Source organism: Streptomyces luteolus, from assembly GCF_029968015.1.
In the GTDB taxonomy this organism is placed as follows: domain Bacteria; phylum Actinomycetota; class Actinomycetes; order Streptomycetales; family Streptomycetaceae; genus Streptomyces; species Streptomyces luteolus.
Genome location: NZ_JASCIS010000026.1, coordinates 57,672 through 110,779 on the forward strand (window position 1 = coordinate 57,672; position 53,108 = coordinate 110,779).

Here is a 53,108-nt window from a genome sequence, read left to right on the forward strand (position 1 = left end):
GCGGGCGCGAAGGTCAGGCTGCAGAAGGACGCCGACAACTCCTCGGCGTATGCGATCGACTTCGCCGACTTCGAGCAGGTCGAGGCCGCCCCCAACCCGGACCCGGCCGCGTTCGTGGAGCCGTCCGGCACCGGTCACCAGGCCGTGCAGGACGCGCTCGACAAGGCGCGTATGGACACCACCGGCACGATCAAGGGCGTCTATCTCCCGGCCGGTGACTACGAGACGTCGAGCAAGTTCCAGGTCTACGGCAAGCCGGTCAAGGTGATCGGGGCGGGCCCCTGGTTCACGCGCTTCCACGCTCCGAAGGGCCAGGAGAACACCGACATCGGCTTCCGTGCCGACCAGGGCGCCAACGGCTCTGTCTTCTCCGGCTTCGCGTACTTCGGCAACTACACGTCCCGTATCGACGGCCCCGGCAAGGTCTTCGACTTCCGACACGTGTCCGGCATGACCATCGAGAACATCTGGGCCGAGCACATGGTGTGCCTCTACTGGGGCGCCAACACCGACAGGATGACCCTGCGGGACAACCGCATCCGCAACACCTTCGCCGACGGCCTCAACATGACCAACGGCTCCAGCGACAACCTGGTGACCAACACCGAGACCCGCGCGACCGGCGACGACTCGTTCGCGCTGTTCTCCGCGACCGACGGGGGCGGCGGCGACCAGACGGGCAACGTCTACGAGAAGCTCACCAGCAGGCTGACCTGGCGTGCGGCGGGCCTGGCGGTCTACGGCGGCCAGCGCAACACGTTCCGCGACATCCACATCGCCGACACCCTCGTCTACTCCGGCGTCACCGTCTCGTCCCTCGACTTCGGCTACCCGATGAACGGCTTCGGCCCCGACCCGACGCAGTTCTCCGGCCTCACCATCGAGCGCGCAGGCGGCCACTTCTGGAACGGGCAGACCTTCCCCGGCATCTGGATGTTCTCCGCCTCGAAGCCGTTCCGCGCGATCCGCGTCGACGACGTGAGCATCACCGACCCGACGTACCACGGGGTGATGTTCCAGACCAACTACGTGGGCGGGCAGCCCCAGAACCCGGTCCAGGACACGGTGTTGTCGAACGTCACGATCTCGGGCGCGCAGAAGTCCGGCGACGAGTACGACCACAAGTCCGGCTTCGGCATCTGGGCCAACGAGATGCCCGAGGCGGGCCAGGGCCCGGCGGTCGGCGAGGCCACGTTCAGGGGGCTCACGCTGAAGGACAACGCCGAGGACATCCGCAACACCACGTCCACCTTCAAGATCAACGTCGAGTGAGGCGGAGGACTCTCGCCATGGAACGCAGACCACACGCTCCCCGCACACCCCGCAGAAGGCGCGGGATCGCCACAGCACTCGCCTTCGGCCTCGCCACGGTGGGCCTCCTGCCCCTCGCGGCCAACGCCACTCCCGCCGACGCCGCCGCTGAGCCGACGAGCACTGCCGCCGCCCGCGGAGCGAACGTCCCGTACGTCGAGTACGAGGCCGAGGACGGCAGCTATGAGGGCACCCTCCTGGAGGCCGAGCCCGACCGCCCCTTCGGCCACACCAACTTCGGAACCGAGTCCTCGGGCCGCAAGTCGGTACGGCTCAACTCCACCGGCCAGTATGTGGAGTTCACGTCGAAGAGCGCCACGAACTCCATCGTCGTACGCAACGCGATACCCGACGCGCCGGGCGGCGGGGGACAGGAGAAGACCCTCAGCCTGTACGCGGACGGGAAGTTCGTGCAGAAGCTGAAGCTGTCCTCCAAGCACAGCTGGCTGTACGGGAACACCGACGACCCGGAGGGTCTGACCAACCGGCCGGGCGGCGACGCACGCCGCCTCTTCGACGAGTCCCACGCCCTCCTCAAGGACTCGTACCCGGAGGGCACCGAGTTCCGGCTGCAGCGCGACGCGGACGACGACGCCGAGTACTACGTCGTCGACCTCATCGACCTGGAGCAGGTCGCCCCGCCCGCGGAGAAGCCGGCCGAGTGCACGTCGATCACCGAGTACGGCGCGAAGCCGGACGACGGCGAGGACGACACCCAGGCGATCCAGGCGGCCGTCACCGCCGACCAGAAGGGCGAGATCGACTGCGTGTGGGTACCGGCCGGGCAGTGGCGCCAGGAGCAGAAGATCCTGACCGTCGACCCGAAGTACCCCGGCAACCCCCACAACCAGGTCGGCATCCGGGACGTCACCATCCGCGGCGCGGGCATGTGGCACTCCCAGCTCTACACCCTCACCCCGCCCCACGAGGCGGGCGGCATCAACCATCCGCACGAGGGCAACTTCGGCTTCGACATCGACGACAACACCCAGATCTCCGACCTCGCCATCTTCGGCTCGGGCACGATCCGCGGCGGTGACGGCGGACAGGAGGGCGGAGTCGGCCTCAACGGCCGCTTCGGCAAGAACACCAAGATCAAGAACGTCTGGATCGAGCACGCCAACGTGGGTGCCTGGGTCGGCCGCGACTACAGCAACATCCCCGAACTGTGGGGCCCGGCCGACGGCCTGGAGTTCAGCGGCATGCGCATCCGCAACACCTACGCCGACGGCGTCAACTTCTCCAACGGCACCCGCAATTCGACGGTCACCGACTCCGCGCTCCGCAACACCGGTGACGACGCCCTCGCCGTCTGGGCCAACAAGTACGTCAAGGACCCGTCGACGGACATCGGCCACGACAACGCCTTCACCGGCAACACGATCCAACTCCCCTGGCGTGCCAACGGAGTCGCGATCTACGGCGGCTACGGCAACACCATCGAGAACAACATGATCGCCGACACGATGAACTACCCCGGCATCATGCTCGCCACGGACCACGACCCGCTGCCGTTCTCCGGAACGACCCGGATCACCAACAACCGCCTGGACCGCACGGGCGGCAAATTCTGGGGCGAGTCCCAGGAGTTCGGCGCCATCACGCTCTTCGCGGCGGGCCAGGACATTCCCGGTGTCACCATCAGCGACACCGAGATCCACGATTCGACGTACGACGGAATCCAGTTCAAGTCCGGCGGCGGCGCCACACCCGACGTGCAGCTCACCAACGTCAAGATCTCCAAGTCCAACAACGGAGCGGGCATCCGCGCCCACGGCGGGGCACGGGGGAGCGCGGCCCTGTGCAATGTCACGATCAGCGATTCGGCGGACGGCGACACGCTGATCGAACCGGGCTCGCAGTTCGTCATCGGGGAGGGCTGTAGGAACTAGCGCCCGCCGTGCACGCCGGACGGCCTACGAAGCAGCCGCCCGGCCCGGTCTCAAGGGGCCGGGCGGCTCGCTCATCGCGCGGCGTCGGGCACCTCGAGGACGAAGAACAGGAAGGTGGTTCTGGTCGACAAGGCCCGGAACTCGTCCGGGAACCGTTCACGTCCTGCCGGGTCCGGCTGCGGTTCGCTGAGGACGGAAAGGCGGAAACCGGCGGCGGTGAAGGCGTCGGTCATCGCGTGCAGGGGCTTGCGCCAGAACCTCATCGGGACGGTGCGGCCGCCGAAGGACCAGTCGAAGGTGTAGCTGTTGCTCGCGAAGTAGTCGGGCCTGGGCTCCTGGATCGTGTACCCGACGAACGGGTGGTCCACCGAGGCGATCAGTCGGCCGCCGGGCCTGAGCACCCGCCAGAACTCGGCCAGCGTCGGCCCCCAGTCCTCCAGGTAGTGCAGCACCAGCGAGGCGACCACATCATCGAATGACTCGTCGGCGACGGCACCGCGGTCACGCAGGTGGGCGAAGAGTGGGCCCGAGCTCCGTGATGGTGTGCCTGCACGCATCGCATCGGCCGCACGAACTGCGAACGTCCTGAGGGGAGTTCACTGCAGAGCAGAGCGCCAAGGAAAGTGCGGGTCAAAGGCAGGGAGAGCAAAGGGAAAGAGGGAGTCAAGGGTGCCGGTGTGGCTCGATCTGAGGCGTGAGCGGAGGGTGCGGCGCGTTAGCCTGGCTATTGGTTGTCTGGGGCAATCAATCCACCCGGGGCGGGTCCCGCTCGTACCGGGCGCGGCGTCATGCGCCCACGGGGTCATGAGCCCACGGTGTCATGAGCCCTCGCCCCGGACCGCCGCCGACCAACAGAGCGCCACCACCGGCGCGCGCAGGGACAAGCAGGCCGGTGATGTCAGGAGGACCGCCCATGCCCACCGAGGCATACGCAGCCACAAACACCCCCACACCTACCCCCGCAATCCCCTCCACCCCTTTGCCCGCCACCACCGACACCCACGAGCCCGCTCCCACCACCACCCGCGACCCCGCTCCCACCGCCACCCCCACGGACACTCCCACGGGCCAGGAACCCTTCCGCACCTTCGTGGAGGAGGCCCTCGACGAGCTCGCCTCGGGCCCCGACCGCGAACTCCTCGTCCACGGCGACCACCGCCTGACGGCACGTCAATTCCATTGCCTGGTCCACCGCATGGCCCACGCGCTCGCCGCCCGAGGAGCCACCCGCGGCGCGACCGTCACGCTCCTCAGCGGCAACCTCCCCGAGACCATCGCCGCCCGCTACGCCGCCAACCTCGCGGGCTGCAAGGTCAACCACCTCTACAACAAACTGTCGGCCGAGGTGCAGTCGGCCATCGTCGAGGACGTCGAAACGCAACTCCTCATCGTCGACCCGCGCTACGCGGACCGCGCCGCCGAGATCACCGGCCACACACGCATACCGCACGTCCTCGTCCTGGGCGAGAGCAAGCGCGAGCTCGGGCAGAACCTCCTGGCACTGGCCGCCGAGCAGCCCGCCGAACCGTTCACGGCCCGCGCACGCCCCGACGGCATCTGCACCATCCGGCACACCGGCGGTACGACGGGCCACCCCAAGGGCATCGTCACCACCTTCGAGCAGGTCAGCCGGATGAGCCGGATGGCGACCGCCGTGCGCCCCGAGGCGGAGGAGACGCCCCGCCAGCTCGCCTGCACCACCCTCGCCCACGCCGCAGGCATGCTGGCCGACGTCGTGATCCGCGCCGGCGGCACTGTCGTACTCCACGACGACTTCGACGCGGGCGAGGTCCTCGCCACCATCGAACGCGAACGCATCACCCGCCTCTTCCTGCTGCCGCCCCTGCTCTACCAGCTCCTCGACCACCCGGACTCCGAGCACCGCGACCTGAGCAGCCTGCGCGGCCTGACGTACGGCGGCTGCCAGGCCTCGCCCACCCGGATCGCGGACGCCGTACGCCGACTCGGGCCCGTACTAGTCCAGTTCTACGGGCAGAACGAGGCCGGCGGCATCAGCGTGCTCACCGCCGACGACCACGACCCGGACAGGCCCGAGCGGCTGCGTTCCGCGGGCAAGGTGCTGCCGAACGTGTCGGTCGCCGTCCGCGACACCGTAGGCAGGGACCTCCCCGTCGGCGAACTCGGCGAGATATGCGTCCGCTCCGCGGGCACCATGACGGGCTACTGGAAGCAGCCCCGCCTCACCGCCGACGTCCTGCGCGACGGCTGGCTGCACACCGGCGACATCGGCTTCCTCGACGTGGACGGCTACCTCACCGTCGTCGACCGCCTCAAGGACATGATCGTGGTCGTCGGCGGCCACGTGTACACCACCGAACTGGAGGACCTGCTCAACTCCCACCCGAAGGTGCGGCAGAGCGCCGTCTACGGAGTGCGCGACGCCGACCGCATGGAACAGGTCCACGCCGCGGTCGTGCCCGCACCCGGCGCCACGGTGACGGCCGAGGAGCTGCGCGCGGCGGTGCGCGAACAGCGCGGCGCGATGTACGAACCGGCCCACATCACGTTCCTGGACGCCCTGCCCCTCACCGACGCGGGCAAGCCGGACAAGAAGCTGCTGCGGAAGCGTACGGAACGGCACAACTAGCACCCAGCGCCCGACCGCGGTGCCCTCGGCCACGTCCTCGGGGGTACTGCGGGGCGAGCCCCCCGTAAACGCAGAACGGCAAGGAGAGGACTCTCCTTGCCACTCTCAAGGTATAGCTCACCCGGGGGCTTGCCACAAGGCCCGGGGCACGGCGCAGAATCATCCGGCCCGAGCCCACAACCTGCGGAAATGAGGCGCCACATGAGCGAGCGGTACGTGTTGGATCTCCAGGACTTGGACTTGGACTTGGACGGCGCCGGGGCCGGGGCCGGGGCCGGGGACCGACTTCCGGTCGTGGGCGGCAAAGCCGCACACCTCGGCGGGCTCTCCCGCATCGACGGCGTCCGCGTGCCGGACGGCTTCTGTGTGACGACGCACGCCTTCCGCCGGATCATGGCGCAGGACCCGTCGATCGAAGCGCTGCTCGACCGGCTGTCGCGCCTGGAGCCGGACGACCCGGACGACCCGGACGACCGGGACGCGATCCGCGCGCTCAGCGCGGAGGTCCGCCGCACCGTCGAAGGCATCACCATCCCGGAGGACCTCGCGGCGGACATCACCCGCGCCCTCGACCGGCTCGGCGAACAGACCGCCTGCGCCGTCCGGTCCAGCGCGACCGCGGAGGACCTGCCGACCGCCTCGTTCGCCGGCCAGCAGGACACGTACCTGAACGTCATGGGACCGGCGGCGGTCCTCCGGCACGTCAGCCGCTGCTGGGCCTCGCTGTTCACCGAGCGGGCCGTGACCTACCGCAGGCGCAACGGCATCGACCACCGCACGGTCCACATGGCCGTCGTCGTCCAGCGGATGGTCCTCCCGCAGGCGTCCGGCATCCTGTTCACCGCCGACCCCGTCACGGGCCACCGGAAGGTCGCCACCGTGGACGCGGGCTTCGGCCTCGGCGAGGCCCTGGTCTCCGGACTGGTCAACCCGGATGTGTTCAAGGTGCGCGACGGCGAGATCGTCTCCCGCGCAATCGCCGCCAAACAACGGGCAGTTGACGCCCTGCCGACCGGCGGAACGCGAGAAGTCGCGGTCGACGCGCGGCGGCAGCGGCAGCCCGCCCTCACCGATGAGCAAGTCGTACGACTGGTCCGGCTCGGGCGGCGGATCGAAGCCCACTTCGGCCACCCTCAGGACATCGAATGGTGCCTGGCCGACGACGACTTCCAGATCGTGCAGAGCCGGCCCATCACGACACTGTTCCCCGTCCCCGAGGCAGGCGACGAGGAGAACCACGTCTACCTCTCCGTCGGCCACCAGCAGATGATGACCGACCCCATGAAGCCCCTGGGCCTCTCCCTGTGGCAGCTGACGGCCATGGCGCCGATGCTCGAGGCCGGCGGAAGGCTGTTCGTCGACGCGACCCGGCGCCTGGCCGAACCCGCGAGCCGCGCCGCCTTCCTGGACCTGGTGGGCAGGGGCGACCCGCTGACCAGGGACGCCCTGGAGACCGTCCTCGGGCGCGAGGACTTCCTCGTGCCCTCGCTTCCGGCCGCGAGCCCCGACGGTCCGGCCGCCGACGGACCGCCCGCCGAGGCTCCGCCTGTGAGTGGTCCGCCCGCCCCGATCGACACCGATCCCGCCCTCGTCACCGAACTGATCGCGCGCAGCGAGGCATCCGTCGCCGCCCTGGAACGCGACATCCGGACGAAGTCGGGACCGGAGCTGTTCGACTTCCTCCTCGACGCGTTCACGGAGCACAAGAAGGTGCTCAGCGACCCGCTGAGCATGCGGGCCATCATGGCGGGCATGGAGGCCACCTGGTGGCTCAACGACAAGCTGGGGGAGTGGCTGGGCGAGAAGAACGCGGCCGACACGCTCACCTTGTCCGCGCCCGACAACATCACCTCGGAGATGGGCCTCGCGCTCCTCGACGTCGCCGACGTGGTCCGCCCCCACCCGGAGCTTGTGGCGTTCCTGCAAGGCGTCGAGGGCGTCGAGGGCGTCGAGGGCGACGACTTCCTCGACGAACTGCCGAAACTCCCCGGCGGCACCGAAGCGCGCGACGCCATCGAGGCCTACCTCGACCGGTACGGCATGCGCTGCGTCGGCGAGATCGACATCACCAGGCCGCGCTGGCGCGAACGCCCCGGCACGCTCGTACCCGTGATCCTCGACAACGTCAGGAACTTCGCACCGGGCGCGGCCGAACGACGCTTCGAGGAAGGGCGCCTGCGGGCCGAGGCGAAGGCACACGATGTGCTGTCCCGCCTGCGGACCCTGCCGGACGGCGACCGCAAGGCCGACGAGACCCAGCGGATGATCGACCGCGTCCGCACCTTCGTCGGCTACCGGGAGTACCCCAAGTACGGGATCATCAGCCGCTACTTCCTGTACAAGCAGGCCCTGTCGGCGGAGGCCGGGCGCCTCGTCAGGGCCGGTGTGCTCGCCGAGCCCGAGGACGCCTTCTACCTCACGTTCCAGGAACTCCACGACGCCGCGCGCTCGCACCGGGTCGACGCCCGCCTCATCCAGGAGCGCAAGGACGCGTTCCGCTCGTACCACGCCCTCACTCCGCCCCGCGTCCTCACCTCGGACGGCGAAGCCGTCACTGGGGCGTACCGGCGCGACGACGTCCCGGACGGCGCCCTCATCGGCCTTCCCGTCTCCGCCGGGACCGTCGAGGGGCGAGCCCGCGTCATCCTCGACATGGCGGACGCGGACCTCGAAGCGGGCGACATCCTGATCACCCCCTTCACCGACCCCAGCTGGTCGCCTCTGTTCGTCGGCATCGCCGGACTGGTGACGGAGGTCGGCGGACTGATGACCCACGGTGCCGTCATCGCCCGCGAGTACGGCCTGCCGGCGGTCGTGGGCGTCGAACAGGCCACCCGCCTCATCCGCGACGGCCAGCGCATCCGCGTCCACGGAACGGACGGGTACGTCGAGATCCTGCCCTGACCCACGCGATCCCGGGGGAGGGAACGGGAGGGAGGGCCGTCGCGGTCGGCCCTCCCTCTCACCCCTTCGGCAGCAGGTGCTCGCCCGGGTGCCTCACCGGCCTGGTGCTCCACCGCGACCGGCGGCAGCGTTCAGGAGACGGACGCGAACCCGCGGACGCGAGACCGCGGGCACAGCCGCGGAGCTGAAGGAGGCCGGGACCGTGCAAGAACCCGATGTGGTCCCAGGGCACAGCCCGCTCCCCGGGGCGCCGGATGCCGCACCACAGCAGCCGCCCGCAGCAGCGGACGGACCGCGCCCCGGCCCACGCCGTAAAGCCCCGGACAACGCCGGAACCGGTGCGAAGGCACCCGCCCGCGCACTGCCGTGGCTGGCCGGCGTCGCCGCCGCCTTCACCCTCTTCCAGTTCGCCCTCGTCTTCCAGCCCGCCCTCGCCGTACCCGGCACCGGCCTCGGCTGGGACGAGACCGTCTACGTCAGCCAGGTCAGCCCGCAGGCCCCCGCCGCGTTCTTCAGCGCCCCCCGCGCCCGCGGCATCACCTACCTCGTGGCACCCGTCACCGAACTGACCACCTCCGTCCCGGTCCTGCGCGTCTACCTGGCCCTGCTCTCCGGCCTCGGACTGTTCCTCGCACTCTGGGTGTGGCGGCGACTCCTGCCCACCCCCGTACTGGCCGTCGCCGGAGCCCTGTTCGCGAGCATCTGGATCACCGCGTTCTACGGCACGCAGGTGATGCCCAACCTCTGGGTCGCCTACGCGGCACTCATCGCCACCGGCTGCTTCCTGCGCGCGGTCCGCCGCCCCGACGCCCGCATGCTGCTGTGCATGGCCGCCGCGGTGGCGTTCGCCGCACTCCTGCGCCCCGGCGACGCGGTCTGGCTCGCCCTGCCCCTGGCCGTGGCAGCCCTCCTGATGCGCGCACGCCGCCGCCTCCTGCTGCTCCTCACCCTCGCCGCCGCCCTCGTCGTCGGCTGGGCGGAGTGGATCATCGAGGCGTACGTGTGGTACGGCGGCCTGACCACACGCCTTGAGCGGGCCAGCGAGATCCAGGGCCACCTGGGCGCGTACTTCGCCTTCGACGACCACGTGCGCGCCCTGGGCGGCCGCACCCTGTGCCGCCCCTGCGACGTGGCGTGGACGCACCCGGTCACCGGCCTCTGGCTGATCGTCCTCCCGCTCCTCGTCGCGGGCGGCGTATGGGCGGCGGCCCGCACCCCCCACCGGTCGGCGATCGTCCTGGCCACCGGCACCGGACTCGCCCTCGCCTTCCCGTACTGGTTCACCGTCGGCTACGCCGCACCACGCTTCCTGCTCCCCGCGTACGCCCTGCTCAGCCTGCCGGTCGCCCACGGCCTCGTCCACGTCGTACGAGCGGCCGCACGGGCCGGAACGCCGTGGCGCCGGGTCGCCCTCGTCGGCCTGGCCGCGGCGGTCGCAGGGCATCTGACGATCCAGTACAAGGTCCTCGACGGGCTCGTCAACCGCGTGCGCACCGACAACGCCCTGCACGCGCGCGTCGCCGCCGAACTGCGCGACCAGGGCGTGCGTCCGCCGTGCGTGATCACCGGGATGGAGTCCATCCGCGTCGCGTTCCGCGTCGGCTGCTCCTCCCGCCAGCCCTACGGCCACGACCAGAGCATCACGCCCGAAGGCCTGGCCGCCGCAGCCCGCCACCAGCCGGTCGCCGTCCTCCTCCACGCCGACCAGCGCCCCCAGCAGTACGCCCGCGACTGGCGCGTCCACCGGCTCCCCGACTTCCCCCACCTGCGCGAATACCGCGCCCTCCTGTCACCCACGGCGACCCCGGGCGCCGCGCAGCGGGGAGACTGAGCAAACCTCGGCCGCGGTTCAACTGGCAAGTAATTCCGGTTAGTTGGCGTCGGACAGCTGGGTACGTACGCAACGAGTCGTACGAACCGACCGGCCGACGACGGAAGAAGATGCCATGCGCACCCAGAAGCTCACCCTGGCAGCCCTCGCCCTCGCCGCAGGCCTCACGCTCACCGCCTGCCAGGAGAACCAGGACACCGCCGGCAGCAACGACCGAGCCGACTCCCCTTCCGCGGAAGCCACCGAAGACACCGAAGCCACCAAGGACGGCAGCGGCCCCTCCGACGAGAACCCGGGCGGCACACCGGACGACGGCGGCGGCAGCGGCGACGGACCCGTCACGACCGGCCAGTGCAAGACCGCGAACCTCGACTTCCGCACGTCACCCGGCATGGCCGAGGGAAACCTCATGGTGATCCTCAAGAACACCGGAGACACCTGCACGTTCAAGGGCTTCCCCGGCGTCGACCTCAAGACCGACGACGCCGACACCATCAGTGCCGAGCGCAGCGGCCTCGCCGTACCGGCCGTCGTCGTGAAGACCGGCGAGGAGAGCCGCTTCACCCTGCACCTCCCGCGCAACGACTCCGGCGGCTCGGGCGTGAACGTCACCAGCATCGTCGTCACCCCGCCCGACGAGACCCACTCCAAGACCCTGCCGGTCTCCCTCGACATCCCTGTCACCGACGGCACGGGCAGGCCCGTCACGGTCGACCCGGTCGGCACCGGCAAGCAGTAGTCGGAGGCGGAGCGGGTGACCGGCCGGGGTGCGCCCGCGGCCTGCGAGGTCGAGAGGCCGGGGCAGACCTCGTTGCTCCGGCTGTGCACGGGATGGGCCCACACGACTGATCTTCCGCCCGGCACGCGACACCGCATCCCGACCACGGGAACGGTGAGGTCATGAGCGAGACAGACAAGGCATTCCTCGAAGGCGGCCCGCAGGACCTGCCCGACCGGATCGTCCCGGTCGATACCTCCGGTCAGGATCTGAAGATCGAGTTCCGTAACGGCTACGAGCATTTCCGGCCGACCCGACGCCAGGCGGATACGCCCCACGGGAAACTCCCCGTCTACGAATGGTGGGAGCGGACGGAGATGGCCTCGTAGCGCCAGCGCCAGAGCCGGAGCCGGAGCCAGCGCCCGTGCCAGAGCCCGAGCGCCACGGCTGCAGCGCCGGTCAGTCGTGCCGGGCGTCGACCCGCGCCTGCGCCCGCCGTGCGACCTGCTCGGCGCTCAACCCGCCCGAGGCCACCCCGTACTGACGCGACTCGCCGCTGCCCAGCGCGATCGTGGCCCGTGGGCGCATGGGTTCGTCGGCCCGCCGTGCGAGCAGCACGACCTCGTCGACCGTGGTCGTCATGACATCGAGCCGGGCCGTGCACTCGGCGACGACGGGACGCGGGTCACGGGCCCGGCCCAGGGACAGGTGCGGGGTGAAGTTCCTGTGCCGCCCGCGGCACAGCGGGAAACACCCGGCCAGCGAGTCGTACAGCTCCTGCCACGGCGCCTGCCCCGCGGCAGCAGGATCGAGCCACACCGTCGAGTACGCCCGGTGGCGGAACACCCGTACCCCTGACAGCCGCGCCGTGAACACCCGCGTCCGCGCCGCCGCCGCGGTGAGCAGCGGGAGCGCGTGCTCGAACTCGGCCTCCGGTACGAACCCGAAGAGCACGTTGACATGCGGAGGCCAGCGGCGGATCTGCGGATCGTGCTCCTGCCGGATGCCCTGAATAGCGGGCCACAGCCCGAGCGGTGGGATCCATGCGACCGCGGTACGAGCCGTCGGAGCCACGTCGCACACCCCGACCGGCCCCAGTCCGTCGGCGTTCCAGCCCTTCTCCATAGGCCCATGGTCTCTCGCGCACTACGCCGGGCTGCGGGACGGGCGTACGGGCGTCGAGGTCGGTGACGACGGCGGCGTCTCCTTCCTCTCGTACGTCAACAGCGTCCACCCCGTGGACCACCGCGAACTCACCGCCGTACTGCCGGATTTGCTGGGCCGCATGCTCCCGCTCCTGGAGAACGTCCTCACCGATCTACGCCACCCGCGGCCCACTCAGCACTGAGCCTCCCAGCGCCGGTTCGGTCAGCGCACGCCGTCCTGGCCCCGCACGTACCAGAGGCCGGCGAGGGAGACGACGGCGACGCCCATGTAGTAGAGGCTGGGCGAGTCGAGGGAGCCGGTGCGGTCGATGAGCCAGGTGAGCACGAGCGGCGCGATGCCGCCGAGCAGGGTCACGCCGAGGTTGTACGCCGTCGAGACGGCTGTGGTCCGTACCTCGCCCGGATACAGGGAGGTGAGCAGCGCGGGGAGCGGGGCGAAGTAGAACGCCATGATCACGCCGAGTACCGCGATGACAAGCACCAGCGTGGGCACAGTCGGCGAGCTGGTCAGCGCCCTGAAGAGCGGCCACGCGAGCAGCAGCGCGGCGGCCGCCGCCCACGTCATCACGCGCGCCGGCCCCACCCGGTCCGCAAGCCTGCCGACGAACGGCACCCCGACGAGCGTGACGAGACCGGCGACGGCACCGCCGAGATAGGCGGCGTCGGCGGGCACCCCGAGGCTCTTCACCGCGAAGGTCGGCATGTAGAGGATGAGGTAGACGGAGATCGTCGCGACACCGACGCACGCGGCACCGGCGAGCACCCGCCCCAGGTGACGCGTCAGGGTGGACCGGACCGGCGCGTGCTCCCGCGGCCCCTGGCTGAACTCCTCCGTCTCGGACAGCCGCGCCCGGATGTACAGGCCGACGGGGCCGACGAGAACGCCCACGATGAACGGAATCCGCCAGCCCCAGGCGTACAGCTCCTCCTCGGACAGGTACGTGAACAGGGCGTAGCCGAAGGCCGAGGCGAGGAACATCGACACCCCCTGGCTGGCGACCTGCCAGGAGGAGTAGTAGGCCTTGCGGTGCGGTGCCGTCTCGATGAGGAACGTCGTGGCCGTACCGAACTCCGCACCGGCCGAGAATCCCTGGACGAGCCGCGACACCAGGATGATCAGGCCCGCCCACGCGCCGATCGCCTGATGGGTGGGGGCAGCGGCCATGAGCACGGTCCCGGCCATCATGAGCAGGAGCGTCAGAGTGAGTGCCTTCTTGCGGCCGTACCGGTCGCCGTAGCCACCGATGAGCAGGCCGCCCAGAGGCCGTACGAGGTAGGAGATCGCGAAGGTGGCGAAGGTGAGGATGAGACCGAGGCCGGCGTCACCCCCGGGGAAGAAGTTCTTCGCGATGACGACGGCGAACGACGCGTAGACGATGATGTCGAACCACTCGAGGGCCGCGCCGATCGAGCTGCTGATCACCGCCTTGCGGGCGGCCGCGATGCGTTCCGGCGAGACGGTCACCGCGGCGGGGACGGCGGGCGGGCCGGGCGGTGTGCCCGCGGGTGTGGCGGTCATGGTGGAGCGGCCTCTTCTCTTCCGTGGCGTGGGGACGGCACCGGCTGAACCAGCCTGCTCGGCAACGCAGTTGGTCGCCGAGACATTCCTGTCCGCGCGAGGAAAGGACACGATCCGGTGTCCGCCGCACCGCCCCTCACCGGCCGACCGCGTAACCCTGCATCCCGCGCGGGTTCGCCGCCGCACTCAGCACGCCCGTTCGCGGGTCGCGTGCGACCGCGCAGAGCCGGCCCTCGGACCAGGGCTCGCCGACCGTGACGTCGTGACCGCGCGAGCGCAGGCCCTCGACCACGTCGTCCGGCATGCGCGACTCCACCGTCACGCTGCCGGGCCGCATCCCGCGCGGGTGGAAGGAGCCGGGGAAGGAGTCGTTGTGCCAGTTCGGGGCGTCGATGGCGCCCTGGAGGTCCCAGGAGCCACGCACGGTGCCGCGCAGCGCGACCGCCAGGAAGAAGTGGACCTGCCACTGGTCCTGCTGGTCACCGCCGGGCGTGCCGAAGGCCATGACCGGGACGCCGTCCCTGAGCGCGAGCGACGGCGTCAGCGTCGTACGGGGCCGCTTGCCCGGGGTCAGGGAGTTCGGCAGATCCTCGTCGAGCCACGCCATCTGGAGGCGCGTACCGAGCGGGAAGCCAAGGTCGGGGACGACGGGGTTGGACTGCAGCCAGCCGCCGGAGGGCGTCGCGGCGACCATGTTGCCCCAGCGGTCCACGATGTCGAGGTGGCAGGTGTCGCCCCTGGTGGCCCCGTCCGCGGTGACGACCTCGCCGCCGACCTCGGCGACCGTCGGCTCGCCCGCGCCCGCCGCCGGAATGCCCAACGCGTCGAAGCCGGGCTCGCCGGCCGCGACCGCGAGCGCCTGACGGCTGAGCTTCGGCTCACGGCCCTCGGGACTGCCGGGGCGCAGCTCGTACGAGGCTTTCGCGCCGATCAGCGCGCGACGTGCGGCGTTGTAGTCGTCCGAGAGGAGCGCCGAGAGCGGAACGTCGACGCCCGCGTCCCCGTACCACGCCTCACGGTCCGCCATCGCGAGCTTGCAGCCCTCGATCAGCAGGTGGACGTACTCGGCCGAGCCGTACGCGGGAAGCTCCTCGACGGGCGGTAGCAGGGCCAACTGCTGGAGGAAGGCAGGACCCTGACTCCAGCCGCCGGCCTTGCAGAGCGTCCAGCCGTTCCAGTCGTACGTGGCGGGCGCCTCGTACGTGGCCTGCCAGCCGGCCAGGTCGGCGGCGGTCAGCGTGCCCGCGTGGCGTGAGCCGCTGGTGTCCATGGTGGGCCGCCGGGCCTGCTGGACGAGGGCTTCGGCGATGAAACCTTCGCGCCATACGCGGCGTGCGCTGTCGATCTGCTCCTCGCGCGAGCCGTCCCCGGCCTCCTCGACGAGGCGCTTCCAGGTACGGGCGAGCGCCGGGTTGCGGAACAGCTGGCCGGGCCGCGGGGAGCGGCTGCCGGGCAGGTACACGTCCGCCGACGACGTCCACTCGTTCTCGAACAGCTCGCGGACGGTTTCGACGGTCTGCCCGACGCGCTCGACGGGCGCGTGGCCGTCCTCGGCGTAGCCGATGGCGTACGCGAGGACCTCGGCGAGCGTCCTGGTGCCATGGTCGCGGAGCAGCAGCATCCAGGCGTCGAAGGCACCGGGAACGGCGGCGGCGAGCGGGCCTGTGCCGGGGACGAGTTCGAGGCCGAGCTCTCCCCGGTAGTGGGCGATCGTCGCGCCGGCCGGGGCGACGCCCTGACCGCAGAGCACCCGGGGTGTTCCGCCGACGGGCGCCAGGATGATCGGGACCTCGCCGGCCGGGCCGTTGAGGTGCGGCTCGACGACATGCAGGACGAAGCCTGCCGCGACGGCCGCGTCGTACGCGTTGCCGCCGTCCTCCAGGACGGCCATCGCGGACTGGGAGGCCAGGTAGTGGGTGGAGGACACCATGCCGAAGGTGCCCTGGAGGGTTGGGCGGGTGGTGAACATGTGCTGCGGCTCCCCTTCAGTTCTGTACCGTCGCGGCCGACGCGTCGGGCGCGGTTCCGTCCTCGGCGACCAGGTGGCAGGCGGCCTGCCGTTGCCCGTCCGGCAGGATGCGCAGGGCCGGGATCTCGGTGCCGCACCGGTCCACCGCGAGCGGGCAGCGGGTGTGGAAGCGGCAGCCGGACGGCGGATGGAGAGGGCTGGGGAGTTCTCCGCTCAGGACGATGCGCTCACGTGTGCGCTGTGCCGCCGGATCCGGTACCGGCGCCGCCGACAGGAGCGCCTGGGTGTACGGGTGCTTGGGGTCGGCGAACAGTCCGGCCGTGGGCGCCTGCTCGACGATCTGCCCGAGGTACATCACGGCGATCCGGTCGGCGAGGAACTCCACCGCCGCCAGGTCATGGGTGATGAACAGGCAACCGAAGCCGCGGTCCCGCTGGAGGTCCGCCATCAGGTTCAGTACCGATGCCTGGACGGAAACGTCGAGCGCGGACGTCGGCTCGTCGGCCACCACCAGGTCGGGCTCGCAGGACAGCGCGCGGGCGATGGACACGCGCTGCCGCTGGCCGCCGGACAGCTGGTGCGGGTGGCGGTCGGCCTGCTCGGGGCGCAGGCCGACCTGCCGCAGAAGCTTCTCTACGCGCCGACGGGCCTCGTCGCCCTTGGCGATGCGGTGCAGCTTGAGCGGCTCGGCGATGATCTCGGCGATCGTCATCCGCGGGTCGAGCGAGGAGGACGGGTCCTGGAACACCAGGTGGAACTTCCTGCGCAACGGCCGCAGTCGACGCCGGGACAGGGACGTCACGTCCGTACCGGCGATGTGCACGCTGCCGGACGTCGGCTCGTCGAGCCGTACGGCGATGCGCCCGACGGTCGACTTCCCGCTGCCGGACTCGCCGACCAGACCCACGACCTCGCCCCGGCCGACGCTGAGGGTGACCCCGTCGACGGCGCGGACCGGCCCGAAGTGGCGGGTGAGGTCACGCAGTTCGAGCGCCGGTTCGTGCTCGGCGCCGCGCGCCCGCTCGTGCTCGGCGCGGCGCGCCTGCGCGGGTACGACCGCGTTCCCGGTTGCCTTGTCGCTCATCGGGCCTCCACCTCGTGCGGGTGCCAGCAGGCAGCCCGGTCCAGCCGCGGCCGCGCGGTGCCGCACTTCTCTGTCGCACGTGGGCAGCGGGGCGCGAAGGTGCACGCGTCCGGCTGGGCCTCCAGGCTCGGCACCAGGCCGGGGATCTCGGGCAGCCGTCGCTTGCCCTCGGCGCCGGGCTTGAGGACGGCCCCCAACAGGCCGTTGGTGTACGGGTGCCGGGGCTTCGCGTACAGCTCGTGGACCTCGCCGTGTTCGACGACGCGGCCCGCGTACATCACCATCACCCGGTCCGCGATGTCGGCGACGACGCCGAGGTCGTGGGTGATCAGGACGATCGCGGTGCCGAGGCGTTCGCGCAGCGACCGCAGTACGTCGAGGATGCCCGCCTGCACGGTCACGTCGAGCGCGGTCGTCGGCTCGTCGGCGATGAGCACCGACGGGTCGCAGGCGACCGCGATGGCGATCATGACGCGCTGGCGCATGCCGCCGGACAGCTGGTGCGGGTACTCGCCGACGCGTCGGCGCGGAGCGGGGATGCCGACCAGGTCGAGGAGTTCGACGGCGCGCTCGGTGGCCTGTCTGCGGCTGAGGCCCTGGTGCCTGCGCAGCACCTCGCCGACCTGCCGGCCGACGGTGAGGACCGGGTTGAGCGAGGTCATCGGCTCCTGGAAGATCATCGCAAGGTCCTTGCCTCGGACCCGTGCGAGTTCCTTCTCGCTCGCGCCGACCAGTTCACGGCCGCCGAGCTGCACCGAGCCGGTGACCGTCGCGGTCGGCGGGAGGAGACCCATCGCCGCCATCGACGTGACGGACTTTCCGCAGCCCGACTCGCCCACGACCGCGAGGACTTCGCCGGGCCGGACTTCGTAACTGATCCCGTCGACGGCGTGCACGGTGCGCTCGCCGGAGCGGAAGGAGACCGAGAGGTCGGTCACCTTCAGTACGGACTCGGTCATCGGGTCGCTCCACGGGGGTCGAGGACGTCACGCAGACCGTCGCCGAGCAGGTTGAAGGCGAGCGTCGCGGCGACGATCGCGAGGCCGGGGAAGACCGCCATCCAGGGCGCGGCGGCCAGGAAGGACTGGGCGGAGGACAACATCACGCCGAGCGAGGGCTCGGGTGGCTGCACGCCGAGGCCGAGGAAGCTGAGCAGCGCTTCGCCGATGATCGCGGTGGGGATGCCGACGGTGGCCTGGACGGTCAGGGCCGAAGTGGCGTTGGGCAGGATGTGCCGGAACAGGACGGTGCCGTCGCCGCCCCCGCCCGCGATCGCGGCGGCCACGAAGTCCACGTTCTTCAAGCGGAGGGTCTCGGCACGGGTGATGCGGATGACGGCCGGGACCTGCGAGATGCCGATCGCGATCGTGGCGTTCAACAGGGACGGGCCGAGAATGGCGGCCAGGCCCACGGCGAGCACCAGGAACGGGAAGGCGAGCATCGTCTCGGTGATCCGGGAGACCGTCGAGTCGGCGAACCTGCCGTAGTAGCCCGCGAGCAGACCGAGCGGGACACCCACCAGGAAGGCCAGGACCACCGCGAGCAGGCCGACCTGCAGGGAGGCACGCAGGCCGTGGAAGACGCGGGAGAGCTGGTCGCGGCCGAGGTCGTCGGTGCCGAGCCAGTGGGACAAGCCGGGCTGGGCGAGCGCGTTCTCGAAATCGGCCTGGGCCGGGTCGTACGGGGAGATGAGTGGGGCGAACACCGCGGCGAGCACGAAGAGTGCCGCGACGGCGCCGCCGGTCAGGGCGAGCCGGTTGGCGAGCAGGGCGCGGGTGCGGGCGCCGCCCACCGTGCGCGCGAGGCGGGTGCGTGTCGGGCTCGTGGGGGTCACGGTGGTGCTCATCGCGCGGCTCCTCCGGGGCAGGCCTGCGGGTCCGTCGCGCGGACCACGCCACCGGCGCGGGTGCCGGTCGGGTGGGTCGTGAGTTCGGTGGTCGCGGTCGACGCGGTCGACGCGGTCCATGCGGTGGGCGCGGTCCATGCGGTCGGCGGGGTCTTCGGTGTCGCCGGGGTCTCCGGTGTCGGCGGGGTCGTCAGTGTCGGCGGGGTCGTCAGTGTCGACGGGGTCGTCAGTGTCGTCATCGGGGTGCACCTCCGAGCCGGATGCGCGGGTCGATGACCGAGTACGCCACGTCGACAAGGAGGTTGATCAGGATGTACGCCGCCGAGGTGCACAGCACGACGCCCTGGAGCATCGCGTAGTCGCGGGTGAAGACGGCGTCGATGGTGAGCTTGCCGAAACCCGGCAGGACGAAGATCTGCTCGGTGACCACGGCGCCGGAGATCAGCTGGCCGAGCTGGAGGCCGAGGATGGTGACGACGGTGACCAGGGAGTTGCGCAGCGCGTGGCCGCCGATGACCTGCCTGCCGCTGAGTCCCTTGGCGCGGGCCGTGCGGACGTAGTCCGCGGACAGCGAGTCGAGCATCGCGGCGCGGGTCTGGCGCATGACGACGGCGGCGAGCCCGGAGCCGAGGACGACCGCGGGCAGCACCATGCGGCGCAGGTTGTCGACCGGGTCGACGCCGAAGGGGACGTAGCCCGAGGCGGCGAAGACCGGTACGGCGATGGCGAGTGAGAGGACCAGGACGATGCCGAGCCAGAAGTTCGGCACGGAAAGGCCAAGCAGGGCCAGGCCGTTGGCCAGCCACTCGGCGGGTCGGCCGCGGCGTACGGCCGCGATCACGCCCGCGCCGATGCCGAAGACCACGGCGAACAGGAGGGACAGGAGCGAGAGTTCGACGGTGACGGGCAGCGCGTTGAGGATCGCGTCGTCGACCGGGAGGCCGGTGCGCGCGGACACGCCCAGGTCGCCGGTGACCGCGTGGGAGACGAAGCGCCAGTACTGCTCGAAGACCGAGTCATTGAGGCCGTACTGCTCGCGGATCGCGGCGAGGGCCTGCGGGCTGCGTTCCTCACCGGCAAGGGCGAGGGCCGGGTCGCCGGGGATCGCCCGGACTCCCGCGAAGACCACGACACTGACCAGGAAGAGGGTGATCAGCGACTGCCTCAGCCGCTTGAGGAGATAACGGCTCATCGCGCGTACCCCGCGGACTTCACACGGACCAGGCCGTCGCCGTGGACACGCAGCCCGGCGATGTCCTCGCCGGCCACGACGTAGTTCTTCTGCCGGTAGAGGTAGATGAGGGCGTGTTCGGCGTTGACCCTCTCGGTGAGCTCGCGGTAGATCTCCGCGCGCCTGCTCTGGTCGCCCTCGGTGCGGCCGCGTGCGATGAGCTCGTCGATCTTCTTGTCGCCGAGTCCGTAGGCGTTCATGGCGCCCTGGGTCGTCAGGAAGCTGGCGATGTTGCCGTCGGGGTCGAGCCGCCCGGACCAGCCGCTGCGGAAGGCGTCGTACCGGCCGGAATCGGTCTCCTCCAGCATCGAGGCGTACTCCATGGGCCGCAGGGTCACCTGGAATCCGGCGTCCTTGGCCATGGACTGCACGACCTGGCCGAGGCGGATGTCCTCGGGGGTGTTGTTGACCGTGTACTCGAAGCGGACGGGGGTCTTCACCCCGGCCTCCTCAAGCAGTCTCCTGGCTCCCGCGACATCGCGGTCGGGGCACTCGCTCGCCTGCACGCCGGGCGCGATGGCGGACTGGGGCGAGACGGGGCCGCAGGCGGGCTCGTACATCCCCTGGAACACGATCTTGTTGATCAGTTCGCGGTCGAGGGACTTCTCGAAGGCCTCGCGGACGCGGACATCGCTGCCGAGCGGGGTGTCGATCTTCCCGGGCTTCTCGCCGAGGCCCCGGGTGTTGCCGACGTTGATGCCGATCCCCTGGTAGCCCAGGGAGGGCGAGTTGAAGAGCCGCAGCTTGGGGTCGGTCAGCACGCTGGTGACCTCGACCGGCGTCATCTGGTCGCCGATCTGGACGTCTCCGGAGCGGAGGTTGGCGAGCCGGACGTTGCCGTCGGGGATCGGCTTGTAGATCACCTGGTCGAGGTGGACAGCGTCGGCGTCGTAGTACTTGTCGTCCTTGACGAGCACGATCCGGTCGCCGCCGACGCGTTCCTTGTACTTGAACGGGCCCACGCAGGAAGGGTGGTTGGTGAACCTCTTCCCGTACTTCTCGATCGCTTTCGGGGACAGCACCATGCCCGCGCGGTCGGCGAGGACGGTGGGCAGCGGGGTGTACGGCTGCTTCAGCGTGATCCGCACCGTGTACGGTCCGGTGGCCTCGACGCCTTCGACGGGGCCGAGTTCGGTGGCCCGAGCGGAGCCCGCGATGTCCCGGTGCCGCTTCAGGGAGGTGACCACGGCGTCGGCGTCGAGCTTCGTGCCGTCGCTGAAGGTGGCGTCCTCGCGCACAGGGATGGTGGCGGTGAGGCCGTCCTTCGACATCTCCGGCAGCTCGGTGGCCAACTGCGGCACGAGCTGTCCGTCCTTGTCGCTGTCGTACAGCTTCTCGCACATGGATGCGAAGACGGTGCGGCCCACGAGGGTCTGGGCCAGCGACGGGTCGAGCTTGTCGGGGTCCGAGGCCAGGGCCACGGTCAACGTGCCTCCGTCCCTGACCTCCCGGTCGTCGGCCATGTGAGCTCCGCCGACCTCGGCCGCCGGCGACTGCAGCGATGTGCAGCCCGTGCCGGCTACCAGAAGCAGCCCAACTGCCGCCGCCAGAGGCGCTGTTCGGCGCACGGAAGATACCTCCTGCCCAAGGCGGTCAAGGAATACCGCAGACCGTATTTCGCATACAGTCGGTGCGACAAGGCCCGTGCTGAAGAAGATCGGGTCGCGGCTGCGGCTCCGCGGCTGCGGAAAGTGCGACATGGCAAGGTGGAGGCTGAACTCGCGGGCCAGGAACTGGACTTGGTACGGCGCAGACCAGGACCGTGCGGTCGTGGGGTGGGCCGTGGGGTGGGCCGTGGGTTGGTCGAAGGCGCTGGCCTCGGTGCCGTACGAGACCGTTCAGCAGGTCCGGTGGGGGCCCCGCCTGACCCCTCACCAGGTCGGCAACAGCGTCAGCGCGCCAGGCGGTCGAGCGTGGCGAGTACCGGCGCGATGCCGTCCTCGGCGGCCAGACGGTCGGCCAGCGCGCGGGCGCGCGTGCGGTGGGTGCTGTCCGCCGTCGCCCGGCGCAGGGCCTCGGCCAGGGCGGGGGAGGTGAGGCGGCGCAGCGGCACCACCCCGGGCGCCGTACCCAGCGCGGTCAGCCGGGACGCCCAGAAGGCGGCGTCGAACTGGACCGGCACCGGCACCGTGGGCACTCCGGCCCGCAGGACGGCACCGGTCGTGCCCGCTCCCGCGTGGTGCACGACGGCCGCCGTCCGCGGGAAGAGCAGGGAGTGCGGCACCTCGTCGACCGTCAGGATGTCCTCGCTCTCGGCGTGCAGACCCGCCCAGCCCCGCTGGATCACGCCGCGCATTCCCGCCGCGCGCACCGCGGAGACGATCTCGCGGCTCACCCGCTCGGGGTCGGGCACGGTGGCGCTCCCCAGGCCGACGAAGACGGGGCTCGGCCCGGCGGCGAGGAAGTCCTCCAGTTCCTGGGGGAGCCGCCCGGTCTCGTGCGGCCACCAGTACCCGGCCACTTCAAGCCCGGCGGGCCAGTCCCGGGGGCGGGGCACGACGAGTTCGCTGTAGCCGTGCAGCACCGGCCGTGCCCGACGGCCTCGGGAGCGGCCCGCCCCCGGGAGCCCATGCCGCCGCAGCGACCGGACGGAGCCTGCGAACACCAGCTCCACCGAGGCCATGACGGCGAGCCCGCTCAGCCGGTTGCCCACCGCGCCGAGGGGCCGCGTCCCCAGTATCGGGGCGGGGAACTCCCCGGTCGGGTGGAGGGGTTGCAGGTGCAGCCCCACGGAAGGTACGGAAAAGGCCTGGGCGATGGCGTCCCCGAGGGGCCCCAGCGCGCCGCCGACCAGCAGGACGTCACCCTTGCGCGCCACCTCCACCAGGGCCGCCGTCAGCTCGTCGGCCGCCTGCCGGGCCATGGACACCAGCCGCACCAGCTTGCCCGCACCCGTCCGCGCGTCATGCAGCCGCCGGCCCCGCTCGGAGTGCAACTCGGCACGGGGATCCACCGGCAGCGGATGAAAGCGCACCCCCGATCCGGCCACCAGCGGCTCGAACACCGCGTGCGCGGCCAGCGTCACCTCGTGCCCGGCCCGTACGAGACCCGCTCCCAGACCTGTGTACGGCGCGACGTCACCCCGCGACCCCGCTGTCATCATCACGATTCGCACGCCGCAAGTGTGGCCCACCTGAACGCGACGCCACAGAAGGCCTGCCGCGTTCCGAGCACGGCCACCACCGTACGGAGAGGATCCGCGTACGGAGATGCCCCGCGTACGGAGAGGATCCGCGTACGAGATGACCCGCGGACGGAGATGACCCGATCGAGCCATCACGGCAGGGCGGGAGCATGACACGCAGGTGGCGCAGGAATGACAGCAACCATGGAAGACAACCGGGAACAGAGCGATGTCGATGCGAACGAGACCCGCCGCTACTACGACAACGCGGACGTCGACGCCTTCTACGACTCCGTATGGGGCGGGGAGGACATTCACATCGGGATCTACGCCGACCGCAACGAGGACATCGCCACCGCATCCGGACGGACCATCAGCCACACGGCCGACAAGGCCGCGGACCTCCTCGGCCCGCACAGCAACGTCGTGGACCTCGGCTCGGGATACGGCGGTTCAGCGCGCGCCCTGGCCACCCGCTTCGGCTGCCGCGTCGCGGCACTGGACCTGAGCGAACACCACAACCGACGCCACCGCAGCGCCAACATCCAGCGGGGCCTGGACACCCTCATCGACGTCACCACCGGCACGCTCGACGAACTGCCCTATCCAGCACACCACTTCGACGTCGCCTGGTCCCTGGAGGTCCTCTGCCACGCTCCCGACCGCACCCGCGCCCTCAGCGAGGCGATGCGCGTTCTGCGTCCGGGCGGAGCGCTGCTCTTCTCCGACATCATGGCCGCCGAGAACGCCCCTGCCGACGCCCTGCAACCGGCCCTCCGACGCCTGGGCATCCCGGCCCTGGCCACCCCCTCCTTCTACCGCGAACAACTGTCGGCACTCGGCTTCACCCGCACAGAGTTCGAGGACCGCAGCGAGGACGTCACCACCCACTACGCGCGCCTGGAAGAGGAGGTACGACGACGTGCGGCGGAACTGCGCGACATCATCAGCCCCGCCTACCTCCAGGGCCTGCTGACCAATCTGCCCCTGTGGAAAGACCTCACCCACCAAGGCCTGGTGCGCTGGGGCCTCTTCCACGCACGCAAGCCCCACCAGCATCCCGGCACGTGAAGCGAGTCGCCCACCCGCCGCCATGGTTCACCGGGGCGCGTCCTCCGGCAGCAGATGCGCGAGCAGCAGCTTGATGAGGAGTACGGGGGCGAACCAAGCCAGTTCGGGTGGCACCGTGACCAGGGCCGCCACGGCAGTGATCGCCAGCACGGTCACGGCGAAGGCCACGGGGCGGCGGGATTCGGCGTTCACGGCGGTCACGACGACGGCTCCCGCCAGCGCCAGCCCGTAGATGGTCGCCGCCGCGGCCCAGCCGAAGCCGGGGACGGCGAGTGCCAGCAGGAACGGCTGGATGTGGGCGGCGACGAAGCCGAGGTGGTGTCGTGCGGTACGCCCCGGTCGGTGGAAGTGGCGCTTGGCCGTGGACGTGGCGTTGACCGCCGCGCCGCCGAACAGGTCGAACGCGACCACGGCCACGACCACCACGGCGATCGAGGGCATGGAGGCGGTGGCGACCACGGCGGTCGTCAGGGTGCAACCCGCCACCGCGGTGGCGTATCCGACCGCCCGCTCCACGGCGCTCGCGCCCGGTCCGATCAGCTGCCGGTCGGCCCAGTGGGCGAGTGCGGAGATCACGCCGTCGCCCTGGGGCGCAGCCCGCCGAGGCACATCTCGGTGAGCGGGGCGGCCAGTTCGGTGGCCAGTTCGGTCAGCGGCACACGTGGATCGAGCAGCCATTGCAGGGCGGTGCGCCCGGTAGACGCCTGCCATGCCGAGGGGAGACGCCGTGCCGTCGCGGCTGAACGCCCAGACGTCGAGCACGATCCGGGCCCGGTCCGGTTCTCCGGCGAGCAGCTCGACCACAGCGTCCACCAGGGCGGCCAGCCGGTCGAGTGCCGGACCGCTGCCCTCGGCCGCCTGCCGCAGGACGGCGGCGGACCCGTCCGCGTACGCCTCGAAGGCGGAGCCGAGGAGCTCCTCCCTGCTGCCGAACTCCAGGTAGACACTGCCCTTTCCGATCCCCGCCTCGGTGGCGACATCCTGACCACTTGCTTCGGTGACATCGCGACGTTCCCCCTCTCTGTTATGACTGGTCAGTCATAACAGAGAGGGGGATTCCTGGGACGAGGAGGCCTGCGGCCAACGCGAGTTCCTGGTGGAGTTCATGCCCACCTGGGATGTCCCGCCCTCGGCAGGACAGCGACGTCCGGGACCTTGACGCGGAGTGGTCTGAACCACTTACCGTGTCGGCCTCGATCCCACGTGGAGGTTCCCATGCCGAGAACCCGCAGGACAGCCTGTCTGGTCACCGGACTGGCCGTCGCCGGGCTGCTCGCCCCCGCCGCGCCGTCGGTGGCCGAGACGAAGCACGACCCCCCGATCCCTGCCCTCACCCCGCAGCCCCAGAAACTGGACGCCAACGGGCGCGCCCTCGACGTCCCCCGAACAGTCCGACTGGCGTTCGGTGACGACGTGGACGAGCCCACGCGTGAGCTCGTCACCGGCACGCTGAGGGACGCGGGAGCCAAGCGGATCGTAGAAGTCGACCTCGCTGAAGCCGAAGCCGAAGCCGAAGCCGAAGCCGAAGCCGAAGCCGGAGCCGAAGCCGGAGCCGAAGCCGAAGCAGACGTCGAAGCCGAAGCCGAAGCAGACGCCCAAGCCCGATCCCGAGCCCACGGCCTCACTGTCATCGTCGGATCCACCCGTGACAACAACGTTGTCAGCGCCCTTGAGGACGCCGGCGGTCAGGACCCGGGAAAGCACGCCGAGGGCTACGCGCTGGCGACGTCCGCCAAGTCCGGCACCGCCGTCCTCGCCGGTGTCGACGCGGACGGCACGTACTACGCGGCCCAGACCCTCAAGCAACTGACGCGGCACCGCTCCATCGCCGGTGTCTCCGTCACCGACCATCCGACGATGGCCCTGCGCGGCGCGATCGAGGGCTTCTACGGCTCGCCCTGGACGCACGAAGAGCGCATGGACCAACTCGCGTTCTACGGCGACGTCAAGATGAACACGTACATCTACGCGCCGAAGGACGACCCGTACCATCGCGAGAAGTGGCGCGAGCCGTACCCGGCGGACAAGCTGGCCGAACTCGGCGAGCTCGTCCGGCAGGCCACGGACCACCACGTCCGCTTCACGTTCGCCGTCTCGCCGGGCGAGTCGATCTGCTTCAGCGACGCAGCCGACCTGAAGGCCCTCGAGACCAAGCTGCGTTCGATGTACGACCTGGGCGTGCGGAGCTTCTCCGTACCCCTCGACGACATCCAGTACGGCGAGTGGAACTGCGACGCCGACCAGGCGAAGTACGGCGATCCCGGCCAGGAGGGCGCGGGCAGGGCGCAGGTCGAACTCCTCAACAGCGTGCAGGAGTTCCTCGCCGGGCTTGAGGGTACGAAGCCCCTCCAAATGGTGCCCACCGAGTACTGGGACGCCAAGGACACGGCCTACAAGACGCAGATCCGGGAGAACCTCGACCCGGACGTCGAGATCATGTGGACCGGCCCGGACGTCGTGCCGTTCGAGATCACCCGCGACGCGGCGGCCGACGCCGAGAAGGTCTGGGGACGCAAGGTCTTCCTCTGGGACAACTACCCGGTCAACGACTTCGGCCAGAGCGCGGGACGGCTCCACCTCGCGCCCTACGACAAGCGCGAGGCCGGCCTTGAGCAGGAGCTGTCCGGCATCGTCCTCAACCCGATGAACCAGGCGGCCGCTTCGAAGGTGGCCCTGTACGGTGGCGCCGACTTCAGCTGGAACAACGCCGACTACGACGCCCGGCGCGCCTGGCGGGCGTCCGCCTCGTATCTCGCCGACGGCTCGCCCGGCACGGCGAAGGCACTCCTTGCCTTCTTCGACACCCAGCACTACGGCTCGACGTTCACCGACCCGCCCAAGCCCTGGCAGCCGCAGGCCCCCGAACTCGACCGCAGGCTGAAGAAGTTCAAGACCGCCTGGGCCGAAAGCGACAGCGACGGCGACAGCGACGGCGACGGGGACCGCCGCAAGGCCCTGCGCGCACTGCGGGACTACGCCGACCTGCTGGCCGACGCCCCGCAGCGGATCCGCAGCGGGGTGTCCGACGAGGGCTTCGTCGCGGACAGCGAACCCTGGCTGAAGGCACTCGACCTGTGGGGCGACGCCCTCCTCGCGACTCTCGACGGCCTCAAGGCCCGGGCGGACGGCGACGACGCGCAGGCCGAGAAGCACTTCGCGTCCTCCGCGAAGCTCGCCGAGAAGGCCGCCGCCGTCATGCCCGACGAGGGTGAGACCCGCCCGGAGGGCCCCATCAAGGTCGCGGACGGCGTCCTGGACACCTTCCTGGCGGACGCGCCCAAGCTCTAGGATCACGCGCGGCGGGCTGCGCTGCGATGCGGCCCGCCGCGCGGATCACGGCAACACATCCGATGGCTCTCCGATGGCTCTCCGGCGGCTCTCCGATGGCTCCGATGAAGATGTGCAAGCGACAGGCGCGAAAGTCCAAGCCTTCGGCACCACCACTGCATTGACGCCCCTTCCGCGCCGCTTGAATCATCGGACCTCATGGCAGATGCTCGCTCCCTCTTCAAGCCCGGACCACGGTTGCGCCGCCGTCGCCTCGCAGCTGTCGCCACCGCCCTGCTTCTCACCGCACCCATCCCGGCGGCACAGGCCGCGCCCTCGACACCAAAACCGCCACCCCGCACCCTCCCCGCCCTGTCCAACTGGACACCGGGCAAGGAGAGTTACCGTTACGAGGACAGCACACGACTGGTCGCCCACGGTGCCCCCGCCCGGCGCGTCGCCACCACACTCGCCGAAGATCTCGGCGCCGCGGGCAAGGGCACCCCACCCGTCGTCGACGGCGCGGCGCGCCCCGGGGACATCGTGATCGGCGTCGACTCCCGGCGCACCCGGCTCGGCGCCGAAGGGTACGAACTCCGCTCCGGCACGCGCCTGACGATCACCGGGGCCGACGAGACCGGCGCCTTCTACGGCACCCGCACCCTCCTCCAACTGCTCGCCCGAGGGAACCAGGTCCCGGCCGGGCGGACCATCGACGTACCCCGATACAAGGAGCGCGGCGTAGGCGTCTGCGCCTGCTACATCCACATCACCACGGACTGGCTGGAGAACCTCGTCCGCGAGATGGCCTTCCGCAAGCAGAACCAGCTCCTGCTCGAACTGAAGGTGAAGAGCGACAAGCATCCGGAGGCCAACTCCTGGGGCTACTACACCAAGTCCGAGCTGCGCCGCCTCGTAGCCCTCGGCGAGAAGTACCACGTCACCATCGTGCCGGAGATCAACTCCCCGGGCCATATGGATCCCTGGCTGGAGAACCGGCCCGACCTGCAACTCGCCGACTCCGACGGCAAGTTGCAGCCCTCACGGCTCGACATCACCCAGGACGCGTCGTTCGACTACTACACGAGCCTGATCGACGAGTACGCGGAGGTGTTCACCGCCACGTCCTGGCACATGGGCGCCGACGAGTACATGCTCGGCTCCGACTTCGCCAAGTACCCGCAGATCCTCGCGTACGCGAAGAAGAAGTACGGCGAGAACGCCACCCCGCAGGACGCCTTCATCGACTTCGTCAACCGCGTCCACGCCTACACGGCGAAGAAGGGCAAGCACCTGCGCATCTGGAACGACGGCCTGACCGGCGCCAACACCGTACCCGTGGCGGCCGGGACCACCGTCGAGCACTGGCTCGACGTCCCGACCAAACCCAGCGAACTCCGCGCCCAGGGCCACCCGTTGATGAACGCCGCGTACTCCCTCTATCTCATCCGCGGCGGCTTCCACACCAACACCCGGAAGCTGTACGACGAGCAGTGGGACCCGCGCTCCTTCGAGGGCGAGAAGCTGGCCTCGCGCGACGGAATCACCGGCGCGAAGATCAGCCTGTGGCCCGACAACGGGCGAGGCGAGACCGAGAACGAGGTCGCGTCCGCCATGGCAGCTCCGCTGAACCACATCGCCCAGGTCGCCTGGGGAGACGCACACCCCGACCCGACCTACGCCGACTTCACCGAGCGCGCCAGGACCATCGGCCACGCACCCGGCGTACAGGACCTGACGCGGGTGCCGGTCACCGACGGAACGTACACGCTGCGCGACACCAAGGGCGCCACGAAGCCCGCCGACTTCGAGATCCGGCGCACCGCCGACGGCTACGTCACCCTGAAGAGCACCGCAGGCGGCAGGTGCCTGGAGACCCGCAGCGGCAAGCTCACCCTCAACGTCCCCCTGCAGCCGGGGACCGCCGTCACCGAGGAGACGTGCGACGCGAAGAACACCCTGCAGCGGTGGCGGTTGACGAAGACGGCCGGAGGCTATCGCCTCACCAACGCGATCACGCAGATGGCGGCGCATGTCACCGACGACGGACGGATCGTGCAGTACCCGGCCGACCAACAGGAGCCCGCTGTCTGGACGTTGACCGCTCGGACGACTGCCAAGCCCTGAGGGCCGGGCGTACGGCCTGCCGGTTGCGGAGGTCGACAGGCGGTGACCACGGCGAGCGTGACCTGGTCACCGCAAGGCCGAAGCTATTCCGGTGGCTCCGGTCACCACGCGTCGATGACCGGAGCCTCGGGTTCGTGCTGCCGCCAGGCCGCACTGAGACGCGCGATCCGGTCCGCGGCGGCGATGCCCTGCAAGCCCGCGACCTTGCCGTCGCTGACGTCGAACACCACGGCGCCCACCGCCCGGCCGTCGACCACCGCGATGACCGCCGGGGACCCGTTGACCCACGCGATATGCATCGCGAGCGAGCCACCGGCGAGCCGCCGCTTCGCGGGCGTGGCCCGGAAACCGGCCCGCACAAAGGAGGCCACCCGCTCACGCGTCGTGTACCGCAACAGCCGCTTGGCCAGCCCGGCGCCGTCCGACACCGCCGTCACATCGTCGGTGAGCAGCGCCACCAGCCGCTCGGTGCGCCCCGACACGGCGGCGGCGAGGAACTCCTCCACCACCTGGCGCGCGGACGCGGGGTCGGCCTCTCCGGCACGGCGACGCTCGGCCGCGACCCGGCTCCGGGCCCGGTGCGCGTGCTGCTGGCTCCCGGCCTCGCTGATGTCGAGGATCCCGGCGATCTCGGCATGGCTGTACGAGAAGGCCTCACGCAGGACGTAGACAGCCCGCTCGACGGGCGAGAGCCGCTCCAGGAGCAGCAGGACAGCCAAAGACACCGACTCACGCTGCACAAAGGTGTCGGCAGGGCCGAGCATCGGATCACCGTCGAGCAGCGGCTCGGGCAGCCAGGCACCCGCCACTCGCTCGTGGCGCGCCTGCGCGGAGCGCAGCCGGTCGAGGCAGAGACGGGTGGCCACCTTGGTCAGCCACGCCTCCGGCACCTCGACCCGTTCGCGGTCCGCGGCCTGCCAGCGCAGGAACGTGTCCTGCACGGCGTCCTCCGCGTCGGCGGCCGAGCCGAGCAGACGGTAGGCGAGCGAGGCCAGCCGGCCCCGACTCGCCTCGAACCGATCGATGTCCGCGCTGTCCATGCGCAGCAGCCTAGGCGGCGACCCGCACATCGGACCCGTCGGGCACGGTGGCCAGGCGGCGCCTGCGCTTCGGCATGCCGAAGGTCGGGTGGGCGATGCCGAACCCCGCCCCGTTGAGCACGCCCGCCTTGAGCCGCGCGGCGGCCCGGCCGCCCAGGTACCAGGACTTCGACCGGACGTCCCCGTCCACCATCTGGAAGATCGCGTCCCGCCGCCCGAGGCTGATGTGGTTGCCGTAGTACTTCAGCCCGACCGTCGGGACCTCCCCGCCCGTCAGCCGCGCGATGATCGCGGCGGTCGCCTGCATGTTGGTGAAGCCTGCCGAGGCGCACGACATCGGCAGCGGCCGGCCGTTCTCGCCGATCGCGTACGCACAGTCACCCGCGGCGTAGACGTCCGGGTGCGAGACCGAGCGCATGGTGCGGTCCACGACGATCTGACCGCTCTCCGCGACCTCCAGGCCACTGGAGGCGGCGATGGGGTGCACGGCGAACCCGGCCGACCACACCGTCACGTCGGCCGGGACGGACGTACCGTCTTCGGCGATCGCCCGGCCCGGCTCGACGGCCGCGACACCGGTGTACTCGTGGACGGTGACGCCGAGCCGGTCGAAGGCCCGGCGCAGATGGCGACGGGCCTTCGGGGAGAGCCAGGCACCCAGCTCCCCGCGGGCGGCGAGCGCGACCGAGAGATCGGGCCGGGACTCGGCGAACTCGGTGGCCGTCTCGATACCGGTCAGCCCCTCACCGACCACCAGCACGGTGCCGCCCGCGCCCAGGCGGCCAAGCCGCTCGCGCAGCCGCAGCGCCGAGGACCGGCCGGTCACATCGAAGGCGTACTCGACCACGCCGGGGACGCCCTGGTGCGCGACGGAGCTGCCGAGCGCGTAGAGAAGGGTGTCGTACGCGACCTCGGCGTCACCGTCCTCACCGGTCACGGCGACGGTCCTGCGCTCCGGGTCGACGCCGGTGACCTGCGCCAGACGCAGCCGTACCCCGGTGCCCGCGAACACGTCGGCGAGCTTGCGGACCGCGAGCTCCTGGCCGCTCGCGAGCTGATGGAGCCGCATCCGCTCCACGAAGTCGGGCCCGGCGTTGACGACGGTGATCTCGGTGTCGGCGGGGGAGAGGCGGCGGGCCAGGTTTCCGGCGGCGAAGGCCCCGGCGTATCCGGCGCCGAGTACGACGATGCGGTGCTTCATGGCGTTGCTCCTGTCTCGTTCGCGTGCCACTTGAACGAGACAGCCCCTCGATTGCTGACAGCACCTGTATGTGACCTGGACCACTCTCCGGTGGGGCCCCTGAGGGGAGTGGGCCGCCGTGGTCCACCCCCGGTACGTCACGCACCCGGTGGATTCTCAGGGTCGGGTCCGCCCGCGGTCCGATGCCGCGGGAGCTGCGTCCGGGCGAGATTGGCAGGCATGCGAACTCATACAACTCGCGCAACGCGCACAACCCGCACGAGTAGTACAACTCATACAGCGATGACTGCCGCGGCGGCGCTTGCTCTGTGCCTGGCCATCGGGGCAGGGACGGCCTGCTCACCCGCCACGGCATCCGATGCCCCACCCACCGCGCAATCCGCGACCGCCCGCACGGGCGTGCGCTTCGAGTTGCCGGAGCCGACGGGGCGGCAGCCGGTCGGGAGTACGGAACTCCATCTGGTCGACCATGACCGGCGCGACCCCTGGGTCACCGACAGGGAGCGGGAGTTGATGGTCAGCGTCTGGTACCCGGCGACCACGACGCGTGGCTGTCCACGCCGGCCGTACATGCCGCCCGGCGTCGCGCGCGCCCTGGACCAGTCGGGCTCCTTCGAGCTCGCCCGGCCCGGCGAGGTGGACTGGGCCGGCATCCGGACGGACGCGGCCAGGACCGCTCCGGTCGAGGGTCGCCGCGGCCGGCCGGTCGTGCTGTACTCGCCGGGCCTGCAGATCTCCCGGACGCTCGGCACGTCGACGGCGATGGAACTGGCAAGCCGCGGCTACGTCGTGGTCACCCTGGACCACACGTACGAGGCCCCCGCCGTGGAGTTCCCGGGCGGACGGATCGAGCGGCAGGTGCCGATGTCCGGGGACGAGGCGCTGAAGAAGATGCTGGACACCCGGGTGCGCGACACCCGCTTCGTCCTCGACCAGCTCGCCGTACTGCGGGCCGGCGGAAACCCGGATGCCGAGGGGCGCCGTCTGCCCGAAGGGCTGGGCCGAGCACTCGATCTGAGGCGGGTCGGGATGTACGGCCACTCGGGCGGCGGTGCCACCGCGGCGGAGACGATGCGTGTGGACCGCCTTATCGACGCGGGCATCAACATGGACGGCACACTCAAGTACAACGACGGCGAGTACCTTCCGGTGGCCGAGGAAGGGCTGGACCGTCCCTTCATGCTCATGGGCAAGGCGAGCCAGACACACCTGAACAACCCGTCCTGGCAGTCGTTCTGGGACCACTCGACCGGCTGGAAACGTGACTTGAGCCTGGAGCGGGGCAGCCACTTCAGTTACACGGACGCGCAGTCGTTCGTACCCGCACTGGACAAGCACCTGGACATTCCGGCAGAGCTCCGCGAGCGGTACGTCGGAACGGTGGACTCCGAGCGCAGCACCGCCGCCCAACGGGCCTACCTCACCGCGTTCTTCGACCAACACCTCCGCGGCCGCCCGCAGCGCTTGCTGACCGGGCCGTCCCCGTCCTTCCCGGAGATCAACTTCGTACGTTGAGCGCGGCGACGGCAGCGGATTCCACGCGGGCCGGGGGCAACGGGCTTCAACGAGCTGGTCGATGGGTGGTGTGGCCGGGCGGTCAGGCGGTCAGGCGGTCAGTTCGGTCTGTGCTGATGCCGGGGCGATGGGGGCGTGGCGCATGTACCACTCGGTTGCGAGCAGCCGCTCCCGTTCGTGCGGCGGAAGGCCGGCGATCACTCCGGGCAGGGCTCCCCGCTCCGCCTCGGAGCGATGCGCCAGCACTGCGGCGATCTTCTGCTCCATCCATGGGCGGACATCGACAGTCGCGGTGACCTGTTCGTCCGGGACGCTGTACACCGCCTTGCGCGCACCGATCACGTCTCTCAGCGCCGCGACGGCCGAATGCGGGTGTGTGGCCAGGTAAAGGGCATGTGGCTGCCAAGGCGCACCGGCATCGGGGTAGAGCTGTCCGAGCCCGGCCGCTTGAGCGGCCAGCACGGTCACCCGGTGGGTGTGCACATGATCCGGGTGGCCGGGCAGGCCGCCGTAGGCGTCATGGGTGACCATGATCTCCGGGCGGAATTCCCGGATGTGCCTCACCAGCCGCCGCACTGCCTCGTCGAGCGGTGCCTCGCAGAACCGCCTGCAGCCAGGGGCCGACTGCGGTACGCGCGCATCGGCGTAGCCGAGCATCCGCGGCTTGCCGGCGCCGAGGATTCCCAGCGCCTCCGCCAACTCGGCGGCCCGCAGGGTGTCCGCGGCCCAAGTCGCCGTGACGACCGCGGTGCGCGCGCCCGCCGCTGCGTGACGGGCCAGCACTCCGCCTGCCGACAATGACTCGTCGTCAGGGTGGGCGAAGACCGCGAGAAGGCTCGGCACGGACATGGACGGACCGCCTTCCAGCACGAGGGGGGCCTGATCGTACGTCACTCAAGGCGGCGCACTGCAGGCCTCGGCCTACCTGCGGCACCCGCTCATCGCGTACTTCGCCGCGGGCGGCGGACAGCGGATGTTGCGCGTCTGGACCGGCTCTGGCCCATGCGCAGAAGAAGCAGCATCATGTGCCCACGATGAGGCATCTACGCGCATAGTCGTGCGCGATAGACTCCCTCTACGAGCAAGGAGGAACAAGTGGCGGCACATGCGCGGTGGACCCGGCTGCTGGAGATTCTCAGCGACGAGGGCCGTGTCGACGTGCTCGACGCCGCCGAGCGACTGGGCTGCTCCGCCGCCACGATCCGGCGTGACCTGGACGAACTGGCCCGGCAGAACCTGCTCACCCGCACGCGAGGCGGCGCGGTGGTGAGTGCTGTCGCGTACGACCTGCCACTGCGCTACAAGGTGGCCCGCAAGGCCGATGAGAAGCAGCGCATCGCGAAGGCCGCCGCGGCACTGATCCCGTCGGGCTCGACCGTGGGCATCAACGGGGGTACGACGACGTCCGAGGTGGCGCGGGAACTGGCCGTACGGGCGGACCCCGCCGACGGGAGCGGCGGACCCGCACTGACCGTCGTGACCAACGCGATCAACATCGCCAACGAACTGGCGGTCCGCCCGCATGTGAAGCTCGTCCTCACCGGCGGAGTGGCCCGGCCGAACTCCTACGAGCTGGTGGGCCCGCTGGTGAACTCCGTCCTCCGCGCCCTGGCACTGGACTACACGATCCTTGGTGTGGACGCCGTTCACCCGCGCATCGGAGCAGCGACCCACGACGAGTCGGAGGCCGGTGCCAACCGCGCCCTCGCCGAGTGCGCGAGCGAGGTGATCGTCGTGGCCGACTCGTCCAAACTGGGGCGCCGGGCCTTCGCCCTGGTGTGCGAGTTGAGCGCCGTGTCGGTTCTGGTGACGGACAAGGACGCGCCCGACGGGATCGTCGAAGAGATCTCCAGTCGGGGCATCGAGGTGTTGCGCGTGTGACGCAGGTGCCCGCTGTCTCCCCTCACGGGTGGGTGGACGCGAGATGTGCGCCTGCACGTATCAACACCGCACCCCCAAGCCCCCGCTCAGGACCTGGAGGAGGCGGGCCACCTCGGTGGCGACGGTGTCGCGAGCGGGGCCGAGGTACTTGCGGGGATCGGCCACGTGGGGATCAGCCTCCAGGTGGCTGCGGACAGCCTGGGTGAATGCCTTGTTCAGATGCGTGGAGACATTCACCTTCGTCATGCCCGCGCCGATGGCCCTGACGAGGTCAGTGTCGCCGACCCCGGACGAGCCGTGCAGCACGAGAGGGACACGCACGGCGTCACGCAACCGCGTGATGAGCGGGAAGTCGAGGACGGCGTCACGGGTGAGCATCGCGTGGGAACTCCCCACCGCCACGGCGAGGGCGTCGACGCCCGTGGCCGCGACGAAGGCGCGCGCCTCGTCCGGGTCCGTGCGTACGCCCGGTGCATGCGCCCCGTCCTTGCCGCCGACCTCACCGAGCTCCGCCTCCACCCACACGTTCCGGCTGCGGCAGTACTCCGTGATCTCGCGGGTGGCCGCGACGTTCTCGTCGTACGGGAGTTTCGCCGCGTCGAACATGACGGACGTGAACCCGAGAGCGACGGCCTCGTGCACGAGGCCGGCCGATTCGGCATGGTCGAGATGGACGGCGACCGGGACGCTTGCCGCCCGCGCCACGGCGATCGACGCCAGCCCGATCGGTTCGACGGAGCCGTGGTACCGGGCGGTGTTCTCGCTGATCTGGAGGATCACCGGCCGCCCCGCGGCTTCGGCCCCCCGTACGATGGCGTGGGCGTGTTCGATCTGTACGACGTTGAACGCGCCGACTCCGATCGTCTTCTCGCGGGCGTCGAGAGCGATGTCAGCGGTGGGCGTGATCGTCATGAACTTCCTTCAGGGATACGGCCGTACGGAGTCGGCGACAGGTGTCGGCGCGGAATGCCCCGGCCACCGGGGCCGGGACGGCAGCCGCTGAACGGGTCACGGTACGAGTTCGACGGAGCGCGAGGTGAACTCGGCCCACTCTGGCGGTTGTACGAGTGGTCCGGCCTGGTTGAAGACGGTCGCGTCGCCGTCGTCGCGGGAGACGACGGTCAGCGTGCGTCGCAGGTCGCCCGCGACAGGGACGAGCTCCTCCGCCAGACCGGCCGACCGCAGCTCATTGCGCAGGAGCCTCCCGGTGGGGCCGCCGCAGAGCCCAGTCACCACGGTGGGCTGCCCCAGGGCTGACAGCACGCGGGCGACGACACATGTCACATCAAGGGCGGCGTTGAGCGTGACGGTGACCATCAAGGGGAAGAGACCTCCGCTCCGGCGGGGATGCCGGTCACCCCGGTCACGGCGTCCCACGCGAGCAGCCCGGCCCCCAGGCATCCGGCCTGGTCGCCCAGTTCCGCGCGTACGAGGAGTGGGCGTCGCTGGAACGTCAGGCGGTCGGCCAGACGCTTACGGATCGGGTCCAGGAGGAGGTCGCCCGCTTCGGCGAGACCACCGCCCACCACGATCAACTCCGGCGCGAGCAGGGTCGATACGGTCGCGAAGGCCGTCGCCAGGGTGTCGACCGCCCGGTTCCAGACGCTGAGCGCGTGCGGATCGCCCTGCGCCACGAGGGCCGCCACCTCGTCGGCGCCCTCGACCGGACGCCCCGACCGGACCGTGAACGCCGTGGCTATCGCCGCCGCGGTCGCCACCGTCTCCACGCATCCGCGGACACCGCAGCCACACACGGCGCCGTCCGGATCGGAGACGAGGTGCCCCAGTTCCCCGACGAAGCCCCCGCCCCGCACGGGCCGCCCGTCGCTGATGACGGCGGCCGAGACACCTGTCCCGATCGCGACGAAGAGCACATCCCGAGCACCGCGAGCGGCCCCGAGGACCCGCTCGGCGTTCCCGCCCGCGCGTACGTCGTGCCCGAGCGTCACGGGAATCCCCGTGCGTTGTTCGAGGACGGCGCCGAGCGGGAGGTCACGCCAGCCGATGGTGGCCGAGTAGACGGCGCGGGCCTGGTTCTCGTCCACGATGCCGGGAACGGCGACGCCCGCCCGCAGGACCGTGGACCCCATGGCGGCAGCCCGCTCGGCGAGCGAGCCGAGCACGGCCGCCATGTGTCCGACCACCGCGTCGGGTCCGTGGGCACGGTGCGTCGGACGGCGCAGCGTGAACAGGGGGCGCATCCGGCGGTCAAGGAGCGCCCCCTTCATCCCCGTGCCGCCCACGTCCAGGGCGATCACGCACGCGTGGGCGCGGTCAGGCATCCCGGTTGTCCAGGACGACGGACCGGGTGAGGTTCCGGGGCCGGTCGGGGTCGTAGCCGCGCGCCTCGGCGAGCGCGACGGCCAGGCGCTGGGCCCGGATCAGGTCGGCCAAGGGGTCCAGCTCTCCGGACACGCTCCGGGATCCGGCGACGAGGGTGCCGCCGACCCGAGCGACGTCGTCGTCCAGCCCCTGCGGCAGCGAGCCGAACATCCATGTCACGCGGCCCGGCCCGGTGATGCTGATCGGACCGTGCCGATACTCCATGGCCGGATAGGCCTCGGTCCACGCTCCGGCGGCCTCGCGCATCTTCAGCGCCGCCTCCAGCGCCAGCCCGTAGGTCCAGCCGCTTCCCAGGAAGGTGAACTGCTCGGCGCCGGTCAACTCGGCGTCCAGCGGCGCGAGTACGGCCCGTTCGGCGTCCTGGGCCGCCTGGGCAAGAGTCCGCACGCCCGCCGGCAGGGCGTTCTCCGTTTCGAGATGCGCGCGCAGCAGCGCCAGTACGGTGGTGGCGAAGCGGGTCTGCACCACCGACTCCTCGTCGGCGAAGTCAAGGACGACCACGGAGTCGGCCGCCGCCATCACCGGAGTGGCGGGATCTGCCGTGAGCGCGACGGAAGGCACCAGCCCGCGGACTCGGCCGAGCAGGTCCAGCACTTCGGTCGTGGTACCGGACCGGGAGATCGCCAGGATCCGGTCGTAACCGCGCCCAGTGGGGAACTCCGAAGCCGCGAAAGCGTCCGTCTCCCCATGGCCGCCGCTCTCGCGCAACGCCGCGTACGCCTGGGCCATGAACCAGGAGGTGCCGCAGCCGACGACCGCGACGCGCTCGCCGCGACGGGGCAGCTCGGCGGCGTGCTGAGCGAGCGACGCGCCGGCCTGCCGCCAGCAGCCGGGCTGGGAGGCTGTCTCGGCGGCGGTGCGGGAGGTGTGGGAGGTGCGGGAGCTGTGGGTATCGGGCATGCAGGACTCCTTCGGAACGGTTCGAGCAGACCAGCCCATTTGCCACGTGGTGAGCGCTGGCAGGCCCTGACCTGTGTGGACCCTCTGTCGCGAGACTGCGTGAACAAAGGCAGTGCCTGCATCATAATGATTGAAACACCGCCGTGGTGCACAGATTCGCGCACTCAGTAGCTGTCAGGCCCCGCGGGGCGGCGGCCGTGGCAGGCACAGCTGTGAGCAGTGCGGTGGTGCCACAGGACCGTGCGCTCTGCGGGTGGCTGCGACCACTTCTGCACGGCCGGCCTGCGCCAACTGAACCTGACAACGGGGGAGTTGTACTGGGCCAACACCGTGGCCGCCCCTGCCACTCCTCCTACGCGGGGCCGTCCCGAGGTGCCCACGCCGGGAGGCCTCTGGCTCCTGCGTGGAGAAGCTGGACCGCGGTAGGACTGTGAGCCTGCCCATATGACCTCACGCACATGCTATCGGCGGTAGTAGAGGCGCGCCGGAGGCCGTGCGGGCGTTGAGGCATCGGGGACCGCAGGGGCGGGGGCCCGCTGCGTACCGGGGTAGTACGTCACATCTTTGCGCCCTTCCCTCGTGGGCGCTAACCCTGGCTGTCGTTTCCGGGACAACCGGAGCAATCGGGCAGATTCGCCCGGTCACCCATGACGTACGCATTGGAGCTTGATCCTGATGGCCAGCACGCAGACGAAGACCCGCGCCGGCCGCACCGCGCGATTCCGCAAGATCTCTGTCGCCGGGATAGCCACCGTGGGAACCGCGGCCGCCGCCCTCACACTGATCCCCTCGCCCGCTCAGGCCGCCGAGCCGACGGCACCCACCGTTCCGGCGTCGAAGGCCGCAGCAGCGGCGGCCGAGAAGAGCTACCCCGAAAATCTCGACGGCTGGATCCGAGAGTCCCTCGACATCATGAAGGCCAAGGGGATCCCGGGCAGCTACGAGGGGCTGCACCGCAACATCATGCGCGAGTCCGCCGGTGACCCCAACGCGCAGAACGGCTGGGACATCAACGCCCAGAACGGCACCCCGTCCAAGGGGCTGCTCCAGGTGATCCAGCCGACGTTCGACGCGTACCACGTCGCCGGAACGCCGAACGACCTGACCGACCCCGTAGCCAACATCACCGCGGCCGCCAACTACGCCGCCGACAAGTACGGTTCGATTGACAACGTCGACTCCGCGTACTGAGCCACCGGGTCGACGAACAGGGCAGCGCTTGCGAGCGTCTCACAGACATACTCGGCGGGGCGGGCCGCGGCCATCCCGGCGAGGCGGCACACCTGCGTGTGGTTGTGGTTGTGGTTGTGGTTGCGGGGCCGGGGGCCCAGCCACCGAGTGGACACTGTTGACGTGCCCGTCCCACGTCCTGCGTCCGCCGCCACGCGACTCAGGCACGCAGAAGGGTCCGGGAGCTCCGAGCTCCCGGACCCTTCGCGATGCGGCGGGGGGTTACAGCGGCAGCGCGCCACCGAGCACCGCGTCGGTGGGCAGTCCGCCCTTGGTGAGCTTGTCGACCGGGATCCCGCTCACGCCCAGGCCGTCCGTGGTCAGCGCGCCATTGACCGGGCCGGTCGGCAGCTCGCCGTTGGTGAGGGGGCTCGTCGGGGCATCGCCGGCGCTGGCGGTACCGGCGGCGCCGACGATGGCAGCGGCGGCTACGACTGCAGTGGCGAGTGTGGCGCGGATGCGCATGGGTTCTCCTTGATCGGTGACCTGTCACAGGAGCTAACGATGCCGTGATCGCGGGGAAACTCTTCAGCTTTTCACCGGTCAGCCCGCGTACGCCGACGGCCGTCGTCCCTGCCCCTATGCCTGGTGCGGGCGCGCGCTCACTTCTGCTCGGTCCAGACCGTCAGCTTTCCCGTCGCGCTGGGCAGATCGTCGTACTGGCTGGTGTTGGGCGTGAGCGCGGTGATCTCCAGCAGGGCGAGTCTGCCCTTCGTGGTCCGGGTGCACAGCAGGTCGCCGACCTCGATGTGGTCGGTGAACTGCTCGCCCGGGATCTCCGAGGGCAGCGGGTTCGTCTGTGCCGCCCGCAGGCATTCCTCGGGGGACCGCCCGGCGCTCTTGCCCGTGGTGGTCGTGAACTCCCAGCCGTCCCGTTCGGAGACGCTGCTGATGAGGAGTTCGTCGTTGTCGTAGTCGGCGTCCTGGGTGTCGACCTGGGGTCCGTCGTAGTCGACGCCGGGGCCGGACGAGGAGCTGCCGGAGGGCGCGGGCAGGGCGAGTTCGCGGTCCTCGACGACGGCCTTGAAGGCGGGCTTCGGCGCTGCCGGGTCGCCGGAATCGGACGGTCCGGGCTTCTCCTGGTCCTTGCCTTGATCTTTGCCCTGGTCCTGGTTCTCGTCCTGGTCCGAGGTCCCCGTGCCGTCGGCGGTGGCGTTCCCGCGCTGGTCGTCCGAGGGGCGGCGCTCCGAATCCTCCCAGTAGCCCGCGATTCTGGACTGGAAGAACTGCACGGCCAGGATCAGTGCGGCCAACGCGGCGAGAGTCGTCAGCGCGACCTTGATGATGTGCCCGGCCGTGGCCGTGGCCGTTGCCTTCGCCGTCCCAGTTGCTGGCGCGGTTGTCGGCGCCGATGTCGGCGCCTTTCCCGTGACGGGTGCCTGCGCGTCACCGTCCGGGTCCGCGGACCGATTCCCGGAGTGCCACGGCCGGTCGCCCGAGGGCCTACGCTCACCGCCGGCGGGCCCCGCACCGCCCGCACTCGCCGCGCCCGGCGCCCGTGCCGCCCCCGCGCCGCCGCGTACCAGCGCGAGGGACCCCGTCGTCCCCACGGAACGCCGCCGTGGGCGCGGTAGGCCGCGGCGGTGCAGCGCGCGGTCGACGTGCAGGTGGATGTCGTCGAGCGTGAGTGGTTCGGGTCGGCCGAGCGCGTCGAGCAGGGCGCCGGTGAACGCGGTGTGGCGTTCCCCCTCGGGCGCGTGGGAGGGGGCGGTCGACGTCGTGGACGTCAGGGTGTACGTGCCGGCCACCTCGGTCTGCCCGAGGGCCAGGCCCGTCGGTTCGGACATCGCCGAGACCGCCTGCCCCGAGAAGCAGCAATCGAGCAGCAGCACACGGGAGTCGGCCAGGGCGCCGCCCACCCGGTTCTTGATCAGCTCGATCGAGACCGCGGAGTAGGGGACCTGCTCGGGGTCGGCGTCGGTCTGCGGCAGCGAGAGGTGCAGTCGGCCAAGGTCGTCCTGCAGGCCGTGTCCGGCGTAGTACACGAGCAGCAGATCGGTCGCCTCCTGTGCCGCCCAGGACAGCGCGGCGCCGACCGCGGACGCGTCCGCCGGGTCCGCCACCGCGAGGCAGTGCTCGGGGGCAAGCAGCCCGTGCTCCGGGTCGGTCAGTACGTCCCGTAACGCCGACAGGTTCGCCCCGACCGCGGGCAGGTCAGGAAGGTGCGGGTCCGTGAAGCGCCCGGTGCCGATGAGCACCGCCCGGCTGGCACGCCCGTCGGGAAAGTGACGCCCCGTCATTCACCCTGCCCATCGGCCGGGTCGAACAGTTCCTGGGCCCGGCGGATGACGGCTTCCGGGTCGGCGGCCCGCTTGATGTCCAGGCTGACCTTGCGGCCGTCGCCGGACTCCAGACTGACGGTGACATCGGAGCGTCGGCTGGTGATCCAGGAGCACAGCGGGGCCACCAGCCCGGCCACCCCGCCCGTACCGAGCAGAATGGTCAACACGTCGACGGACGCGCCCATCTGGCCCGGCCGGGGAGGGGCGAACGAGCCGCGGACCCGGCCTCGCAGGGCGTCGTCGGACGACAGCCACTGCTGGAGCGACCGCAGCTCGGCCGAACCGTCCCCACCGTCCGGCCCGTCCACGCTGAGTCGCAGCTCCCCGACAGCCGACATGCCGTGCCCTCCCCGTAGTTGGCGTGCCCTGGTGGCCACCGCGAAGGGGGCCGCCACGGGCTCGTTGCAGCAGCCATTTTGGCATGAACGGATCCCCCATTACGGGGCCAGCGCCCGCTGTTGGGACCGTCCACCTCCGCAAGGCCCGGACGGCCTCGGCCCACCAGCAGGCCAAGGGCTCCTCGCCGTCACCGCCCTCGCCACGGCAAATACCGGGCGGGAAAAGCTCAGATGACCTCCGGTCAGGTGTCGAGGCCGTCGATCAGGCGGTTGAGGAATCGGGTGAACGTTGCTTCGGGGGCCAGGGCGCGCCCCGGGGCGGCGAGGGCTTCGGCGAGTTCCGGGTGGCGGCCGTCCGCGGCGACTCTGGCGAGGTAGCGGGCTTCGGCTGCGGCCCGGTCCGGTGATCGGGAGGCGGCGGCCTGTGCGATCTCGTGGGTGACGTGCCCCGCGACGAACGCGGTGAGTTGGGCGAAGATCTCCAGCTTCGCCGCACCGTCCAGTCCGGTGGGCCGCAGGGCGGCGAGTGCGCGTTCCAGGAAGGCCAGGGTGTGGGGTCCGGGGGCGCGGCGCGTGGACAGCGCGGCGGGCAGCCAGGGGTGTCGCAGCATGAGAGTGCGCTGCAGACGGGCGATGTCCTTCAGGTCGGCGCGCCAGTCGCCGGTGGGCGGGGCCGCAGTCGGCAGTTCGCCGCTGACATGATCAACCATCAGGTTCAGCAGCGTCTCCTTGTCGGGGGCGTAGCTGTAGAGCGTCATGACGCCTGCGCCGACCTGCGCGGCGACCTTCCGCATGGTGACCGCTTCGAGCCCTTCCGCGTCCGCCAACTCGACGGCGGCCGCGGTGATCGCCTCGCGGCTGTACGCAGGCTTGCGGCCTCTGCGCGGCGCTGCCGAAGTCAGCCAGAGCCACTGGGGATCGACGCCCGGGGCGTCGGCGCCCGCGTCGTGGGGCGGCATGGTCCACGCTCCTTACCGTCCATCGCGGGGCCGTTGTGGTCCTCAGTCAAACATCAACAGGCAGACATCAACAGTCAAACATCCCTTATTCTCGTACAGCGTACGGAATAAAGGAGTGGTGCACGATGACACCTGGCACGCACGGTCCCGCACCGGGGACGACCTGGGCACCGCCTCCCGGGAAGCCGCCACTGGCCGCACGGATGATGAGGGCGACGTGGCGCCAACTCCCGGCAAAACGGCACGACGTCGGGTGGGAGCCCGGCCTGAAGGTGCCGGCCGCCGACGGCAGCCCGCTCGTCACCGACCACTACTTCCCGCGCACCGAGGGAAACTTCGCCACCCTCCTGGTGCGCTCGCCCTACGGCCGGGGCCTGCCGTGGTCGCCCATGTACGGCCTGCTCTTCGCCGAACAAGGCTTCCACGTAGTCGTGCAGAGCTGCCGCGGCACCGGCGGTTCGGGAAGCACCTTCGACCTGTGGCGCAACGAGGCCCCTGACGGCCAGGCCACAGTCGCCTGGCTGCGCGAGCAGCCCTGGTTCAACGGAACACTCGGGACCGTCGGCCCCAGCTATCTCGCCTACGTGCAATGGGCGCTCGCCCTGGAACCGCCGCCGGAACTGAAGGCGATGGTCGTGCAGGTCGGCCTGCACGATCCCCATGCCCTGTTCCACGCGCCGGGTGCGCTACGCCTGGAGAACGCACTCGCCGTCGGCGTCGGCATGACCTATCAGCACCAGGGCATGGCACGCTTCCTGAGATCGACCCTGCGCCTGCAACGCCACCTGCCTGAAGTCACCACCGCACAGCCCCTGCGCGGAGCGTACGTCCCGGCCCTCGGGGGAGAAGTGCCCTGGCTCGACGACGTGATGACACATCCGGACCCCGAGGACACGTACTGGCGCGGCGCGTCACTGGCCAAGGCGACGGAGCAACTCGACGTACCCACGAGCCTGATCACCGGCTGGCACGACGCGCTGCTCGACCAAACCCTCGAACAGTACGACCGACTGCGCCAGGCCGGATGCGAGACCTCCCTGCTCATCGGCCCCTGGACCCACACCTCCGCCTTGCAGCGGGGATGGCCCGAGGTGTTCACCGAGAGCCTCGCCTGGCTGCGCGCCCACCTGTACGACGAGCCCTCAGGGCTCCGTCCGGCCAGGGCGCGCGTGCACATCGGAGGCGAAGACATCTGGCAGGACCTCGACCACTGGCCGCCCCCCACCACGGCCACGCGGTGGTTCCCCACCGAGCAGGGACACCTCACCCAGCAGGCTCCGACCGACTCCGCACCACTGACGTCCCTCTGCTACGACCCACGCGACCCCACCCCGTCCCTGGGAGGCCCTCTCCTCTCCCGTACCGCGGGCCCTCGCGACAACGACAGCGTGGAGGCGCGGCAGGACGTACTGACCTTCACCAGCGCTCCGCTCACCGAGCCCTTGGACATCCTCGGGCCGGTCTCCGCGCGGCTGACCGTCTCCACGGACACCGGCCACGCCAACGTCTTCAGCCGCCTCTGCGACGTGGACACCCAAGGCCGCTCCGTCAACGTCTGTGACGGGCTGGGCCGGTTGGAGACCGATGGGCAGGCGTCCTCGCAGATCACCGTGCCGATGAGCTCCAGCGCCCACCGCTTCGCCGTCGGCCACCGCCTCCGCTGGCAGATCAGCGGAGGCGCCCATCCGCGCTACACCCGCAACCCCGGCAACGGGCAGTCACCGGTGGACGCCACGAGCTTCACACCCGTGCACATCACGTTCCACGCGGACTCCGCCTTGACGCTTGCGGTACGTGCACACAGCGCCGGGCTCAGTCCGGCAAGGACCGGCTGATTGGGCAGAGCGCGCGCTTCTGTTCGGAGGAGTCGCCGAAGTTGATGGCGTGTCCGACAAGGGAACGTCCGGGCGATACTTAAGTTCGGCGCATGTCAGACAATTCGAATGGCCCGGTGGCTCCTCCTCCGCCCACCATCCGCACCACGTCCGCTTCCGCTTCCGCTTCCGCTTCCGCCTCCGCTTCCGCTTCCGCTTCCGCTTCCGCCCCCGTCCTCGCCTCCGCACTCGCTTCCGCCTCCCGCCCTTCCTCGCGCCTCAAGCGGACACTCTTCGGCTACGGTGCGGCCGCGGTGGGGCTCGTCCTGTGCGTGCCCGCCGCCTCCGCAACCGCCGCCGGGGCCGAACGGACCGCTCCGGGCGAGGAAGTACCCGTCCAACTGCTCGCGCTGAACGACCTGCACGGCAATCTGGACCCCGTCGAGGGGCCGGCCGGGCGCGTGCAGCGTGGCGGCGGGGCGGGCGTCCAGGCAGGCGGGCTGCCACAACTGGCCACGCTGATGGACACGGTCCGCGAGGGCCGGCCGAACTCCCTCGTCGTGGGGGCCGGCGACATGATCGGTGGCAGCCCGCTGGTGTCCGCGTACTACCACGACGAACCGACCGTGCACGCCCTGGAGCAACTCGGGCTCGACGTCAGCTCCGTCGGCAACCACGAGTTCGACGAAGGACCTCAAGAACTGAAGCGCATGGACGGCGGAGGCTGCCACCCCACCGACGGCTGCGCACCCGGCGGCGCCTACGACGGTGCGGACTTCCCGTATCTCGCCGCCAACGTGACCCGCAAGGGCAGCACCGAACCGCTGTTGCGGCCGTACACGGTCAACACCCTGCCCGGCGGGCAGAAGATCGGGTTCATCGGCCTGGTCACCAGGACCGCACCCGAGGCGATCAACGCCTCCTCGGTCCGCGACGTGGAGTTCCACGACGAACGCGCCGTCATCCAGCGCTACTCGAAGGAGCTGAAACAGCAGGGGGTCGAGGCCCAAGTCCTGTTGATCCACGAGGGCGAGACCACCAACGGGGTGGCCGGACGCGGCTGCGACACCGACGGGCCCGGCTCCCGGCTGCGCGGCCGGATCAAGACCATCGCCGAGCAGACGCCCAGCGCGGTGGACCTCATCGTCAGCGGCCACTCGCACGACTCGTACGAGTGCACCGTCACGGACCCCGCCGGGCAGCCCCGGATGGTGACGCAGGCCGATTCCTTCGGCCGCTCGTTCACCGACCTGCGCTTCAGCCTGGACGGCGAGGGCGAGGTCATCCGCGAGTCGGTGCGCGCGACGAATCACGTCGTGCCCGTCACCACCCCGAAGCAGCCCGCGATGGCCGAACTGGTCGAGACCTGGCGCGACCGCTCGGCGGCTGCCGCAAACCGGATCGTCGGGTACATCTCCGCCGACATTCCGGGCCGCGGTTCCACGAAGGAGGAGAAGCCTCTCGGCAGCCTGATCGCCGACGCGCAGACGGAGGCCACCCGAGGACACGGCGCCGACCTGGCCCTCCTCAACCCCGGTGGCCTGCGCGCCGACCTCGTGCACAAGGGCGACGGAGCGGTCACCTACGCCGACGCCTACCGCACCCAGCCGTTCGGGACCCGCATGTGGACGATGACGCTCACCGGCGAGCAGCTGATCGACGTCCTGCAGGAACAGTTCAGCGGCACCAACGCCGAGGCCCCGCGCTTCCTGCAGCTGTCGTCGGCACTCAGCTACTCCGTGGACATGTCCCGCACCGGCGCCGACCGGCTCCTCGTCGACACGGTCGAGGTGAACGGCAAGCGCGTACGACCCACCGACTCCTACCGCGTGACCGCCAACGAGTTCCTCGCCGACGGCGGCAACGGCTTCACGACCTTCACGAAGGGCACGGACCGCGAAGGCGGCGACATCCCGGACCTGGACGCACTGGTCGACTACCTCGGCCACCACTCCACCGCCGAAACACCCCTGGCACCGCCGGCCCCCGGACGAATCACCTTCACCGGCAGGTAGACGGCCGCACGCACCCGGCTTCGTCCACGACAACGCGCCACGACCGCGCGCCGGGGCTCGCCCTTGAGGGGGCGGGTCCCGGCGCGCGGTCGTGGGCAGGAGGGCAGACCTAGTGGTGCATCACCCACCGCTCCGAACGGCTCTTGTCGCAGTGCCAGATCTCGGTGGGTGTGCCCGGAGTGGTGCGGTGGCTCCGGGTGTTGAGGCACAGACTGGAGTTCGCGTTGTACAACGTGCCGTCCTCCCGGTACTCCCACTGCATGGCTTCGTCGCCGGTGCACTTCCAGATCTCGGTACGGGCGCCTTCGTGCGTGCTGTTGTTCTCCACGCTGAGGCACATCGCGGTGGCCGTGTTGTAGACCGTGCCGTCCTCACGGATGACCCATTGCTGAGAAGCCTTGTTGTCGCACTCCCAGATCTCCGTGGGCGTCCCGGGCGAGTCACCTCCTCCCTTCACGTTCAGACACAGCCCCGAGTGCGGGTTGAGCAGGTGCGCCGGGGAGGGGGCCTCCGAGGCCGTGGACGTGGCCGAACCCGCGGCCAGCGAGAACGTTGCCGCCAGGACGGCAAGCAGCGCGACGGTAGCGCCCCGGCGTGGTGCGGACCTGTCCTGGGCGAATTCGTGGCGGGTCGTGGCGAGACGACGTCGCATGGGGTGCTCCGTTCTGGTCGGTGAGGAATGGTTCCGGGCAAGGCCGGGCGGTATGGAGGAGTTGACGGCACATCAAGGGGACCGAGGGCCGCGCCTTCTGCCGGTGGACGCCCGGCCGTTCCGGGCCGACTTCGGCTCGTGAACCTGGTCACAAGCCGGGTCGTGCATCGGGTCGACCGGCGGGGAACCGCACCGGCGCGTGACCCGACGCCATATTTATGCATGCCGCGAACCACGCAACGCTCGAAAATCGCCGACGTCACGCGAGTGGCCGAAAGGGGTAACGGTTCTGCCCGACCAGGCGGTCCGGGGCGAAACGATCATGCGGGTACACCTGGGCACGCCCCACGTGACCTGGTGGTCAGCGATCAGGGGGACTGGGACAGCGAACTGGGACAACGCGCTGCCCAGGTCCGCGTTCTTCGTGACCACGAGCATCCGTCACAGAGTCACGTCATCAACGACCGACGCCTCATTTCGCCCGTGCAGAAAATTCAGCAATCCGCAAATGTATGCCAACGCCGAAGGAGCCAGTCACCGCCTGTCCTTGCCGAACCGCTCAGTCGCGTCAAGGATCGCGTCCTGCATCGCGGGACTGCCCGTATGGCCCGAGTCGTCGATCACTCGCAGCTCCGCGTCCGGCCACGCCTTGGCCAGCTCCCACGCGGTCTTCAGCGGGCTCCCCAGGTCGAGCCGGCCGTGAATCAGTACCGCCGGGATCCCGGCCAGGCGGCCCGCATCACGCAGGAGTTGCCCGTCCTCGAGGAAGGCGTCGTTCGCGAAGTAGTGCGCGCAGATCCGGACGAAGGCCATCAGCGCGTCGTCGGGCTTGTCGCTGTACGCACCGGGTTTACCGAGTGCCTCGTGGGCGATGACAGCGTCCTCCCAAGCACACCAGTCCCGCGCGGCCCTGACCCGGATGGTCTCGTCCGTGCCGTTCATCAGCCGGTTGTAGGCGGTCACGAGATTGCCGCCCCGGTCTGCCTCCGGCAGCGCGTCGCGGAACGCTTCCCAAGGGCCGGGCAGCAGGCGCCCGATGCCGTGGTAGAGCCAATCGGTCTCCTCGGGCCTGGTCATGGTGACGCCGACGATGACGATCTCGGACACCCGCTCGGGGTAGCGCTCGGCATAGGCGAGAATCAGCGTCGAGCCCCAGGAGCCGCCGTAGAGGAGCCAACGCTCGATGCCCAGGTGCTCACGCAGCCGCTCCATGTCGGCAATCAGGTGCTCGGTGGTGTTGTGATCGAGGCCGACGGTCGGGTCGGAGCGTGCGGCAGGCTCTCACCGCAGCCGCGCTGGTCGAACAGGACGATCCGGTAGACCTCGGGGTCGAACATCTTGCGACTGCCGCGGTGCCCCCCACTACCGGGACCGCCGTGCACGCACAGAGCCGCCTTACCGTCGGGGTTGCCGCTGGTCTCCCAGTAGATCCGGTTTCCGTCGCCGACCTCGAGGAGGCCGTGCGCGTACGGTTCGATCGGCGGGAAGGGCTGCTGGGCCATGGCGGTCTGCTCCTGGATGTGCGAAGAACAACCTTGCGAGGCTAGGCGATGCCCTTCGACGGCGGCGGCCGGCGTCGCGTTGCGCGCGGTGCGAAGCGGAATGCCATGCCGGTTGAGTGGCGAAGGAGTTCGGCGAGTCGAGTTGCTCGAGCGTCAGTCGGCAAGGGAACCGTTCGCTGGACGGCCGAAGATCAGGATGATCGCGCCGACATCCCGTACGTCCGTAGGCAGGGCATCGTCGGTCAGGGAGCGCTGGAGGAGCGGCCACCGATCGTCCTCGTCGAGCAGGTTCCGGGGTGTGCGGCAGCAGTGCTGCAGCAACTCGAAGCTGCTCGCCCGGGTCGGAGCCGACCCGCGCAGTTGACACGCATGACCTGCCCGCCCGGTACGAGCGCTCGGCTCACGGGGATCTGATGTCCGACACCTGGTGCCTTGTTCACGATTCCGCGCCCGGTCTGCAGTCACAATGGCCGCTTGGACTCCTCGACCAAGGCATGGCGCGCGAAAGGCTCGGATTTCATGACGACCGAGAGGCCGGTGCGTTCGCGGGAACGCCTGTGGTCGCGGACCGCGATGGTGAGGCCCGTTTCCGTAGGGGCGCTACTGGCAGGCGGCCTGCTGTACAACGCGTGGGTACTGGAGTTGTTCGTGCCGACGCCGCTGGATCCACGGCATGCCTACATCAGTGAGCTGTACGCAGAGGGCCAGCCCTACCGTGGGCTGTTCGCCGCACTGGAGATGGCGGGCGCGGCCTGTGTCCTCGTGGCCGCCGCTGGTGCACGGTCTTGCCTGCCGCGACCTTCGCTCTGGGCCTGGCGTTGCGGCTGGTGGATGCTGGCGGGATTCGCGCTCTCCTGTATCGCCGATGTGCTGCTGCCCATGGCCTGTGCGCCATCGCTCGACGCTGCGTGCCATCCGGTTCATCCAGCTCACACGGTGACCAGCGCCCTGAGCCACTTCTTCCTCTACGCCTCGATCAGCTCGCACACCTGGGCCGCCAGACAACAGCGGGGACAGCGCATCGATCCCGTCGGCGGCTGGGGGGTGTGGCTGCTGCCCGCCACACTGCTTTCCGCGCTGCTGACGGTGGGGCCGTTGCTGGGCTTCCCGGGCTGGCACGGACTGCCTCAGCGGGCGCACGTGATGCTCGCGGGCACCTGGCTCATCGTGCTGGCCGTCCACCTCGCTACCCACCCGGCCATCACGTCGGCCCGTCAACTGCCCCTGCAGCCCGGCCGCCAGGGGCAGCGACCCACGCCCGCCCGACGCGAGGACCACCGCCAGCGACGCAAGGTGGTGCGCTGACCGCCATGCAACCGGCGCGTCCTTGCCTGCCGTGCGGGCCGGCCGGCCCGTGACATCTGTGTTCTGGGCGGTCCTGTGTGCGGTCGCGGCTGCCGGGGCGAACGCAGCCGCGACCGTTCTGCAACGGCAGGCTTCGCTCCGCATTCCCGCGGCCGAGGCATTCACCACCCGGTTCGTGGACCGCCTGCTGCACAGCCCCACCTGGCTCATCAGCATCCCCGTCATCTGCGCCGCCGCCGTCCTGCAGGCACTGGCACTCATGTGGGGGCCGATGTCCCTGGTCCAGCCGATCCTTGTCCTTGAACTGCCGCTCACGCTGGTCATCGCCCACCTGTGCACCACCACCGCCATGCCCCGCGGCGGCTGGTGGGCCAGCACCCTGACCGCCGCCGGACTCGCCCTCGCTCTGACCTGCGCGGCACCGCGCGAGGGATCGAATAGCCTCAGCACGCTGGACTGGGCCGTCGCGATGACGGCGACGCTCCTGGCCATCGCACTGTGCACCGCTGCCGCACTGGGGTGTCCCAGGGGGAAGTTGCGGGCCGCACTGTTGGCCACAGCGTCGGCCATTGCCTACGGCCTGACCGCACTGCTCATGAAAGCGGCCATGACCGAGCTGTCCGACCGCGGTGCCGCCGCGCTCGCGACGGCCTGGCAGACGTACATGTGCGTCGCCTCGGGCGGCCTGGCCCTGCTGCTGCTCGCCCACGCCATGCAGGCCGGGCCTCTCACCGCCTCCCAGCCCGCAGTCACCCTGGGCGAAGCCGGTGCCAGCCTGGCATTGGGCATCACCTTCACAGCGGACCGCATCCGCACCGGCTGGTGGCTCCTGCCGACGACGGCCAGCGCCCTGCTCACCGCATACGGAATCCTGCTCCTGGCACGCCTACCGGTCCTGGCAACCCGCACAACCACCGAATCCGACGACGAATGAGCACACCGCGCGTGAGCAACTCTGCTGGCAGCTACGGACTTTAGTCACACCCCACCGGGTCACGCCGCACACAAGGGCCGCAGGGCGTTGATGCCCTGACGCAGGACGCCCCACCGGGCCCACACCGGGTATGGGGGGGGACGTTTCATGACCGCAGCGACAGGTGTCGGCGTACCCCCGAATGTGGCCAATGAAGTACATCGCTACCCGCCCGGCCGTCGCCTCACCGGACGGTTGCGCCCAGGTAGTCGAGGGCTGCGCGGGCGAACCCCGGCGCGGTACGCGGGCATTGCCAGCGGGCGAGGATCTCGGGCCCGGAGAGGTTCCCGGGTTCGGCCTCCTCGTCCTCAAGTGCATCCAGGTAGTGCTCGGGAAGCAGGTCCTCGGGCAGCAGGTCGTCGAGGACCTGGTTCACCGGGGAGCCCAACACCTCCAGGTCGGCGGGAAGCGTCTCGAGCACATCATCCACGTCGACCTCGTACGGATGCCAGCCGTGCGCACACGCCATGCCGTCATCACCGCGGGCGACCCGCCTCAGTACGGCGACGACCTTCTCCTCGACACCCGGGCCGGGCTTGCCGAAGGCCACGTAGGGGGCGAGCATCAACAGGCCCAACGTCCAGAACAGCAGAGGATCGTCTTCCGCCCCCGCCACCGCCGTGTCCAGCCGCCGGGCGCAGTCGCTCACCGTCTCGTCCTGGTCCCCGCCGTAGCCGTGCCGGAGCGCATCCCAACTGCTGAACAGCGGCTGCCAGTTGTCAGGCACGGGTATGACCGTCGACATGCCTTCGTACTCCCCTCGCGAAGCCCCGGATCAACAGCCATTCGATCACACAGGCGTGCGCCGTCTCCCAAGGACCAGCACTACAGCCGACAGCAGAGCGGCCCGAGTGCCCGCTCACGCCGTACGGGCTGACGCGCCCGGCGGATGCACGATCGATGCCCTCCCACAAGGTCAACCCTCAGCCTGGGCGGTGCTGCCGCGGTGGAAGTGTTCGTCTCGGGTTCGCGCCTCCGCCGTTTCACGAACGGCGCGAGCTGTGCCGGATCGCGTGGGGTGGAGACCTTCCGCAGGTCTCGGGCCCGGGACATGGCCGCGCCTCACTTTGCTCCGAGCCGACGTCAACACACTCGGTTCCCTCGTCTTGGCGATCGTGCTGTTCCTGGTCGTCGTTCATTCAACTGCCGCTGTGGGGGTGGGAGTCACTGAGGGTGGAGTGTCAGTGTTTGTGCGGCTGCGCTCGTGGCCGGGTTTTGTCGCCTGTATCCGGTGCGGGGCACCGCCCGCCGGTCGCCGACGATGTTCCGTGCGCCGTGCGCCGTGCGTCGTCGGGGTCGGCACGCGGAGCGGGAGGCGCCGACCTCGGCGTCCTGTCCTGCGGTTGGGCCGTGCGTCTGTGCGGTCTGCCGCCTGGCGGACGTGTTTCCCTGCAGGTGTCCCTTCCTGTGGAACCTTGTGTCCTGGTCTGCATGTCCGTGATCAGGCAGGTGGTTCCGTCTGGCCGTGGGCCGGGAGGGCGGTTTCTGGC

General features: G+C 70.4%; 41 protein-coding genes and 5 pseudogenes (1 of these 46 only partly in view). 18 read left to right on the plus strand and 28 right to left on the minus strand.

The window, feature by feature from the left end; genetic code table 11:
- A pseudogene (locus QIT00_RS24255) lies at positions 1 to 1,272 on the plus strand (glycosyl hydrolase) (its annotated part extends 390 nt beyond the left edge of the window); the annotation flags it as partial.
- 17 nt (positions 1,273 to 1,289) lie between these two features.
- Positions 1,290 to 3,203, plus strand: coding sequence for a glycosyl hydrolase family 28-related protein (locus tag QIT00_RS24260; RefSeq protein ID WP_282537493.1), 1,914 nt, complete (start codon positions 1,290 to 1,292; stop codon positions 3,201 to 3,203).
- 71 nt (positions 3,204 to 3,274) lie between these two features.
- Here the strand turns inward: QIT00_RS24260 and QIT00_RS24265 are convergent.
- Positions 3,275 to 3,733, minus strand: a pseudogene (locus tag QIT00_RS24265) (class I SAM-dependent methyltransferase); the annotation flags it as partial.
- Between the two features lie 560 nt (positions 3,734 to 4,293).
- On the opposite strand from QIT00_RS24265, the gene QIT00_RS24270 reads away from it, so the two are divergent.
- From QIT00_RS24270 to QIT00_RS24290, 5 genes are all read left to right on the plus strand, one after another.
- Positions 4,294 to 5,811, plus strand: a complete 1,518-nt coding sequence (locus tag QIT00_RS24270) for an AMP-binding protein (protein WP_282537533.1) — start codon at positions 4,294 to 4,296, stop codon at positions 5,809 to 5,811.
- A 201-nt stretch (positions 5,812 to 6,012) separates the two neighbouring features.
- Positions 6,013 to 8,715 (plus strand): rifamycin-inactivating phosphotransferase, encoded by a 2,703-nt coding sequence (gene rph, locus QIT00_RS24275; RefSeq protein ID WP_282537494.1) that lies wholly within the window; start codon positions 6,013 to 6,015, stop codon positions 8,713 to 8,715.
- Positions 8,716 to 8,917: 202 nt separating this feature from the next.
- Entirely contained in the window at positions 8,918 to 10,546 is a 1,629-nt protein-coding gene (locus QIT00_RS24280) for a hypothetical protein (RefSeq protein ID WP_282537495.1), read from the plus strand.
- 115 nt (positions 10,547 to 10,661) lie between these two features.
- Positions 10,662 to 11,285 (plus strand): DUF4232 domain-containing protein, encoded by a 624-nt coding sequence (locus QIT00_RS24285; RefSeq protein ID WP_282537496.1) that lies wholly within the window; start codon positions 10,662 to 10,664, stop codon positions 11,283 to 11,285.
- A gap of 161 nt (positions 11,286 to 11,446) precedes the next feature.
- The gene (locus QIT00_RS24290) at positions 11,447 to 11,653 is read left to right on the plus strand and encodes a DUF5988 family protein (protein ID WP_282537497.1); all 207 of its coding nucleotides are present in this window, start codon (positions 11,447 to 11,449) and stop codon (positions 11,651 to 11,653) included.
- 70 nt (positions 11,654 to 11,723) lie between these two features.
- On the opposite strand, the gene QIT00_RS24295 is transcribed toward QIT00_RS24290, so the two are convergent.
- Positions 11,724 to 12,389, minus strand: coding sequence for a 2'-5' RNA ligase family protein (locus tag QIT00_RS24295; RefSeq protein ID WP_282537498.1), 666 nt, complete (start codon positions 12,387 to 12,389; stop codon positions 11,724 to 11,726).
- Positions 12,390 to 12,435: 46 nt separating this feature from the next.
- Between QIT00_RS24295 and QIT00_RS24300 the strand changes: the two are divergent.
- Positions 12,436 to 12,600 (plus strand): annotated as a pseudogene (locus QIT00_RS24300) (DUF4246 family protein); the annotation flags it as partial.
- 32 nt (positions 12,601 to 12,632) lie between these two features.
- Here the strand turns inward: QIT00_RS24300 and QIT00_RS24305 are convergent.
- The 9 genes from QIT00_RS24305 to QIT00_RS24345 form a co-directional block, all read right to left on the minus strand.
- Complete coding sequence (locus QIT00_RS24305; protein ID WP_282537499.1) at positions 12,633 to 13,949, minus strand: MFS transporter; 1,317 nt, start codon at positions 13,947 to 13,949, stop codon at positions 12,633 to 12,635.
- A 136-nt stretch (positions 13,950 to 14,085) separates the two neighbouring features.
- The gene (locus QIT00_RS24310; RefSeq protein ID WP_282537500.1) at positions 14,086 to 15,918 is read right to left on the minus strand and encodes a gamma-glutamyltransferase family protein; all 1,833 of its coding nucleotides are present in this window, start codon (positions 15,916 to 15,918) and stop codon (positions 14,086 to 14,088) included.
- A gap of 16 nt (positions 15,919 to 15,934) precedes the next feature.
- Complete coding sequence (locus tag QIT00_RS24315) at positions 15,935 to 17,002, minus strand: ABC transporter ATP-binding protein (RefSeq protein ID WP_282537501.1); 1,068 nt, start codon at positions 17,000 to 17,002, stop codon at positions 15,935 to 15,937.
- Positions 16,999 to 17,961 carry an ABC transporter ATP-binding protein gene (locus QIT00_RS24320; protein ID WP_282537502.1) on the minus strand — a complete coding sequence of 321 codons (963 nt, stop codon included), beginning with the start codon at positions 17,959 to 17,961 and terminating at the stop codon, positions 16,999 to 17,001. Before QIT00_RS24320 ends, QIT00_RS24315 begins: the two co-directional genes overlap by 4 nt.
- Entirely contained in the window at positions 17,958 to 18,848 is an 891-nt protein-coding gene (locus QIT00_RS24325; RefSeq protein WP_282537503.1) for an ABC transporter permease, read from the minus strand. The genes QIT00_RS24320 and QIT00_RS24325 overlap by 4 nt, the downstream gene beginning before the upstream one ends.
- On the minus strand, positions 18,845 to 19,087 hold the full coding sequence (locus tag QIT00_RS24330) for a hypothetical protein (protein WP_282537504.1): 243 nt from the start codon (positions 19,085 to 19,087) through the stop codon (positions 18,845 to 18,847). Before QIT00_RS24330 ends, QIT00_RS24325 begins: the two co-directional genes overlap by 4 nt.
- Complete coding sequence (locus QIT00_RS24335; RefSeq protein ID WP_282537505.1) at positions 19,084 to 20,040, minus strand: ABC transporter permease; 957 nt, start codon at positions 20,038 to 20,040, stop codon at positions 19,084 to 19,086. Before QIT00_RS24335 ends, QIT00_RS24330 begins: the two co-directional genes overlap by 4 nt.
- Positions 20,037 to 21,542, minus strand: coding sequence for an ABC transporter substrate-binding protein (locus QIT00_RS24340; protein ID WP_282537506.1), 1,506 nt, complete (start codon positions 21,540 to 21,542; stop codon positions 20,037 to 20,039). Before QIT00_RS24340 ends, QIT00_RS24335 begins: the two co-directional genes overlap by 4 nt.
- Before the next feature lie 428 nt (positions 21,543 to 21,970).
- Positions 21,971 to 23,179 carry a glycosyltransferase gene (locus tag QIT00_RS24345; RefSeq protein WP_282537534.1) on the minus strand — a complete coding sequence of 403 codons (1,209 nt, stop codon included), beginning with the start codon at positions 23,177 to 23,179 and terminating at the stop codon, positions 21,971 to 21,973.
- Between the two features lie 228 nt (positions 23,180 to 23,407).
- Here QIT00_RS24345 and QIT00_RS24350 point away from each other — a divergent pair, with 228 nt between their 5' ends.
- On the plus strand, positions 23,408 to 24,274 hold the full coding sequence (locus tag QIT00_RS24350) for a class I SAM-dependent methyltransferase (RefSeq protein WP_282537507.1): 867 nt from the start codon (positions 23,408 to 23,410) through the stop codon (positions 24,272 to 24,274).
- Between the two features lie 27 nt (positions 24,275 to 24,301).
- Here the strand turns inward: QIT00_RS24350 and QIT00_RS24355 are convergent, their stop codons facing one another.
- Positions 24,302 to 24,850, minus strand: coding sequence for a hypothetical protein (locus QIT00_RS24355; protein ID WP_282537508.1), 549 nt, complete (start codon positions 24,848 to 24,850; stop codon positions 24,302 to 24,304).
- A gap of 342 nt (positions 24,851 to 25,192) precedes the next feature.
- Positions 25,193 to 25,312: pseudogene (locus QIT00_RS39005) on the minus strand (TetR family transcriptional regulator); the annotation flags it as partial.
- A gap of 177 nt (positions 25,313 to 25,489) precedes the next feature.
- Here QIT00_RS39005 and QIT00_RS24360 point away from each other — a divergent pair.
- Both QIT00_RS24360 and QIT00_RS24365 read left to right on the plus strand, forming a co-directional pair.
- A complete protein-coding gene (locus QIT00_RS24360; RefSeq protein ID WP_282537509.1) occupies positions 25,490 to 27,562 on the plus strand; it encodes a beta-N-acetylhexosaminidase family protein in 2,073 nt (690 codons plus the stop codon).
- A 198-nt stretch (positions 27,563 to 27,760) separates the two neighbouring features.
- A complete protein-coding gene (locus tag QIT00_RS24365) occupies positions 27,761 to 29,668 on the plus strand; it encodes a family 20 glycosylhydrolase (protein ID WP_282537510.1) in 1,908 nt (635 codons plus the stop codon).
- Positions 29,669 to 29,769: 101 nt separating this feature from the next.
- Here QIT00_RS24365 and QIT00_RS24370 read toward each other — a convergent pair whose 3' ends face one another.
- Both QIT00_RS24370 and QIT00_RS24375 read right to left on the minus strand, forming a co-directional pair.
- Complete coding sequence (locus QIT00_RS24370; RefSeq protein WP_282537511.1) at positions 29,770 to 30,708, minus strand: sigma-70 family RNA polymerase sigma factor; 939 nt, start codon at positions 30,706 to 30,708, stop codon at positions 29,770 to 29,772.
- Between the two features lie 10 nt (positions 30,709 to 30,718).
- Entirely contained in the window at positions 30,719 to 31,909 is a 1,191-nt protein-coding gene (locus tag QIT00_RS24375) for an NAD(P)/FAD-dependent oxidoreductase (RefSeq protein WP_282537512.1), read from the minus strand.
- A 282-nt stretch (positions 31,910 to 32,191) separates the two neighbouring features.
- On the opposite strand from QIT00_RS24375, the gene QIT00_RS24380 reads away from it, so the two are divergent.
- The gene (locus QIT00_RS24380; RefSeq protein WP_282537513.1) at positions 32,192 to 33,424 is read left to right on the plus strand and encodes an alpha/beta hydrolase family protein; all 1,233 of its coding nucleotides are present in this window, start codon (positions 32,192 to 32,194) and stop codon (positions 33,422 to 33,424) included.
- Between the two features lie 90 nt (positions 33,425 to 33,514).
- On the opposite strand, the gene QIT00_RS24385 is transcribed toward QIT00_RS24380, so the two are convergent.
- On the minus strand, positions 33,515 to 34,273 hold the full coding sequence (locus QIT00_RS24385) for a PIG-L family deacetylase (protein ID WP_282537514.1): 759 nt from the start codon (positions 34,271 to 34,273) through the stop codon (positions 33,515 to 33,517).
- Between the two features lie 246 nt (positions 34,274 to 34,519).
- On the opposite strand from QIT00_RS24385, the gene QIT00_RS24390 reads away from it, so the two are divergent.
- On the plus strand, positions 34,520 to 35,305 hold the full coding sequence (locus QIT00_RS24390; RefSeq protein WP_282537515.1) for a DeoR/GlpR family DNA-binding transcription regulator: 786 nt from the start codon (positions 34,520 to 34,522) through the stop codon (positions 35,303 to 35,305).
- A 60-nt stretch (positions 35,306 to 35,365) separates the two neighbouring features.
- Here QIT00_RS24390 and QIT00_RS24395 read toward each other — a convergent pair whose 3' ends face one another.
- The 4 genes from QIT00_RS24395 to QIT00_RS24410 form a co-directional block, all read right to left on the minus strand.
- Positions 35,366 to 36,217: a class II fructose-bisphosphate aldolase gene (locus tag QIT00_RS24395; protein WP_282537516.1), complete on the minus strand. Its 852-nt coding sequence runs from the start codon at positions 36,215 to 36,217 to the stop codon at positions 35,366 to 35,368.
- A 96-nt stretch (positions 36,218 to 36,313) separates the two neighbouring features.
- Positions 36,314 to 36,622 carry a 1-phosphofructokinase family hexose kinase gene (locus tag QIT00_RS24400; RefSeq protein ID WP_282537517.1) on the minus strand — a complete coding sequence of 103 codons (309 nt, stop codon included), beginning with the start codon at positions 36,620 to 36,622 and terminating at the stop codon, positions 36,314 to 36,316.
- A complete protein-coding gene (locus QIT00_RS24405) occupies positions 36,622 to 37,587 on the minus strand; it encodes an ROK family protein (protein WP_282537518.1) in 966 nt (321 codons plus the stop codon). Before QIT00_RS24405 ends, QIT00_RS24400 begins: the two co-directional genes overlap by 1 nt.
- Positions 37,580 to 38,548 carry an SIS domain-containing protein gene (locus tag QIT00_RS24410; RefSeq protein ID WP_282537519.1) on the minus strand — a complete coding sequence of 323 codons (969 nt, stop codon included), beginning with the start codon at positions 38,546 to 38,548 and terminating at the stop codon, positions 37,580 to 37,582. Before QIT00_RS24410 ends, QIT00_RS24405 begins: the two co-directional genes overlap by 8 nt.
- 675 nt (positions 38,549 to 39,223) lie before the next feature.
- On the opposite strand from QIT00_RS24410, the gene QIT00_RS24415 reads away from it, so the two are divergent.
- Positions 39,224 to 39,739, plus strand: coding sequence for a transglycosylase SLT domain-containing protein (locus QIT00_RS24415; RefSeq protein WP_282537520.1), 516 nt, complete (start codon positions 39,224 to 39,226; stop codon positions 39,737 to 39,739).
- Between the two features lie 261 nt (positions 39,740 to 40,000).
- On the opposite strand, the gene QIT00_RS24420 is transcribed toward QIT00_RS24415, so the two are convergent.
- From QIT00_RS24420 to QIT00_RS24435, 4 genes are all read right to left on the minus strand, one after another.
- Complete coding sequence (locus tag QIT00_RS24420) at positions 40,001 to 40,243, minus strand: hypothetical protein (RefSeq protein ID WP_282537521.1); 243 nt, start codon at positions 40,241 to 40,243, stop codon at positions 40,001 to 40,003.
- 137 nt (positions 40,244 to 40,380) lie between these two features.
- Complete coding sequence (locus QIT00_RS24425; protein WP_282537522.1) at positions 40,381 to 42,018, minus strand: caspase family protein; 1,638 nt, start codon at positions 42,016 to 42,018, stop codon at positions 40,381 to 40,383.
- The gene (locus QIT00_RS24430; protein WP_282537523.1) at positions 42,015 to 42,398 is read right to left on the minus strand and encodes an effector-associated constant component EACC1; all 384 of its coding nucleotides are present in this window, start codon (positions 42,396 to 42,398) and stop codon (positions 42,015 to 42,017) included. The genes QIT00_RS24425 and QIT00_RS24430 overlap by 4 nt, the downstream gene beginning before the upstream one ends.
- 242 nt (positions 42,399 to 42,640) lie before the next feature.
- A complete protein-coding gene (locus QIT00_RS24435) occupies positions 42,641 to 43,357 on the minus strand; it encodes a TetR/AcrR family transcriptional regulator (RefSeq protein WP_282537524.1) in 717 nt (238 codons plus the stop codon).
- A 125-nt stretch (positions 43,358 to 43,482) separates the two neighbouring features.
- Here QIT00_RS24435 and QIT00_RS24440 point away from each other — a divergent pair, with 125 nt between their 5' ends.
- Positions 43,483 to 45,192, plus strand: a complete 1,710-nt coding sequence (locus tag QIT00_RS24440) for a CocE/NonD family hydrolase (RefSeq protein WP_408909842.1) — start codon at positions 43,483 to 43,485, stop codon at positions 45,190 to 45,192.
- Between the two features lie 293 nt (positions 45,193 to 45,485).
- Entirely contained in the window at positions 45,486 to 47,186 is a 1,701-nt protein-coding gene (locus QIT00_RS24445; RefSeq protein ID WP_282537525.1) for a bifunctional metallophosphatase/5'-nucleotidase, read from the plus strand.
- A gap of 109 nt (positions 47,187 to 47,295) precedes the next feature.
- Here QIT00_RS24445 and QIT00_RS24450 read toward each other — a convergent pair whose 3' ends face one another.
- The 3 genes and pseudogenes from QIT00_RS24450 to QIT00_RS24460 all read right to left on the minus strand — a co-directional run bounded on the left by QIT00_RS24450 (position 47,296) and on the right by QIT00_RS24460 (position 49,661).
- On the minus strand, positions 47,296 to 47,838 hold the full coding sequence (locus QIT00_RS24450; RefSeq protein WP_282537526.1) for an RICIN domain-containing protein: 543 nt from the start codon (positions 47,836 to 47,838) through the stop codon (positions 47,296 to 47,298).
- Between the two features lie 534 nt (positions 47,839 to 48,372).
- Positions 48,373 to 49,340, minus strand: a pseudogene (pip, locus tag QIT00_RS24455) (prolyl aminopeptidase).
- A 153-nt stretch (positions 49,341 to 49,493) separates the two neighbouring features.
- A complete protein-coding gene (locus tag QIT00_RS24460; RefSeq protein ID WP_282537527.1) occupies positions 49,494 to 49,661 on the minus strand; it encodes a hypothetical protein in 168 nt (55 codons plus the stop codon).
- Positions 49,662 to 49,814: 153 nt separating this feature from the next.
- Here QIT00_RS24460 and QIT00_RS24465 point away from each other — a divergent pair, with 153 nt between their 5' ends.
- Together QIT00_RS24465 and QIT00_RS24470 are read left to right on the plus strand one after the other, a co-directional pair.
- The gene (locus tag QIT00_RS24465; protein WP_282537528.1) at positions 49,815 to 50,645 is read left to right on the plus strand and encodes a DUF998 domain-containing protein; all 831 of its coding nucleotides are present in this window, start codon (positions 49,815 to 49,817) and stop codon (positions 50,643 to 50,645) included.
- Positions 50,646 to 50,703: 58 nt separating this feature from the next.
- Positions 50,704 to 51,579 (plus strand): DMT family transporter, encoded by an 876-nt coding sequence (locus tag QIT00_RS24470; protein WP_282537536.1) that lies wholly within the window; start codon positions 50,704 to 50,706, stop codon positions 51,577 to 51,579.
- 223 nt (positions 51,580 to 51,802) lie between these two features.
- Here the strand turns inward: QIT00_RS24470 and QIT00_RS24475 are convergent, their stop codons facing one another.
- Entirely contained in the window at positions 51,803 to 52,363 is a 561-nt protein-coding gene (locus tag QIT00_RS24475; RefSeq protein ID WP_282537529.1) for a hypothetical protein, read from the minus strand.
- Positions 52,364 to 53,108: the final 745 nt, after the last annotated feature.

Coding starts and splice junctions, on each gene's coding strand:
- QIT00_RS24260 (WP_282537493.1), top strand. CDS start 1,290: ATGGAACGCAGACCACACGCTCCCCGCACACCCCGCAGAAGGCGCGGG.
- rph (WP_282537494.1), top strand. CDS start 6,013: ATGAGCGAGCGGTACGTGTTGGATCTCCAGGACTTGGACTTGGACTTG.
- QIT00_RS24285 (WP_282537496.1), top strand. CDS start 10,662: ATGCGCACCCAGAAGCTCACCCTGGCAGCCCTCGCCCTCGCCGCAGGC.
- QIT00_RS24290 (WP_282537497.1), top strand. CDS start 11,447: ATGAGCGAGACAGACAAGGCATTCCTCGAAGGCGGCCCGCAGGACCTG.
- QIT00_RS24295 (WP_282537498.1), bottom strand. CDS start 12,389: ATGGAGAAGGGCTGGAACGCCGACGGACTGGGGCCGGTCGGGGTGTGC.
- QIT00_RS24305 (WP_282537499.1), bottom strand. CDS start 13,949: ATGACCGCCACACCCGCGGGCACACCGCCCGGCCCGCCCGCCGTCCCC.
- QIT00_RS24310 (WP_282537500.1), bottom strand. CDS start 15,918: ATGTTCACCACCCGCCCAACCCTCCAGGGCACCTTCGGCATGGTGTCC.
- QIT00_RS24315 (WP_282537501.1), bottom strand. CDS start 17,002: ATGAGCGACAAGGCAACCGGGAACGCGGTCGTACCCGCGCAGGCGCGC.
- QIT00_RS24320 (WP_282537502.1), bottom strand. CDS start 17,961: ATGACCGAGTCCGTACTGAAGGTGACCGACCTCTCGGTCTCCTTCCGC.
- QIT00_RS24325 (WP_282537503.1), bottom strand. CDS start 18,848: ATGAGCACCACCGTGACCCCCACGAGCCCGACACGCACCCGCCTCGCG.
- QIT00_RS24330 (WP_282537504.1), bottom strand. CDS start 19,087: ATGACGACACTGACGACCCCGTCGACACTGACGACCCCGCCGACACTG.
- QIT00_RS24335 (WP_282537505.1), bottom strand. CDS start 20,040: ATGAGCCGTTATCTCCTCAAGCGGCTGAGGCAGTCGCTGATCACCCTC.
- QIT00_RS24340 (WP_282537506.1), bottom strand. CDS start 21,542: ATGGCCGACGACCGGGAGGTCAGGGACGGAGGCACGTTGACCGTGGCC.
- QIT00_RS24345 (WP_282537534.1), bottom strand. CDS start 23,179: ATGACAGCGGGGTCGCGGGGTGACGTCGCGCCGTACACAGGTCTGGGA.
- QIT00_RS24350 (WP_282537507.1), top strand. CDS start 23,408: ATGGAAGACAACCGGGAACAGAGCGATGTCGATGCGAACGAGACCCGC.
- QIT00_RS24360 (WP_282537509.1), top strand. CDS start 25,490: ATGCCGAGAACCCGCAGGACAGCCTGTCTGGTCACCGGACTGGCCGTC.
- QIT00_RS24365 (WP_282537510.1), top strand. CDS start 27,761: ATGGCAGATGCTCGCTCCCTCTTCAAGCCCGGACCACGGTTGCGCCGC.
- QIT00_RS24370 (WP_282537511.1), bottom strand. CDS start 30,708: ATGGACAGCGCGGACATCGATCGGTTCGAGGCGAGTCGGGGCCGGCTG.
- QIT00_RS24375 (WP_282537512.1), bottom strand. CDS start 31,909: ATGAAGCACCGCATCGTCGTACTCGGCGCCGGATACGCCGGGGCCTTC.
- QIT00_RS24380 (WP_282537513.1), top strand. CDS start 32,192: ATGACTGCCGCGGCGGCGCTTGCTCTGTGCCTGGCCATCGGGGCAGGG.
- QIT00_RS24385 (WP_282537514.1), bottom strand. CDS start 34,273: ATGTCCGTGCCGAGCCTTCTCGCGGTCTTCGCCCACCCTGACGACGAG.
- QIT00_RS24395 (WP_282537516.1), bottom strand. CDS start 36,217: ATGACGATCACGCCCACCGCTGACATCGCTCTCGACGCCCGCGAGAAG.
- QIT00_RS24400 (WP_282537517.1), bottom strand. CDS start 36,622: ATGGTCACCGTCACGCTCAACGCCGCCCTTGATGTGACATGTGTCGTC.
- QIT00_RS24405 (WP_282537518.1), bottom strand. CDS start 37,587: ATGCCTGACCGCGCCCACGCGTGCGTGATCGCCCTGGACGTGGGCGGC.
- QIT00_RS24410 (WP_282537519.1), bottom strand. CDS start 38,548: ATGCCCGATACCCACAGCTCCCGCACCTCCCACACCTCCCGCACCGCC.
- QIT00_RS24415 (WP_282537520.1), top strand. CDS start 39,224: ATGGCCAGCACGCAGACGAAGACCCGCGCCGGCCGCACCGCGCGATTC.
- QIT00_RS24420 (WP_282537521.1), bottom strand. CDS start 40,243: ATGCGCATCCGCGCCACACTCGCCACTGCAGTCGTAGCCGCCGCTGCC.
- QIT00_RS24425 (WP_282537522.1), bottom strand. CDS start 42,018: ATGACGGGGCGTCACTTTCCCGACGGGCGTGCCAGCCGGGCGGTGCTC.
- QIT00_RS24430 (WP_282537523.1), bottom strand. CDS start 42,398: ATGTCGGCTGTCGGGGAGCTGCGACTCAGCGTGGACGGGCCGGACGGT.
- QIT00_RS24435 (WP_282537524.1), bottom strand. CDS start 43,357: ATGCCGCCCCACGACGCGGGCGCCGACGCCCCGGGCGTCGATCCCCAG.
- QIT00_RS24440 (WP_408909842.1), top strand. CDS start 43,483: ATGACACCTGGCACGCACGGTCCCGCACCGGGGACGACCTGGGCACCG.
- QIT00_RS24450 (WP_282537526.1), bottom strand. CDS start 47,838: ATGCGACGTCGTCTCGCCACGACCCGCCACGAATTCGCCCAGGACAGG.
- QIT00_RS24475 (WP_282537529.1), bottom strand. CDS start 52,363: ATGTCGACGGTCATACCCGTGCCTGACAACTGGCAGCCGCTGTTCAGC.